This window comes from Microbacterium sp. sgz311019 (assembly GCF_056135325.1).
In genome coordinates, this window is sequence record NZ_JBWAXO010000004.1 from 282730 (window position 1) to 337466 (window position 54737).

Sequence of the window (54737 nt, forward strand, 5' to 3'; positions counted from 1 at the left end):
CGGCGGCTATCTCGACGACAACCTCCGCAGCGTCGTGGATGCCTTCGGCCTGACCGGCGCCGATCTCGACCTGCTTTGCGAGAACTCGATCACCGCATCGTTCCTCCCCGACGAGGAGAAGGCCCTGCTGAGGCGGCAGCGCACAGGGGGCTGATCGCTCCGGTCCAGGACGGGATCGGCGACCCGCGACACAGGCACGGCATACCTATCGCCGGTGTCGACGTTCCGGTCGGCACCGGCGTCAGGTCTGAGCGTGCAGGCGGATCGGGCTCAGCCGGCGCTGCCGGCCCGCATCCTCTTCGCCATCTCCATCATCTCGGGTGCCGGCTGGCCGATCGCGAAGATGTTGCCCTCGCTGTCGCTGAACCATGCACTGCGTTCACCGCCGAGCTCGGCGATGCCGTCGACCGTCTTCAGCCCGGGCATGTCGTAATCGTGGAACACGACACCGTGCGTGCGAAGCTGCGTCGCGTCTCGATCGATGTCGTCCGTCACGAGGTTGAACGCCGTGTTCTTCGCCGTGCCGGCGAAGTCGCTCCGATACACGAGCACCATGGTTCCGCCGACGTCGTAGAACAGGTTGCCGCCCTGGTCATCGGCGTAGACCGGGTCGCGGCCCAGCACGTCGTGCCACCAGGCCTTGGCGCGGTCGAGGTCGGCTGCCGGCAGGACAGCCGTCGCCATCAGGTTCTCGAACATGATGATTCCCGTCCGGGGGCGTTGTCATCCCCGCGCCGGCCCAGCCCAGCGCATCGGCGATTCGGGCGCGCGAACGTGGCCCCCGAGCGGAGTGTATCCCCGCATCCGAGGGCGCGGTAGAGGCGGACCGTCGCCTCGGCACGGCGTTCTCGATGAGCGGTGTGGCACCCCGCGATCGGCGGCCCAGCGGATCCGCGGGCAGTATCGTGAGCGGGTGATCGACAGCACCGCACCCATCGACGCCACCCGCACTCCCGCGTGGGCGGAGCTCATCGCCCACAGCCAGACGTTCGCGCCCGATCTGCGCGCGTGGTTCGCGGATGATCCGGATCGAGCGGACCGGTTCACCGTCGCCCTGGCAGACCTGCACGTCGACCTGTCGAAGAACCTCGTCACCGACGACATCCTGGCGTCCCTCGTGGATCTCGCCGCGCAGACGGGTGTCGCCGAGCGCTTCGCCGCGATGCTCGCCGGCGCGCACATCAACACGACCGAGGATCGTGCGGTGCTGCACACCGCGCTGCGTCGGCCGGCCGGCGCATCCCCCGATCTGGTCGTCGACGGGCAGGACGTCGACGCGGATGTGCATGCGGTGCTCGCTCGCGTCACCGCGTTCGCGAGCCGCGTGCGCTCCGGAGACTGGCGGGGGATCACCGGCAAGCGGGTCACGCACGTCGTGAACATCGGCATCGGCGGATCGGACCTCGGCCCGGTCATGGTCTTCGAGGCACTGCGGCCCTACGCCGATGCGGGCATCGAGGCCCGGTTCGTCTCGAACATCGACCCGACCGATCTCGCCCAGAAGACGGCCCAGCTCGACCCCGAGACGACCCTGTTCATCGTGGCGTCGAAGACCTTCACCACGCTCGAGACGCTCACGAACGCCCGACTGGCGCGGGACTGGCTGTGGGCGAAGCTCGGCGAGCAGGGGGTGGATGTCGCCTCCGACGACGCGAAGACGGATGCCGTCGCCCACCACTTCATCGCCGTCTCGACGGCGCTCGACAAGGTCGCCTCATTCGGCATCGACCCCCAGAACGCATTCGGCTTCTGGGACTGGGTGGGCGGCCGGTACTCGGTGGACTCCGCCATCGGAACCTCGCTCGCCATCGCCCTCGGCCCCGACGTGTTCGAAGAGCTGCTCGCCGGATTCCACGCCGTCGACGAGCACGTGCGGACGACGCCGCTCCAGCGGAACGTGCCCGTTCTCATGGGCCTGCTGAACATCTGGTACACGAACTTCCTCGGCGCCCAGACGCACGCCGTGCTGCCGTACGCACAGCAGCTGAGTCGCTTCCCGGCCTACCTGCAGCAGCTCACCATGGAGTCCAACGGCAAGTCCGTGCGCTGGGACGGGTCACCCGTGACGACCAGCACCGGCGAGGTGTTCTGGGGCGAGCCCGGCACCAACGGCCAGCACGCGTTCTACCAGCTGATCCATCAGGGCACGCGGCTCATCCCCGCCGATTTCATCGCCTTCGCCAACCCCGCCTACCCGCTCGAGGACGGCGGGCGCGACGTGCACGGCCTGTTCCTCGCGAACTTCCTCGCGCAGACCAAGGCGCTCGCGTTCGGCAAGACCGCGGACGAGGTGGAGGCCGAAGGCACCACCGGGCCGCTCGTCGCCGCACGCACGTTCCCCGGCAATCGGCCGACCACGTCGATCTTCGCGGACGCCCTCACCCCGCGCGTACTCGGTGAACTGATCGCGCTCTACGAGCACATCACTTTCACCCAGGGCGTCATCTGGGGCATCAACTCCTTCGACCAATGGGGCGTCGAGCTGGGAAAGCAGCTCGCCCTGCAGATCGCGCCGGCGATCGAAGGCGACGCGGAGGCGACGGCGGCGCAGGATGCCTCCACCCGGGCGCTGCTCGCCTACTACCACGCTCACCGCCGCTGACCGCCCAGAGCCGGGTTCGGCGAGCAGGTGTCGCCGCCGCATCCCACCGCCGCCGTGACCGGACCTCGACCCGGTTCAGGAACGTCGCGCGAGGTGGTGCTCGAGGAGGTAGTCCGCGATGGCGATGCTGCTGGTCGCAGCGGGGGACGGGGCGTTGCGGACGAGTGTGACGGGTCCGACCTGGTCGACGGCGAAATCGTCGATCAGGTCGCCGTTGCGGGCCCACGCCTGGGCTCGCACACCGGCCGCCGACTTGTGCGTGAGATCCGACATCGTCAGCTCGGGGACGAAGCGGCGAGCCTTCCGGAAGTACAGCGGCTTGATCAGCGACCCGCTGATCTCGTCGACGCCCATGCGCCAGTGCTTCTTCGCCAAGGGCCACGCGCCGGGCCAGGTCGCCGACGCCCAGGTGTCCTTCACCGACCAGCTCAGCCAGCTGTACCCCTGCCGCGCCAGGGCCGGCACCGCGTTGGGGCCGACGTGGACGGTGTCGTACACGCCCCGGGTGAAGTGCACACCGAGGAACGGGAACCGCGGGTCGGGGACGGGGTAGATCATCCCCTTCACCAGATCGCCGCGCTCGGGCGCGAGCTCCCAGTACTCGCCGCGGAACGGGAGGATCTTCGGCGAGGGGTCGGCGCCGACCAGCCGCGCGACGACGTCGGACTGCAGACCGGCGCACACGATCACCCGATCGAAGACGTCCTCCGACACCGGCGTCTGCACCCGCACCCGCCCGTTCTCCACCCGGATCCCGGTCACCTCATGCCCGAGACGGATCTCACCACCCGCAGCGCGGACGTCCTGGGCCATCGCCTCCGTGATCGAGGCGTAGTCGACGACCGCGGTGTGCGGCGAGTGCACGCCGGCGATCCCGGCGACATGCGGCTCGACCTCCCGCAGGCCGGTCGCCGCGTCGATCCGCGCGAGATCCGGCACGCCATTCGCACGCGCGCGTCGCTCGATCTCGTCCAGCGCCGACAGCTCGGTCTCGTCCACCGCGACGACGAGCTTTCCCACCTCGTTGTACGGCAGGCCCTTCTCTTCACAGAATTCACGGATGCGCACACGCCCGAGCGCGCACAGCCGCGCCTTCAACGACCCCGGCGCGTAGTACAGGCCCGCGTGCACCACTCCGGAGTTGTGACCCGTCTGATGCGCGGCGAGCCGCCCCTCCTTCTCGAACACCGTGACCGCATCGCCGCGCAGCGCCAGAGCCCGCGCCGTCGCCACCCCGACGATGCCCCCACCGACGACCCCGATCCGATCCTCCATGACTGCAATCTTGACTCTTCGATCGAAGTCGGGCACTGCTCAACCCATGTCTGAGGAACCGAGAATCGTCATCGGGCATCCGCAGACGCTCATGGATGCCACCGCCAGGCTGCTCGCGTGGGGCGATGAACGTGGGCCGACCTGGGACGCCTCGACCACCGCCGCGGGGGACCGATGGGGCTGCCGCCTGGAGATCTCTCGCACGCGGTGATCGCGGGTCACAGCATCCATTGTTCGAATCCGGCGGCGCCGCGAGGCGGGTCGGCGATCACCGGCGGCGGGTGGCGGCGCCGGCGCACAGGTCGCAACGTCCGCGCCAGGATGCCGCCGCGAGCGCCTGTCGTGCCGGCCCGGAGACGCCTGAGCTCCCGCGCCTTCGGACCGGTGGGAATGTCCTTCGGGAGCACGCCGGCCGCGACGATCCAGGTCGGCAGGCACAGCATCCGGAGCACCGAGATCAGCCGCTCGGACTCGTAAACGCTGTCGGGATCGAGCTGCTCCTCGAGGAGCGCGCTGAGGTCGTGCTCGGCATCCGTTCGGTTCCACAGCTCGGTGAACGACAGGGCGATCTCCGCACCCACCGGCTCGTCGAGGATGTCGTCGCCTTCGTCGTCGGCCTTCGGCTCGCGCGACGGGTCGCTGCAATAGCGGCCCTGCTCCTGCCCGGCATGCCAGACGACGATCCCCAGCTGACGGTCGTTCCGAACGCGCACGGCGAGCACCGGAGCCTCGGCGTGCTCCGCGAGCAGCCCGCCGACCTCGATGATGCCTCGGCGCCCGTCGGCGACCACGCCGTCGCCGGGGTCTCCGAGGATCACGACCCAGCCTTCGTGAGGCTGCGAGATCCAGCCGGAGAAGCGGCTGACCCGTCGTTCTCAGCGAGGATCACGGCTCCGTACGACTCGCCGCCGGCGTCGGCGTCTTCCCGGCGCGCGGCCGGTGGCAGGGCCATGTACATGTGTCGATCATCGCCCACGCGGGCGCCGCGGGTCGGACTCCGCGATCGCCGATTCCCGGCAGTCAGGCGCCTGCCCCGTGAGCAGAGAGAGGGATGCGAACGCGGCCTAACGGCCGTCGCGTCGTCCGGATGCGGCTCGCACAGCCACCCACACCGTGAGCCCGAACGCCGCCCAGATGGGTGCCATGGTGATGACGAACGGCCGGATCGTGTCGCTCGCCGAGTGCGAGCCCGCATCGAACGCGATGAACACCAGGACGGTGCCCACGGCGAGCAGGAGGAACGCGGCGGTGAGCACGATCGTCTGCAGCCTCATGGGAGCGATTATGGCCCCGTCGCGCCGGTCGCGCTCGGCATCCGTCAGTCTGTCGGGCCTTCGGCCGCCAGCCGGTTCTCCAGAGCCGTCCCTGCGGGAGAGTCGCGCGTCACCCGGCGAAGGGCGCGGATGAGCGCATCGGCCTCATCGGCGTGCACCGCGTCGTCGATGGTGTCGTAGAGCTGCTGCTCGATGGCGCGCACGTCGGCCGCCTTCGCCTTGCCCTGGGAAGTGATGCTCAGTCGCACCTGTCGTCGGTCGTGCTCACCCGCATCCCGCTGCACGAGTTCCGCGGTGACCAGCCGGTCGACGATCCGGCTCGGGCTGGTGCCGGTGTCGCACACCAGCATGTCGCCGAGCTGCTTGAGGGCGAGCGGGCCGTGATCGTCGAGGATGCGCAGCGCCTCGGACTGCGCAGGTGTGAGCTCGATCGACGCGAGCGCCGCGGTGAGCCGGCGGTTCCCCTCGCGCTGGGCGGCCAGGATGAGGTATCGGAGGAGTTCAGCCGTTCTCACCTGATCACTCCGTGTGCTGCAGCAGTGCCGCTTCGAGAAGACCGGCCGCAGCGGGATCGTGGGCGGCCAGAATCGGCATCCCCGGGTATCGGTCGGCGAGCTGTGTGACCCGCCGAGTCGTCTCATGGAGTGCCTTCCGCTTCCCGACCCCGGGAACACGATCCTGCACGAGCAGGGTCGCGTCGTACGTGAGGTCGCCGACGAACAGCATCGCCGGCAGTCCCTGACTGCGCAGGAGCAGCGAGGTGGAACCGGCGGTGTGTCCGGGGGTCGGCAGGAGAAGCAGTGAGCCGTCGCCCATCACGTCGTGACCGCTCGTGAAGGGCGCGATCGAGTCATCCTCGAGCGGTCGCATCTCGGTGGGAACCCACCGGATGCCGGGAAGCATGATGTGGTCGCGCATCAGACCGCCGAGCACGGCGAACGGCTTGTCGACGGATGCCAGGTCGTCACCGCTGACGAGGACCTGCGCGTTCGGCGACAGCTCACGCAGGCCCCCGATGTGATCCTGGTGGAGGTGCGAGAGGATGGCGACCCGGACGTCCGCGATGTCGTAACCCCGCGCCGCCAGCTGCCGGTCGAGGGTATCGGCTTCTGGAATGTCGAACTTCGCGAGGCGGCGGTAGTTGTGTCCGACGAAGCCGCCGGGGAAGTACGAGGGATCGGTGATCGAGCGGCGGTCTTGACCGGTGTCGAAGAGCACCAGTCCCTTGTCGTGCTCGATGACGTACACGTTGATCGGCCGAGGAGCCGTCCACCGGCGAGAAGTGTTCAACCACCACAGCAGTGGCGTGCCGTTCGTCTCGACGTGCTCGGGTCGGATCTGCACGGTTCCCGTGCTGATGACGGAAACCCGCTTCACGGCGCTCATCGTTCCCCCCAATTAGATGTCACGACATACATGGCGCGACATCTATCCTGACGAGGGAGTGCCTGGCTGTCAAGCGGAAACCGGCATCCCCCGCTCTGGGGGATGCCGGTTTCGCCGCGATCTCGTGAGTGTCGCCGTGCGATCAGCCCTGGGCGAGGGCCTTCGCCTTGAGGGAGTCGAATTCGGCCTGGGTGATCGCACCCGAGTCCAGCAGCGACTTGGCAGAGGCGATCTGTTCGGTCGCCGTTCCACCGGATGACTTGGTGACGGATTGGATGTATTCGGCCTGCGCTGCCTGCATCGCCTTCGCCTGCTCGAGCTGACGCTTCTGCATTCCGCCGCCGCGCGCGATCAGGTAGACGAGGATTCCGAGCCACGGCACGAGGATGACGAAGATCACCCAGAGGGTCTTCGCACCGCCGCCGATGTCGCTGCTGCGGAAGATGTCGCCGAAGATCCAGAACAGGCACATGAACCAGGCGAAGAACAGGAAGAACTCGAAAAGGGCCAGCAAGAACGACCCGTTGTCGTTGAACATCTCTTTTTTCCATTCGGTCAGGGCCTCGCGAGACGTCGCTTCGACGCCCGCCTGATCGCCAACCTACTGGCTCCCGTCCGAACTCGGCCGCCGTTCGGCCGATGCCCGGATCGTGTCTGCGGGAATGCCGACGGAACGTCGTGGTCCGGCTACGGTGGCCCTGTGTCCACCGATGCCGTTTCCGCCGATGATCGACTGCCCGATCGTCCCGCCCCCGACAACCCGTCCGGAAAGCTGGTGCTGCTGCGCCATGGGGAGACGGAGTGGTCGAAGCTGGGCCGTCACACCGGGCTGACCGACATCCCGCTCACCGCGCGCGGGGAGGAGCTGGCCCGCGGTGCGGGCCGGCTCGTGACCGGCTACGACTTCTCGCTCATCCTGACCTCGCCCCTGCAGCGCGCGCGCCGCACGGCCGAGCTGGCAGGTCTGGATGCCGCGATCGATCCGCTGCTCGTGGAATGGGACTACGGCGGCTACGAGGGGCGCACCACGAGAGAGATCCGCGCCGAGCTCGGCTACAACTGGACCGCGTTCACCCACGGTGTCGTGCGCGGGCAGACGCCGGGCGAGACCGTGGAGGAGGTGGCGGCACGCGCCTCGCGCGTGCTCACCCGCGTTCTGCCCGCGATGGCGGACGGTGACGTCGCCCTCGTCGCGCACGGCCATTTCCTGCGCATCCTGACGGCTGTCTACCTCCGGCTGGCACCTCGCTTCGGCGCGCAGATCACTCTGGATGCGGGGTCTGTGTCGGTGCTCAGCTTCTATCGCGAGCAGCCCGCCATCCTCTCGTGGAACTACGGACCCGAGCTTCCTCTGGTGCCCTCCGAATCCTGACGACCGGGTTCGCGATCCCCGGTACGCGGTTGCGCGTCAGGCGATCGTGCGATCCTCGTGGTCGAGGATCGCGAGCTGCAGACGCATGACGTCGAGCAGCTCCGTCACGAAGCGCTCGGCGTCGCGTTCGGACAGGGTCGCGGTGAAGCCGGGCATCGGCAGGATGGCCAGCGGTGTCGTGGCAGAGAGATTGAGGCGGAGCGAGACCGGGGTGCCCCCCGTCGAAACCGGAATCTCGACGGCCGCAGCGCGATCGCGTGCGACGAGTTCCACCTGGAACGCCCAGAGGAGATCGGCGGTCTCGTCGGTCACATCCACGACCAACGATCCGAAGTAGAGCTTCTGCATGTGGCGGCGCCTCCCGTCCTCAGTGGTCCGATGACAGGCGCTGCAGACCACCAGAGGTAATTCGGCAGGACCGAGACTACGCCCAAATCGCTAGACAAGCTAGTAACTCATCTGTTTGCGTCAGCGCAGACGCAGCGCGTGTTCGTCCGCGAGGGCGATCGCCAGTGCTCCGCTGGGGGTCGGGTGGAAGGGTGCGGCATCCGTCACTCCCTGGACATACGGGAACGATGTGCACACGCCGTGCCCGGCGAAGTCGGGCTGCGCGATCGCGAAGTCGGCGGCCTTGGCGCCCTCCGCGAGGATCGTGTTCAATGCGGCGAGGTCTGCCTGGAGCGACTTCTGCTTGGCCGGGGTGACGCCCTGCTTCTTCAGGCACTGCACGCTGCCGGGAACCGGGTCGTAGTACTGGTTGATCACCACGAGCGGGTGGGACGGCAGCAGCTGCAGCTGGTCGAGCAGCTGCAGGTAGTCGCTGCTGAAGCCGGCCAGCTGCTGCTGGAAGAACGCCTGCTGGGCGTTGTCGGAACAGGATGCCGAGATGGCGCAGAGCTGCAGCATGGAGATCCACTCGACGTCGTTGGCTCCGATGCTCACGATCACCACCTGGGCCTTCGCGACCTCCGGCGACCGCAGCTGCGCCGGGAGGGTTCGGTCCCCGATCACCTGCGGACCGAGCACTCCGTTGCCGATCGACGCGCCGCGGCACGCCAGATTCGTCACCGTCCAGCCGTTGACCACCGCCAGGTCCACGGCGAACGCATCGCGACTGCGTCCGCATGCTTTGTCCTCGTCGGTGCCCGGGACCAGCGGCCGGTTGCCGAGGCCCGCGGCGGTGGAGTCGCCGATCACGACCACGTGCTGGACGGCATCCGCCGGACTGACCGGCGCCGAGCGCAGCGACAGTGCCGGCGACCCGCCGACGAGATCCTGCAGGGATCCGATCCCCTCGAGCTTGGCCGGGGCGCTGTAGGCCGTCACCATGACCCCGCCGAGGTCAACAGCGAGTGCGAGCACGAGACTGCCCGCCAGCAGCACGACGGTCTCGCGCCAGCCGTGGCGGAGCCATCCCGCTCCGGCGCCGGCGAGCACCAGTGCGGCCACCGCGAGGACGACCAGCTGCCAGAAGAAGAACCGCTCCCAGCCGCCGATCAGCGCGCTCTCGAGTGTGGCCGACGGATCCTTCCCCGCCGCGAACTGAGTGAGCTGCTCCGACAGCGTGATGTGCGACAGCGTCAGCCGGGGCCGGATCGGTCCGTCGAACTGGACTGTGGTGGGCAGCGACTGGCCGAACAGGTCGAGCTGCCCGGGTCCGGACAGGCTCCAGGAAGGGCCCGTGACACCGACATCGACGGTCTGGCCGGCCGTCGACACCTTCTGCATCGGCGTGAGCCACAGCGACAGCGCGATCGCCCCGCCGGCCGCGATGACGATGATCAGCCCGTCGATGAGCGCGCGGCGGAGCGAGCGGGCCGCCCATGCCGCCCGCAGACGGGTGTGAAGACTGTGGATGAGGTTTCGCATGACGTCGTCGGGGTAGTCGCTGAGTTCACCATCCTGCCATCCGGGCGCTGGCCGAGGGCTGGGCACTGGCCGCGAGCCTTGCGTGCGCCGGGTGTCGATCGGCGGTGCGGACGGGCATGTCCCAGGGTCGTGGCATGATTCGCACATAGCTTCGATGGGCGGGAGTGGGATGCGAGGCGAGGCGACGGTGCTGCACGCCGATCTCGATGCGTTCTACGCGTCCGTCGAACAGCGGGATGCGCCGGAGCTGCGCGGCCGTCCGGTCATCGTGGGCGGGGGTGTGGTGCTCGCAGCGAGCTACGAGGCGAAAGCCCGCGGGGTGCGCACCGCGATGGGTGGCCGGCAGGCGCGCGACCTGTGCCCCGATGCGGTGGTCGTGCCGCCCCGGATGGATGCCTACTCCGCGGCGAGCAAGGACGTGTTCGCGATCTTCCGCGACACGACGCCGCTCGTCGAGGGCCTGTCGATCGACGAGGCGTTCCTCGAGGTGGGCGGCCTGCGGCGCATCGCGGGGACGCCCGAGCAGATCGCGGTGGCGCTGCGCATGCGGGTGCGCGCGGAGGTCGGGCTCGCCATCTCGGTCGGAGTCGCGCGCACCAAGTTCCTCGCCAAGGTCGCGAGTGCCGTCAGCAAGCCCGACGGGCTTCTCGTGGTCGAACCCGATCGTGAGGAGGAGTTCCTGCTTCCGCTGCCCGTCGAGCGGCTGTGGGGCGTGGGCGCCGTCACCTCTGAGAAGCTGCACCGGCTCGGCATCCACACCGTCGGGCAGCTGGCCGATCTCGAAGCGGCGACCGCCGAACGACTGCTCGGCAAGGCGACCGGCGCACACCTGCACGCGCTGGCCCGGTTGCGGGATCCGCGTCCGGTCGACAGTACGAAGCGCCGCGGATCGATCGGCTCGCAGCGCGCGCTCGGCACCCGCCCGCGCTCGCCGGAGGAACTCGACCTCTTCCTGACGCAGATCGTCGACCGGCTCGGACGACGCCTCCGCGACCGTGATCGGGTGTGCCGCACCGTCGTGCTGCGGCTCCGTTACGGCGACTTCGCGAAGGCCACGCGGTCGCGCAGCCTGCGCTCGCCGACCGACCGCACGGGCGTGCTGCTCACGCTGGCGCGCGGCCTGCTCGCCGCGGCGCTGCCCGAGATCCAGGAGCGCGGCATCACGCTGATCGGGGTCTCATTGACGCAGCTGGGGCGCGCCGACAGCGTCCAGCCGGAGCTTCCGATCGACTGGGACGACGGCACGCGCCTCGACACGGTGCTGGATGCGGTGCGCGATCGATTCGGTGCGGCGTCGGTGTCGCGCGCCGCGCAGCTCGGCCGTGATCCCGGCTGGTCGACGCCGCTGCTGCCCGAGCACGAGTGAATCCCCCGCGTGGTGAACCGAGGGCGACGCTGCCCCGTGTTCTCCGATGGGACCGTCGAACAACCGGATCTGCGGCCCGAGGCGAGCCCATGACCGTCAGAACCGAGAGTCGCATCGTCGTCGCCGCACGCATCGACGACGTGTGGGCCTACATGTGCGACGTCGGACGCTGGTCGGAATGGGCGCCGACGGTGCGTGAGTGCCGCGTGAGCGGCGGGGGTCCGCTGGCGGCAGCCGGGTGGATCGAGCAGCGCGCGAAGGACCTGGGCGTGAGGCACCACCGCCGCGAGCGAGTGGCGGCGGTCGACCCTCCCACGTCGATGTCGTTCGCCGGCACGATGTGGATGTCGCCGGCGCGCTGGGGAATGGAGTTCGAACCGGTGGATGCCGGGCACACCCGCGCGATGATGTGGGTCGAGGTGGACCGGGTCGACCTCATGCGCGCGGTTCCGGGGCGTGCACTCGCACGGCAGATCCAGCGGGTGAGCGACATCGAGATGGCGGGGATCAAGGCCGCGGTCGAGTCCGACGCCGGCATGAGAGAGGGAACGTCATGAGCACGTCCGAGCGCACCCGGGAGCACCTGGTCGAGGTCTACCGCCGCAAGGCGAAGCACTACGACCTCACCGCCCGGGTCTCGCCGGTGCCCGGGTATCCGCAGCATGCGCAGCGCCGACGTGCCATTCGTGCTCTCGGATTGCGCACCGGCGATCTGGTCGTCGACATCGCGTGCGGCACGGGCCTGAACTTCCCGCTCATCGAGAAGGAGATCGGCCCCAGCGGGCGGCTCGTCGGCGTCGACCTGACCGATGCCATGCTCGCGCGGGCGCGCGCTCGTGTCGACGCGAGCGGCTGGGGCAACGTCACCCTCGTCCAGGCCGACGCGGCGGACTACGTCTTTCCCGATGGGGTCGACGCCATCCTGTCCACCTATGCACTGACGCAGGTGCCGGAGTGCGGGCGCGTCATCGCGCACGGCGCCTCGGCTCTCTCCGGCGGGCATCGCTGGGTGGTGCTCGACCTCAAGCTGCCGGACGCGACACCCCGCTGGGTCGCAGCGCTCGCGATCGCTGCGGTCGGTCCGTCCGCGTCCCTCGACGTATGGATCGACCGCCGCCCGTGGCAGACCATCCGCGCCGCGATGCAGGAGAGCCTGGGCGACGCAACCTGGACCGAGCTCTGCTTCGGAACGGCCTTCCTTGCGACGGGCTCAGGCCGCTACCCGGCTCGCTGACGCGGCGCTGAGGCGCACCGCTGAGGCGCACAGCCAGATGAAGTCCCGGTGCCCGCGGCAGCTCAGATCAGCCGTGGTACAGCTCGCCGACGGGCACCGGCACCGTCAGCACATTGCCCGGCTGGGCCAGCGGACAGGCCCACGCGGGGTCGTACGCGCACGAGGGGTTGTATGCGAAGTTGAAGTCGAGCACCATCGTGCCGCGCTCGGCGTCGGAGCCGAGATCGGCTCCCTTGATCGTGTCGATGAGATAGCGCCCGCCGCCGTAGGTGCCTTCCTGGCGTCCGGCCAGCGCGTCGCGGAGCGGGATGAAGATGCCGCCGCCGTACGCCGCCAGTCGCCAGACGTCGAGGGAACCGGCATCCGGGATCTCCACCCGGCCGATCCGCTCGAAGGGGACGATCCCGTCGGTGCCGGTCGCGAACTCGAACCCGCCCGGCTCGGCGGGAAGGATCGGCAACTCGAACCGCCACTCCGGCTCGTAGGGTGCGATCGGCAGGCCCTCGAAGCCCGGCCTGTCCTCCGGCAGGAGGGGAGTCGCGGGATGCCGCAGCATGAGCTCGTCCCGGCCCCTGCGCCACGGCTCGTGCGCCTCCTCTGGGATCGGCGTGCGGCGCACCTCGGCGTAGAGGGCGAACACGCGTTGGCGCCAGTTCACGACGTCGAGCGCGGTACGAGCGGTCACGGCCATTCGCCCAGGCTACGCGTCCGTGCCTCAGGGAGGGGCGGCGTGGCAGGCTGAGCGCATGGCCCGTGAGCAGCGCTTCCGCACGGAGGTCCGCGTGGACGCGAACGGACGCACCACGGTGCCGATCCCCTTCGACCCCGACGGCGCGTGGGGTGCCAAGTCGCGGCATCCCGTGCACGGATCGATCGCCGGGCGGCGCATGCGCGGCTATGTCGAGATGAAGGATGGCGGTGCCGTCCTCGTCGTCGGGCCGACGTGGACGCCCACGCCCCTGCGGGACGGCGAGGAGGTCGACGTCGTGCTGGAGCCCGAGGGCCCGCAGCGTGCGGACCTTCCACCCGACATCGCGGCGGCACTCGCGGCTGCTCCGGATGCGGCGGCCTTCTTCGATTCGCTCGCGCAGTTCTATCGCAAGGGCTGGCTGACCTGGATCGACTCGACGAAGCGCGACCCGGATCAGAGACCCGTGCGCATCGCGGAGCTGGTGCGTGCGATGCAGGAGAGCCGCAAGCAGCGGCAGTGATCAGCGCAGTCGCTCGAGCGGGTTCTCCTGAAGCTTGCGGACGACACCGCCGTCGACGAGTCGTCGAGCCGAGGTCGTCGGCTTGCGCGCGGCCTGGTCGGTCACGCAGGCGCTGAACTCCTCCGCGATGCTGCCGCGCGGAAACGCCCCGAGCACCTCGAGCAGGAACGCGCGGGGGAGAGCCTCGGCCTGAGCGCCCGAGATGTCGAGGGCTGTCGCGGTCTCGAGCAGGTGGCCCTCGACGTCGAACTCCGGATCGACGCTCGGCCAGTTGTGGCGCACGATGACATCGAGCACGCGCTGTCGGCGCTCGGCATCCCAGCCGGCTCCCGCGGTCAGGGCGACCGCGACGTGTCCCCCGGCGTGCTCGTACGAGATCGTGTGGTTGTCGTACTCGAGCACCGTCCCGATGTCATGGAGCAATGCGGCCACGTAGAGCAGCTCGTGGTCGACCTCGTGAAGCCCCTCGACCACCGCGAAGCCCTCGGCCCAGAACCATGACCGGATCGCGTGATCCGTGATGGCCTTCGACTGGTACTCCGCCGCGATGGTGCGCGCGGCACGCGCGGCGGCGGTGTCCGGAGGAGTGAAGTCGGCGATGCGCATGCTCCACTGTGGCACGACCGCAGCGCACCGCTCCCCCTCAGGACGGGGTCTGCGTGCGTGCGGCCGACATCCGCCCGACGAGGGCGCTCGCGCCGATCGCGACGTAGAGCGCGGCGGCCGCGACGAATCCCACCGACATGGCGAACGACAGCCAGTCGCTGCCGGTCATCATCGTCCCGACCCCCGCAAGGAACGTGAGGATGATGACGATGAAGGCCCACAGTGCCGCCCGCTGAGCGACGCCCTCGCGTCGAGCGGCAAGCCACGCGCGCACGGCCACGAGGATGAGCCCGATTCCGACGAGCGCGTGGAGGCCGAGGAGGATGCCGGCGATCACCTGAGCAGCGCCAGTGTTCTCCTCCGGACTGCCCAGAAGGTTGGCGCCCATTCCGAGCAGGAACTGGGCGGCGAGCGCGGAGAGCGCTTCACGAGAGCGGCGGACGAGATCTTCGGAGGTGCTGCGGGATGCGGAGGACATCGGCGTTGCCTTTCCATCGACGGATCACATGTCGGACCCAGTCTGTTCCTCCGCGGGAGCCGTGTCATGAGGCCGCCGAAGTAGCCGCGCATACGCTCCGGGGAGTAGCGCTCCTGCTCGGGGCCGCCGGGCAGGATCCAGGGGGCGCGCACGCGAACTTGCATGACCCCGGCAGGACGTACCCCCGACCCGCCGGGGTCACTCACGACATGCCGGGCGTCTTCAGGAGACGAACATCGTGCTCGGTCTGCATCCGTGATTGCGTGACCAGCGTAGGTCGGCGACTGCGTCCACTCGCAGGGGTTGACCTCGCATCCCGTCGCCTGATAGCGGCCTCGCTCCGCTCCGCGATGTGAGTATCGTGGGGAACCGTGTGTGCGACTCCTGGCGAATCCGGAACTCCTGTGGATGCAGCGCTCCAGGCGGCGATCGATCGGGGATACGCGCAGCGCGACCGCTCGAACATGGGTCCGACCATCGCGTACTTCCGGGACCTCCTGGACGAGCACCTCGACAACGCGGTGGTCGTCTACGAGGTCGCCGGCGCGTACGACACCGCCGGGGAGGAGCAGACCGCGCTCGGCTATTACGAGCGTGCCCTTTCCCTGGGCCTCGGCGGCGATGTCCTCCGCCGCTGCCTCTGCCAGTACGCCAGCACACTGCGGTGGCTCGGGCGCTTCGACGAGTCGCTGGCGGCGCTCGAGCGGGCGCAGCGCGAGTTCCCTGAATCGGATGCCGTGCGGGTCTTCCGCGCGCTCACCCTGAACGACGCCGGGAAGACGGATGCGGCGGTCGCCGAACTGCTCGGCGTGATCGTGGACCACGACGACACCGACCTCGGGCGGTGGAGAGACGGCCTTCGAGGACTCGCCGGCTGGCTGTCCGACGGCCGTCCCGAGTGACGCAGCCGGCGGCCTGACCGCAGGGCTAACGTGGGAATCGTGATCGGGTCCGCTGTGCAGGTGGTCGGTGCCTTGACTCCGGCGAACGCCGTCGGGCCGACCGTCGGAGTCTTCGTCGCGGTCGGCGTGGCCTTGTGGATCGTGATCCGCAGCCGCCGCCGACGCCGCTGACAAGTCAGCTTCCGGAGTGCGACTGCGGACCCAGGGAGCGGTGCAGGCGACCCTGGTCGGGCGGTCCGTAGTGCAGCGGCGAGATGAAGAAGAGCGCGCAGGCGAGCACACCGAGCACCGTCAGGATGCCGACGACCTGCGCCGTACGGGTGTCCGCCCGCTCGCCTGACCGGCGGCGGAGCAGCGCGAGCAGGGCGAAGCCGGCGAGTCCGCCGGCCGTGTTCGTGATCACATCCGTGATGTCCGAGCTGCCGACGGCCAGGATGAACTGCAGGGTCTCCAACGCGATGCTCGCCGCCGCCATGACGGCGACCGCCGTCCACCACGAGCACGCCGGCGCCAGCAGGGCCAGATAGAGGCCGAACGGGAGGAAGAGCAGCACGTTGGCGAGCACCTCGCTCGGTGCGCTGGCGCCGAAGCCCGGCGCGGCGACGAACGGGATGAGTTTGACCACGCGTGCGGTGGCCCCCACATACGGCAGCTCGAGCCGCCACAGGATGATCCAGGTGAGCAGTCCCAGATAGACGACGAACAGGACGATCGTCGCCGCGCGAGTCGACGAGCGCTTCTCGGTGCTCGTCGTCGTCATCGCAGGATCCATTCGTCATCGGGAGAGCAGCGGAAGACACCGGATGGCGCGGGCGCACAGGGCGGGTGGGGCATGAGCATCAGCCAACAGGGCCAGGCGTTGCGGGGGTGTATCGCTGTTCCGATATCCCGACGATATGCGCGACGTCTGTCGATCCGCCGACAGCGACATCGTCATCCTGGTGAACCGCCGCCCGCGATTGCGGCCGACCGAAGGAGCGAACATGAGCACTGTCACCCGCATCACCGGAGTCCGCACCGTCAGCATCCCCATCGAGGATCAGGATGCCGCGCTCGCCTTCTACACCGAGACCATGGGGTTCACCCTGCTCCGTGACGCGCCGCTCCCGAACGGAGGTCGATGGATCGAGCTCTCTCCCGCAGAGGACGACGTGATCCTGACCCTCGAGCCGGCGCGGCCGGACGTGACGCGCGGGGCCATCGGCATCCGATTCGCCACCGACGACATCGACGAGACGCGTGCGGTCCTCGTGAGCCGGGGAGTGGACGTGGACGACATGCTCGAGTGGCCCGGAATCCCACGGATGTTCGCGTTCCGCGACCCCGACGGCAACGCCTTCTCGATCACCGCGACGGCGTGACGCGTGAACGTCAGGGGTTGCCGATCACCCAGAGCAGCACCACCGCACCCGCCTGCAGCACGAGGCTGATCGAGAGCGACCACACGCGGCGCTCATGGGTCTCCGACAGCCTGCCGTCGGCCAGGAGCGGCGTGAGGGGCAGGACCATCCGGGGAACGCTCTGCGTCGGCAGGCACACGATGAACAGGTACAGCGTGTAGCTGAAAGCGAAGCCGATGACCTCGAGCCCCAGGGCGCGAGTGCGGCGCGACAGGATCCAGCGGAAGGTCGCCACGACCACGCCGAGCACGATGGCGACGCCGAGCGGCCCGAGCCAGACCCACCCGAGGAGTAAGCCGGGCGCGAAGGGAACGGGATCTTCCGTGTGCAGGAAAGGCACCCACCACGCGGTCTCGGTGTGCACATAGGCTGCGGGGTCTCCGGTGACCGCCGCGGCGATGAAGGGCCAGGCGAGTCCCGCGGCCGCGGTCGCCAGTCCCGAGAAGACGAGGCCGGCGGCCTCCCGCACCGAGAGGGGATCCTGGGCTCGCCGCATCCATCGCCCGACCAGGATGATCGCGAGGGTCAGGGCCAGCGCGAGTGCGCCGGGCCTCGTGAACGACGCCAGGACCCCGAGCGGAGCAATGAGGAAGTAGCGACGCCGGACGGCGAGCAGCAGGGCCGAGAAGGTCAGGAGCAGGGAGATCGACTCGGCGTAGCCGAGCATGAGCACGTACGACACCGGTCCGAACGAGAACAGCACGACCGCCCACCACGCGGCGCGCGGCGCAGCGATGGTGCGAAGGAGCGCGGCGAGGACGAGGCACGCCCCGCATGAGGCCACCAGACTGATGAACATGCCGCCGAGCTGCCACGGCACGTGGAAGACGTCCGAGAGGAAGCGCTCGGCGAAGGGGAACACCGGCAGGAAGGCCCAGTTGTTGAGCTCCACGTTGCCGTTCAGGTCCAGCGGGAGCGACGTGGGGTATCCGGATGCGGCGATGGTTCCGAACCAGTGCGCATCCCAGCCGGAGAGGAAGTCCACGAAGGTGCGGGCGGGCACGCCGTCGGTGCCGAACGCCCAGCCCGTCAGGCGGGAGACCGCGAACGCGCCGTACAGGAAGAGGATGTTGACCGCGCGACCGCCGGCCCACACGAGGAGGACGGGGAGAACCCATCCGCGATCGAGAGCTCTCTCCGGCGAGTGCTTCCGCAGCTCGTCGAGTGCGGTACGCAGACGGGTGCGCCAGGTGCCGCCGGTGGCAGGGATGCCCGCGAGATCACCGGTTCCGGGCCCGACACCCAGCTCACCGGCGTAGCCCACGGCCCGCTCAGGCTGCTCTCCGGTGCCGGAAACCTGCGTCATCTCGCCTCCACCGCCGAGTGATTCAGAAAACGTTTCGCCCTTCACACAGTGTCCCGCAAACGGGGGGCGGCGGGGGCCCGGCACGGACACCTCTGTCCGCGGCATCCGTCCGGGTCTATCCTGTGGCTGTTCCATCGTTGGGGAAGTCACCCGCGCTGTGCGGAGGTGTCTGATGGTCGTGATCGACGTGCCGGGGATGCTGCGCCCTGCGGGGCCGAGCATTCTGTCGTCGGCGAGCTCTGCGCCCCCGGGCCCGGCTCCGGTGGCGCAGGCGAGTTCCGCACCCGCGTTCTCGGGGAATGCGCTGCCACCCGGGCTCGAGTCCTGGGTGCTGGTCGCCATCATCGGGACCGCCATGGTCCTGGCGATGGTGGCCCTTCTGCTCTACGGGCTGCTCAACAGATCGGCGGGAAAGTCGGAGGGCAACAGCGTCGTCCGCGCGTGGATCGCCGTGAGCCTCGTCGCGGGAGTGCTGCTCATCACCGCGGCGACGCTCGGCGGCAGCGACACAGGCCTGCAGAACGTGCTGATCGGCAGCATGGTCGCCGCAGCCGGCAGCGCCGTGGCCTTCTACTTCGCGACGAAGTCCGCGGAGAGCGCGAATGCGGCTGTGCTGAAGGCGGCGGGCTTCGCGACCACGGCCGAGAGCAAGGCCCTCCTCCTCAGCAAGGTGGCCGATCCGACGCAGATCTCCGGCGCCACCGCGGGGAACACGATCACGTACCACTTCCGGGTGACGAACGCGGGGAAGGATCCGCTGACGGCCGTCCACATCTCGGACTCCCTCGCGCCGCCCGCCGCGACCGACTACGTGTGGCCCGCCGCGCCCGGCGAGCTGGCTCCCGGCGCCGTGATGACGGCGACCTCACGCGTCACGATCACCGACGACGACATCAAGAGCGGATCCGTCACCAGCAGTGCCACCGCGACCGGCACTCCGAGCTCCGGCAAGAGTCTCGACTCCGAACGGGAGTGGACGACCACGAAGTTGGCGTGAGCGCCCGCGGCGCCGCCTTCTGCCGCGGTGACGGGACGGACCGGAATCTGTGCGCTCGCCGCCGCACTCGCGGCCTGGTCGGGACCGTGCCGGCGAGAGGATGATGTGGGCGTGAGGCTGAACGAGGCGGACGCCCGGGCGCGACTGGATGCGGCGCGCACCGCGACCCTCGCGACGGTGGGCGATGACGGTCGGCCGCACCTCGTCCCGATCACCTTCGCCGTCGAGGGCGACCTCATCTTCACGGCCGTGGACCACAAGCCGAAGTCGACGCGCAGGCTGCGTCGGCTGCGCAACATCGAGCAGAACCCGCGCGTGAGCCTGCTCGCCGATGCGTACAGCGAGGACTGGACGCAGCTGTGGTGGGTGCGGGTGGACGGGACCGCGCAGGTGATCGAGGATGCGGAGGGGATGCAGCATCCGGTCGACACCCTCGTGCGCCGCTACGAGCAGTACCGCGCGCATCGTCCGGTGGGGCCGGTCATCGTCGTCCGCGTCGAGACCTGGAGCGGGTGGTCGGGCGCGTAGACGAGCCGTCGCACGCGGCTGCGGGACCGTGACGGTTCCTCACTGCGTCGTGACGCCTACTCCTCGGGGTCGCCGAGCAGGGGGCGGGGGGCGAAGGATGCCGACGGCTCTATGACGGCCTCGAGCTCCACGACGACGAGTGTGTTGTCTCCGGCGCGGACGAGGGGCCGCGGCACGTAGAGCGTGCGCTGCGGACCGGCCGCTCCGTAGCGGCCGAGCGCGAAGCCGTTGAGGAAGGCGAAGCCCGTGCCCCAGCCGGCCGTGTCGAGGAAGAGGTCGGAGGCCTCGTCGAGCGTGAACGGTGCGCGAAGGGTGACGGGCCCCGCGAGCGGGCCTACGGCCGGGGCCGTCTCGGCCACGGCCGCGAGAGACGCCAGCCGATCGAGGTCGATCGGCTCGGCCGACCACCCGCGCAGAGGCACGCCGTCGACGGACACGCCACCGATGAGACCCTTCGGCTCGCCGAGGCGCTCGGCGTAGTTGACCCTTCCCTGCTCCTCGACGAGCAGCTCGACGGCCTCGCCGACGGGCACGCCGAGGGCGCGATCGTGGCGGGTGCGTGACAGCATCCCGACCCGCACGCCGTCCACCGAGACCCACGCGCGGTCACGCACCTCGCCGACCACCAGCACGCCGGCCGCGGGGAGGGATGCGGTGTACCGCACGAGCCCCGAGCTGCGACCGAGCTGGTCGAAGCTCGGCGGCTCGTCGCAGCCGCCCACCGCGAGGGCCACGGCATCCGTCAACGACACCGCCGTGGCCGTGAGCGGCACGGTGAATGCGGGGCGATCGGCGGGTGCGGCCGGGGCCTCGTCCGGCACGGGCGCATACCGGGCGATCACCTCGCGGAGCGCGGCGTACTTCGGGGTCGGGTCGCCGGCCTCGTCGAGCGGCGCGTCGTAGTCGTAGGACGTGGTGATCGGGAGGTAGCGGCCCTTGTCGTTCGCGCCGTTGGTCAGTCCGAAGTTCGTGCCGCCGTGGAACATGTAGATGTTCACGGATGCGCCGGCCGCGAGCAGCGTGTCCAGCTCGGATGCCGCGTCCGTGGCGCTCGTCGTGTGGTGCACGCCGCCCCACCAGTCGAACCAGCCGTCCCAGAACTCCGAGCACATCAGGGGGCCCGTCCGCTGATGCTCGCGCAGAGTCGCGAGGCGCTGCGCAGCCTGAGAGCCGAACGATCCTGTCCGGTGCAGCGTCGGCAGGCTCCCCTTGCGCAGCATGTCGGGCTGGGGCTGGTCGACCGTGGTCAGGGGCACGACGACACCCGCCGCGCGGGTGAGCCGCACGAGCTCCTCGAGGTAGGCCGCATCGTCGCCGTAGGCGCCGTACTCGTTCTCGATCTGGACGAGGATGACGGGTCCCCCGCGGTCGATCTGCCGCGGGACGACGATCTCGTACACGCGCCGCAGGAACTCGCTCACCGCCTCGAGGTACTGCGGCTCGGAGCGGCGGAGGCCGACGCCATCCATCCCCGTCAGCCACACCGGGAGACCGCCGTTGTGCCACTCCGCGCAGATGTAGGGGCCGGGCCGCACGATCGCGTGCATGCCCTCCGCGGCGACGAGGTCGAGGAACCGGGCGACATCGTTGGCACCGGTCGCATCCCACTGCCCGCGCACCGGCTCGTGCGCGTTCCAGGCGATGTACGTCTCGACGGCGTTGAGGCCCATGAGCCGGGCCTTGCGAATGCGGTCGGCCCAGTCGTCGGGGTGCACCCGGAAGTAGTGGATCGCGCCCGAGAGGATGCGGTGCGGCTCGCCGTCGAGCAGGAAGTCGGTGTTCCCGATGGTGAAGGAGGGCATGGGTTCTCCTGTCGTTCAGGCGAGCGGGGCGGGTTCGGGGCGATGCACACCCCGCGGGCGGTAGTCGAGTGCGTCCGAGACGCCGAGGAGGTCGGCGAGGTACCCCCAGAAGTCCCGGGGGGAGAAGTCGAGGGTCTCGATCATCGGACTGCCCGCCGACCGCGCGTGCGCGGCGTCACGCTCCGCGGACGGGCGCCGTCGACGCCCGCACCTTCAGCGCCGGACTGATCGTCACCCGGTGGACCGGGCGCGCGGGGTCCTCGATGCGCCGCAGCAGCAGGTCGACCGCCGCGGCCCCGAGGGCCTCGCGCGGCGGGCGCACGGCCGTGATCGGAGGGGCGAACATCGACGCGACCTCGTCGTCGTACGCGATGATCGACAAGTCGCCGGGCACCGTCATCCCCCGCGCGACCGCGAGGTCGGCGAAGGCCATCGCCTCCGGGTCGGGGTGCACGAGCAGCGCCGTGGCTCCTCGCTCCACGGCGGTGTCGAGCGCCGCGTCCACGGCGGCCGAGAACTCGGGTCGGCTGCGATCCGGGAGGAATGACTCGAAGTGCTCCATCGGGCTCAGGCCGAGCTCCGCGCAGGCCGCCTCCCAGCCCCGGGTGATCTTGCGCGACGTGGGAGAATCGCGCGAGATCACGAGCCCCACGGTGCGGTGGCCGAGGCTCGCCAGGTGCCGGGCGGCCAGGATCGCCCCGAGTGCGTGATCGGTGGTCACCGATTCGACCGGTTCGTTTCCCGGCAGGACGACGCCCTCGCGTTCGACGAGCACGCTCGGCACCGCGCATTCCGAGAGCCACTGGATGACGTCCTGCGTGAACGGCGTGTCCGCGTTGGGCGCGACGATCAGACCGTCCGCGCCTTCGAGCTCCACGAACCGCTCGAGGATCGGGCGCTCATCCTGCAGCGTGTACGACGCGGCGCGCACCAGCAGCTGGACACCCCGCCGCCTCGCCTCCTGCTCCATGCCGCGGACGATGCCCGGCCAGTAGTAGTTGAGCGCGGGCACGAGCACGGCGAGCTTGCGTCCGGCGATCGGCACCGCCGCCACCACCGGCTCCTCCTCGGTCACCGCGGGAGGGATGGCGCCGCCGTGGATGCGGACGAGGAGACCTTCCTCCTCCATCTGGGCCAGGTCGCGGCGGAGCGTGACCTGGGAGACGCCCAGCTCGTCGATGAGCTGCGAACTGCGCACCGTGCCGTGACGCGCGAGCGCGGAGAGGATGTGTGCGCGGCGCGCGGGGCCGAGCAGCGATTGCGTGCCGTGGTCAGTCATGGATGTCCTCGGGAGTCGATACGTCTAGTTCTACCGCGACTGTGACGGTCCGTCGCTCGGTGACGATGAGGTCGAGGCGGGTGAGTCGCGCTCCCCAGACCGAGGCGAGCATCGGGTCGTCGAGGCGCTGAACGGTCGCCCGGGCGGCGACTCCTTCCGGCCAGCGCACGATGATCGGTCGCGCGCCCTCCAGCGGCGTGACGCGCGCCGCGGTCTCGCCGATGCGGACATCGCCGGCGAGCAGCATCCGCACCGTCGTCTCCGGCTCCGGGGCGGCACCCGTCCACGCGTCGAGGTCCCACGCATCATCGACCGTCACGCGCGCGACCGGTCCGCGTTCGAGGCGGACGCGGCGGTGCCACGCGTGGAGCCCCGGAACGGCGTACGCGCCGGCCAGATCGAGCGCGAGCCCACCGTCCACACGGCGGACGTCGCGAGCGGCGAACCGCGCGCCGGCGGACTGCGGGACACCCCGCACCTCGGGCACGGAGTGCCACGAGCTCTGCATGGTCCAGATGTCGTAGCGGTCGGGGCCGAACGTCTGGGCGGTGTACGTCGGTCGGCCGGCGTCGACCACGACCGGCACACCATCGACGGCCACGATGAACGAGCCGATGTCGTTGTGGTTGTGGTGCTCGTCGTTGTGGCCGCCCTTGGCAGAGACGGCCAGTCCGCGGGCGGTGCCGGGGCGCTCACGCGCGACGGCGAGCTGGATCGAGGGCAGCCACGCATCGCGCGGAAGCGGGGGATCGGCGGTCAGGGCGGCATCCGCCCACTCCGGATCGGGGAGCGCGCAGAGGAGTCGGCCGAGGTTCTGGCTCTGGCTGGCTGCCAGAGTGTCCGGCGTGCGATGCGAGGCGGCGAAGGCGGCTGCCTGGTCGTCGCCGTACCGTCGCGCCGCGCGGTGGAGTGCGGACCACGGGTGGTCGGCTCCCGGTTTGGCGAGCCCGTCGGCGATGCTGACGAACCACTCGCGGCCGAGCTGCATGGTGTGCGGAAAGGCGACGGTCGCACGCAGCGCGGGGATGTCGGCGGCGAAGGCGTCCGCCTGTCCGCCCGTCGCGTACGCGAGGAGTTCGACGGCCTCCAGAGCGCGACACGCGCCTGCCCACCAGTAGAGGTAGCCCTCGTCGACCGCGCCGTCCGCGGGGAGTCCTGCGATGTAGCGGTCCAGACCCTCGATCACGCAGGCCACGACCTGCCGTCGCGTGTCGGCGTCGCCGGGACCGTCCAGCAGGCGCAGCGCCCCCACCAGGACGTTCAGGTGGATCCACGGGTTCCAGTTGCTCGGATGCCGGTCGAGACCCAGCCACGACCAGTCACGGCGCCGCAGGAACGGCTCGAACACCCGTCGGTCGGCTTCGTAGCGGATGCGTGCGCGCAGGCCGGGGTACCTCTCGTCGAGCACGTCGCCGAGAACGTGGTCGGTCCAGGCGAGCTGGGCGACGACCTCGCCGGCACCGAGATCGAGATACGGATCCTCCGCCACCGGGACGATGGATCCGTGCCGGCTGAACGAGTCGTCGTGGGCCGGCCAGCACCACGAGCTCTGCTCGCACAGAAGGGTGACTCCGTCGGCCACGTCGTCGATCCGGCGCTCATCGAGCGTGACCGCGGCGGCGACGACGGCACGGCTGAGTCGCCGCTGCCGGGCGAAAGCCGCGTCCTCCCACGTCGCACGATCGCCGTCGCCGTAGAAGCGGACGGCGTCACTCGCCAGCGGCTGGGGCCACGGAGTCCCCTGCTCCGCACGGGACTCGGCGACGATGCGCTCGATCATGGGGCGGCCGGCGGTGATCATCTCCCACGCGACTCGATCCGTCGCGGAGGGGACCGGCAGTGCCCGATCAGCGGGGGCCAGCAGCGCCGGCGGGTCGATCGAGGAGAACGCCTCAGCGAGCGGGCCTCGGAATACGGGCGATGATGCGGGCGCGTCCACCGCGACCTCCTTCTGAACTGACGTCGACGTCGACAAGTCGATCACGTGATCGATAGTGATCGTATCAGTTCCATTTTGAGGTTGTGATGGTTGTTTTCGTTTGCTAATCTCCCAAAGTGATCACTCTGCGGTGGTCCTGGTCCGACTGTTCGAAGGAGAATACGTGAGTCCCACGACCGTCGCCCCTCCCACGGACTGGACTCGGGATCAATGGGTCGCACACGCCGACCGGATTCTCGCTGGCGCACGCCGGTGGGCGTCGCCCGGCAACGGACGCATCACCCCGCCCGGCGCCGAGGGCGGACTCGGCCGCGATGTCGACGGGCTCGAAGGCTTCACGCGCACGCTGCTGCTCGCCGGCTTCCGCATCGCCGGTGAGCGCGGTCAGGGCCTCGACGATCTCATCGACTTCTACGTGCGAGGCATCGCGACCGGTGTCGACCCGACCGCTCCCGATCGATGGGTGCGGCCCGAGGAGCACCCGCAGGCCAAGGTCGAGGCCGCGTCCCTGGCGCTGATCCTCGACATGACCCGCCCCTGGATCTGGGATCGCCTGGACGCGCGGACGCAGGAACGCGTCATCCACTACCTGTCCGCCGTTGTCGGCGACACGACGTATCCCCGCAACAACTGGCTGTGGTTCCGCGTCGTCGTCCAGACCTTTCTCCGTTCGGTCGGCGGCCCGTGGTCGCCCCAGGACATCGCCGACGACCTTGCGCGGCACGACTCGTATGCCCGCGCGGACGGGTGGATCTCCGATGGCGACGAGCGGTCGTTCGACCATTACACCGGCTGGGCGCTGCACCTCTACCCCATCCTGTGGTCGCGCATGCAGGGCGCGGCAGAGTTCGCGGGCGACCGGACAGGGCGGGATGTCGCGGCCCTCGACCGCTTCCTCGTCGACGCCGTGGCTCTGGTCGGCGCGGACGGATCGCCCCTGATCCAGGGCCGGAGCCTCATCTACCGCTTCGCGGCCGCCGCGCCGTTCTGGGCGGGTGTGCTGGCCGAGGTCCCCTCGACCTCGGCGGGCCGCCTTCGTCACGCCGCGAACCTCGTCGTCGGTCACTTCGACGCCGTAGGCGCCCCCGACGACCGCGACCTCCTGACGATGGGGTGGCACCGTGAGTGGCGCCGCCTCGCGCAGTCGTACTCCGGACCGGCCTCGCCGTACTGGGCCGCGAAGGGGATGCTCGGCATCGCCCTGCCCGCGGACCATCCGGTGTGGACGGCCCCCTCCGAGCCTCTTCCGATCGAATCCGGCGACGACGACCTGCGCCTCGTCCGGGCCGCCGGCTGGCTCGTCTCCGGCACGCACGCCGACGGAATCGTCCGCGTCGTCAACCACGGCACGGACCACGCCCTGCCCGGTGCGGCCGTGGGCGACTCGCCGATCTACACGCGTCTCGGCTACAGCACGGCGACAGCGCCGCTGCACGACGGCCGCGCCTGGCGGGAGCCGCTCGAGCAATCGGTCGCCTTGGTGGATGACCTGGGCCGCGCGTCGCACCGGGCCGGTATGGAGACGGTCGACTTCCGCGTGGACGGCGACGTCGCCATCGGCGCATCCATCGCCGACGCCCACTGGATCGACCCCGACCCGATCCTGTCGCGTCATGGACCGGGCCTCTTGGGGCAGTCCTCTCCGGCGGGACGTATCCACACCACCTCTCTCGTCCGAGGTCCGTGGGAGATCCGCCTCGTCCACGTCGACCGGCTCCACCCGACCGCCCGCGCATTGCGCGTCGGCGGGTGGGCGCTCGCTGCCGACGGGGCGCCCGAAGCGACGATCGACGGAACGACCGCCCGCGTCGTCATCGCCCGGGGCGCCGCCGAGCTGGAGAGCAGCATCCGCCTGCTGACCGGCACCGGAACCGCCGCCGTCGTGACGCGCGACGACGCGAGTCCGCTCGGGCGAACCGCATCCGTCCCGGTCATCGAGCTCGTCGCACAGGAGGACGAGTGGACGGTCGCCCTCGTCAGCCTCGACGGCGCACGACGCGGAGCTCTCGACGCCGCCGACGTCTCCGCTGTCGACGAGCACGGACTCACCGCGGTGACCTGGCCGGACGGCGCCGTCACCATCCACGACCTCACCTACTCCCGATCCGCGACCCAGGCGGATCGGTAGCCCAGAGCCGGACTCCCGAGTCTGGAACATTGCAAAGGAGCAGCATCACATGAACCGCAAGATCGCGGCCGCGGCGGGGATCACCGTCGTCGCCACGCTGTCGCTCGCAGCCTGCAGCGGCGGAGCCGCAGCCGCCCCGTCGGCGACGGCCGACAACAAGCCGGTGACCCTCACCGTGTCGGGGTGGACCTTGGCCACGGCGCCGGAGTTCCAGACGCTGGCCGACGGCTTCCACAAGCTGCACCCGAACGTCACCGTCGAGGTCAAGGGCTATGACGCCGCCCAGTACGCCACGCTGCTGACCGCCGACCTCGCGGCCGGGACCGCGCCCGACGTCCTCGCGATCAAGCAGGTCACCGACCTGGTCACGTTCGCCTCCGGCGGCCAGCTGGTCGACGTCTCCGACGTCGCGCTGGCGAAGGGATTGAAGGGCACCGACTCCTACAAGTTCGACGGCAAGCAGTACGCCGTGCCGTACCGCATCGACGGCAACGTCCTGTTCTACAACAAGGATCTCTTCACGGCGGCGGGCGTCCCCGATCCTGACGGCACGTGGACGTGGGACGACTACACGGCCGCCGCGGAGAAGCTGAAGACCGGCCTGAAGGCAGCCGGCAGCGCGGCGCTTCCCGCGTACCTGCATTCCTGGAACTCGCAGGTGCAGGGCTTCGCGACAGCCCAGACGCCGAAGGCATCGATGAACTCGGGCAATTACGGCTACATGAAGTCCTACTACGAGCAGGCGCTCAAGATGCAGGACGAGGGCCTGCAGCTGCCCTACGCGACGGCGACGGCGAACAAGTCGACGTACCAGGCCCAGTTCGGCAAGCAGCAGGCGGCCATGCTGCTCATGGGCACGTGGTACGTGTCCGCCCTGCTCACCCAGCAGAAGAGCGGCGACGCGGACAAGTTCCAGTGGGGCATGGCACCGGTTCCGCAGCGCACGTCCGCGACCGCCGGCACGGACAAGACACCGGTCACCTTCGGCGACCCGACCGGTTACGCGATCAACGTCAAGACCGAGGGTGCGAAGCTCGCCGCCGCGAAGGAGTTCCTCGCCTACATCGAGACGGAGAAGGCTGCGCTCGAGCTGACGAAGATCGGCATCACTCCGGCTCTCATGACGGATGCCGTCGTCAAGAGCTACTTCAGCCAGTCCGGTGTTCCGACCGACGCGCTGTCGAAGTTCGCCTGGGGCAGCCAGAAGATCGCCCCGCAGAACCCGCCTGCAGCGAAGACGCCGATCGCACAGACAGCGCTGACGCCGATGCACAGCGCGATCATGACCGGCTCCTCGTCGATCGACAAGGGCATCGCCGACGCCGAGGCCCAGTTCAAGAACCAGGCCGGCTGACCCCTGGGGGTGGGGCGCGCTCCTGCGCGCCCCACCCTGCCACTCGCATCCCCTCCCCTTGTAAGGAAGAGCAATGACGGCGATCGCCACCGACGTCGATTCCCCGCCGATTCCCGCGCGGCGGCGTCGATCGAAGCTGCGTCTGCGCAACACGCTGATCGGCTGGAGCTTCATCCTGCCGAACTTCATCGGCTTCGCCGTGCTGACCCTGATTCCGGTCGTGACGCTGTTCTACCTCGGCTTCACGAACTGGAACATCTTCGGCACGGCCACCTGGACGGGTCTCGCGAACTTCCGGCGGCTGATCGGCGACACGACGTTCCATGTCGCGCTGATCAACACCTTCTTCTACGCGATCCTCCACATTCCGCTGACCTTCGTCGTCTCGCTGGGGCTGGCGCTGCTGCTCAACACCTCGTTGCGAGGCCTCGCCTTCTTCCGTACGGCGGCCTTCTTCCCCTACATCACGTCGATCGTGGCGATCGCGGTCGTGTGGAACCTGCTGTTCAGCCCGCAATACGGCCCGATCAACCAGTTCCTGCACACCATCGGCATCCAGAACCCGCCCACGTGGCTGCAGTCGACGACCTGGGCCATGCCCGCCACCGTCATCGTCAGCACCTGGCGCGACATGGGCTATTACATGATCCTGTTCCTCGCGGGTCTGCAGACCGTGCCCCGTGAACTGCACGAGGCGGCGCGGGTCGACGGCGCGGGCGTGTGGCAGCGGTTCTGGAACGTGACCATGCCCTGTCTGCGGCCGACGACCTTCTTCGTGACCGTGATGCTGACGATCAACTCGTTCAAGATCTTCGATCTGATCCTCGTGATGACCAACGGCGGTCCGGGAAACGCCACCCTCGTGCTGTCGCAGTTCATCTACCAGACGGCGTTCGTGCAGAACCAATTCGGCTACGCCTCGGCGGCGTCGATGGTCCTGTTCTTCATCTGCATCGCCGTGACGATCATCCAGTTCCTCATCAACAAGCGACGGAGTGCCTGATGAGTGCGATCACCGAACCTGCCAGCCTGCAGCGGGGACTGCACCAGCTCGCCGAAGAACCGCGACCGCCCGCCGTGCGCACGCACCGGTCGGGACTCCGTCGGATCGGACGCTTCTTCGGCTACGTCGTGCTCATCGCGGCGGCCTTCGGTCTGCTCGTCCCGTTCTTCTGGATGCTCTCGAGCTCGCTCAAGCCGGCCAACGAGGTGTTCACGGTGCCGGTGAAGTGGCTGCCGGAGACGCTGGACTGGCGAAACTACGTCGAGATCTGGACGCACTCGAACATCATCGTCTGGATCCGCAACACGCTCGTGCTCGCCGTAGCCGTCACGATCCTGCAGGTGTTCACGGGCTCGTTCGCGGCCTACGGGTTCGCCCGCACGAAGTTCCGCGGCCGCGACGTCCTCTTCCTCGCCTACATCGCGACCATCGCGGTGCCGTGGCAGTCGTACATGATCCCGCAGTTCATCATGCTGTCGAAGATGCACCTGGCGAACACGCTGTGGTCGATCATCCTGCTGCAGGCCTTCAGCGCGTTCGGCGTGTTCCTCATGAAGCAGTACTACGAGACGATCCCCGAGGAGCTCTCCGAGGCGGCCCGCATCGACGGCCTGAGCGAATACGGCATCTGGTGGCGGATCATGGTCCCGCTGTCCGTGCCGGCCATCGCGAGCCTCATCCTGCTGACGTTCGTCGCGGTGTGGAACGACTATCTCGGACCGCTCATCTACCTGCGCAACCCCGATCTGTGGACCCTCCAGCTCGGCCTGCAGACCTTCGTCAGCAATCAGTTCGACGCGAACTACGGCCTCATGTTCGCGGGCCTCGTGATCTCGGTGGTGCCGATCGCGGTCGTGTTCCTCCTCGGTCAGAAGTACTTCATCGAGGGAATCGCGACGAGCGGGATGAAGGGATGACGGCGATGCGACGGATCTCCCACGGCTTCGCGGCGACGGCCTTCGAGGTGGTGTACCTCGGGCTCGTCACGAACGCGATGCTCGTCGTCGCCTGCCTGCCTCTGCTCATGCTCACGATCGGCACCGATCCCGCACAGTCGTGGCCGTACATTGCGGCCACCGCAGCGCTGTGCGCGCCGGCTTTGACCGCGGCCTTCGCGGTCTTCCGCGCGCACGGCAGCGGCGGCGACGGTCCCGTGCGCGCGTTCCTCCGGGGGTACGCGGCCACCTGGCGCAAGGCGCTCGTCGTCGGCGCCGGCGTCGCGGCCATCCTCGTCGTGCTGTTCGTGGACGTGCGCGCCCTCTCCGGGTCGACACTCGGCGTGGTAGTCGTGCCCGCGCTGCTCGTGCTGGCAGTGCTGGCCCTTGCGCTCGGCATCCTCGCCCTCGTCGCGATCGCAGAGGTTCCGGCCGCACGGATGCGCGATGTGCTCCGTGCCGCCATGCGGCTCGGAATCGCGCGCTGGTACCTCACCCTCGTGTCGCTGCTGATCGGCGGACTGCAGATCGCTCTCTTCGCCAACATGCCCGCAGTGGCAGCAGGCGTCACGGCCGCTGCTGCCCTCTACCTCATCTGGGCGAACTCGCGCTTCACCCTGAGCCCCGTGCTTCCCGTCGCCCATCCGGCGCACGACTGACCTCTCCGAAGAATCGACAAGGACTGCCAAGGAATGACCTCCCTCACCTCTGCGCCCGACCACACCGGCGCATCCCGCATCGCTGTGCGCGAAGCCCTCGCCGCGGCCATCGAGACGACGCGTCGCAACATCGACCGCTTCGGCGACCTCTACCCCGACGACACCACCCGCGACGGGGTCTATCCGCTCCGTCCGGCGGCGGGGAGCATCGCCGAGGGAGGCAACCACGGGTGGACGACGAGCTTCGTCCCCGGGATGCAGTGGATCGCGTGGGAGGCGACTGGGGATGAGGCCTTCCGCGATTCCGCACTGCAGCACACGGTGGACTTCGCCCGCCGGCTGCACGACGGCGAAGACCTCGACATGCATGACCTCGGGTTTCTCTACAGCCTCGCCTGCGTGTCGGCGTGGCGGCTGACCGGTGACGAGAAGGCGCGTGCCGCGGCGCTCGGGGCCGCCGACCATCTCATGACCCGCTTCCTCGAGCCCGCGGGCATCATCCAGGCGTGGGGCGACCTGACCGATCCCGGCGAGCGCGGGCGGACGATCATCGACAGCCTCATGAACATGCCGCTGCTGACGTGGGCGTGCGAGCAGACCGGTGAGGAGCGGTACGCCGACGCGGTCCGCCGGCACACCCTCCAGCTCAGCGAGCGCATCATCCGCGCGGACGACTCGACCTTCCACACGTTCTCCTGGGACGCCGACACCGGTGAGGCGCTCCGGGGTTCGACGGCGCAGGGGGCGTTCGACGACTCCTGCTGGTCGCGCGGGCAGGCATGGGGCATCTACGGCTTCGCTCTGAACTACCGGGCGACAGGCGACGAGCGGTTCCTGGAGGCCTCTCGCCGCTGCGCCCGCTACTTCCTCGCGCACCTGCCCGCCGACGGCGTCGCCTACTGGGACCTCGTCTACACGGATGGCAGCGATGAACCCCGCGACAGCTCGGCGGCGGCCATCGCGGTCTCGGGGCTGCGGGAGCTGGCGATCGTCGAGACCGATTCCCAGGCCGCCGAGCGCGCGACCGCGGCGGCGGATCGGATCCTCGCCTCGCTGATCGAGAACTACACGCCGGCCGAAGCGGAATCGGACGCTCTCCTGCTGCACGGCGTCTACAACCTGCCCGGCGACCATGGCATCGATGAGGGGAACCTCTGGGGCGATTACTTCTACATGGAGGCGCTCATGCGCACGGTCGACCCCGAGTGGCGGCTGTACTGGTGAGCCGCCGCATGATCCTCGATTCGTTCCGCCTCGACGGCAAGGTCGCACTGGTCAGCGGCTCCAGCCGCGGGCTCGGCCAGGGCGCGGCGATCGCGCTCGCCGAGGCGGGCGCCGACGTCGCGCTGCTCGACCGGGGCGATGCGTCCGAGACCGCGGAGCGCATCCGGGCGCTGGGCCGTCGCGTCCACCCGATCCGCCTCGACTTCGCGACCGCGACCCCCGCGGAGTTGGCGGATGCCGTCGCCGAGGTGATCGCCGAGCTCGGCGGTCTGGACATCCTGGTCAACAACGCCGGCACGATCCGTCGCGCGCCGGCCGTCGACTACGCCGCCGATGACTGGGACGACGTGCTGACCGTCAACCTCGACGCCGTGTTCCACCTGTCTCAGGCGGCCGGTCGGCACATGATCGCGCAGGGAGGCGGCCGCATCATCAACGTCGCCTCGATGCTGTCGTTCCAGGGCGGCGTCTTCGTGCCCGCCTACACCGCGTCCAAGCACGCGGTGGCCGGGCTGACGAAGGCGCTGGCGAACGAGTGGGCGGCGTCCGGCGTCACCGTGAACGCCGTCGCCCCCGGCTACATGGCGACCGACAACACCGCGGCCCTGCGCGCGGACACCGAACGTGAGGCATCTATCGTCGCCCGCATTCCCGCCGGACGCTGGGGCACCCCTGACGACCTGCAGGGCGTCTTCGTCTTCCTCGCCTCGGACGCCGCGGCCTACGTCACCGGCGCGATCGTGCCGGTCGACGGCGGCTGGCTCGTCCGCTGAGCCCCGCGAACGCCCCTCCCTCCTCTGCTGACACCCGAACAGGAGCATCATGGCCACGCCCATCGAGCAGCGCTACGCGACCAATCCCACCCAGATTCCGGGCATGACGACGCAGGACCTCCGCGACACCTACCTGATCCCGGAGGTCTTCGTCCCCGGCGAGATCCGTCTCACCTACACGCACCATGACCGGATCGTCCTGGGCGGTGCGGCGCCCGCGGGAGGTGTGCTCGAGCTCGGTGGATACCCCGAGATCCGCAGCGAGTACTTCCTCGAGCACCGCGAACTCGGTGTCGTGAACGTCGGCGGAACCGGCACGGTCACCGCCGACGGCGAGGTGTACGAGCTCGTGAACGGGGCGTGCCTGTACCTCGGCCGCGGCATCCGCGAGGTGTCGTTCGCGGGCGAAACCGCGCAGTTCTACCTCTTCTCCGCCCCGGCGCACACGACCTACCCGGCCGCGCTCGTCTCGCCGGGTGAGGGCACCGTGCGGGAGCTCGGCGACCAGGTGACGAGCAACCGTCGCACGCTGAACCAGTACATCCACGAGAACGGCATCCGCAGCTGCCAGATCGTGATGGGCGTCACCCAGCTGCACGCGGGCTCGATGTGGAACACGATGCCGGCCCACACTCATGACCGGCGCACCGAGTGCTACCTGTACTTCGACGTGCCCGAGGATGCCCGGGTCATCCACCTGCTCGGCGAGCGGGAGGAGACCCGTCACCTGGTCGTGGCCGACCGGCAGGCGATCATCTCGCCGAGCTGGTCGTTGCACTCGGGCGTCGGCACGGCGGCATACTCGTTCGTATGGGCGATGGCGGGCGAGAACCAGACGTTCGACGACATGGACGCGGCTCCCGTCACCGACCTGAAGTGAGCGGGATCAGATGAGCGGGATGCTGCTCGCCGCCGGCGAGACGATGGCCATGGTCGCCCCGCTCGCGGCGGAGCGGCTGCAGGCGGCCGAGGCCTTCCGCGTCGACTCGGGTGGTGCCGAGTCGAACGTGGCCGGTCACGTTGCGGCGCTCGGTCACCCGTCGGCCTGGTTCAGTCGCCTGGGCGCGGACCCCTTGGGCGACCGCATCCTGCAGCACCTCACCGCGCGCGGGATCGACGTCTCGGCCGTGATCCGGGATGCGGCGCACCCGACGGGCCTCTACGTCAAGGACCCCGGGCACGGCGTGCACTACTACCGAGCCGGGTCGGCCGCATCCTTCCTGTCCGCTGCAGACGCCGACGCGGTCGACCTGGGCGGCGTCCGGGTGCTGCACGTGTCGGGCATCACGGCGGTCATCTCGGCGTCCGCCGCCGAGTTCCTCGATCGCATCATGGCCCGGGCGCGCGAGGCCGGCGTCCTCGTCAGCTTCGACGTCAACCACCGTCCGGCCCTGTGGGATGCGGCGACCGCCGGAGCCGCGCTGAAGCCCGTCGCCGCGCGCGCCGACATCGTCTTCGTCGGCCGTGACGAGGCCGAACGCCTGTGGGGGACGGCCACGCCCGCCGAGGTGCGCGCGCTGCTGCCCGATGTCGGCGAGCTCGTCGTGAAGGACGGCGCGTACGGCGCGACGACCTTCGTCGGCGAGGACGAGGTGTTCGTCTCGGCTCTGAAGGTCGAGGTCGTCGAGGAGGTCGGCGCGGGCGACGCTTTCGCGGGCGGCTACCTCGCTGCGCTCCTCGACGATTGGCCCATCGACGAACGCCTGCGCGCGGGACACTCGCGCGCCGCCCTCACCCTCGCCACCACCGCCGATTGGCCCGACGAAGAGGAACACGGATGACCGACTGGTTCGAGGATGCGTTCGCCGACGCGCCGCTCATGGCGATCCTGCGCGGCATGGGGGTGGAGCGGTCCGCGGCGCTGTCGACGACAGCGTGGGACCTCGGAATCGACGCCGTCGAGGTGCCGCTCCAGACGAAGGAGGACGACGCCGCGCTCCGCGAGGTCGTGCGCCTCGGCGAGGAGCGCGGCAAGCTCGTCGGCGCAGGCACGATCATCACGGTCGAGCAGGTGGATGCCGCGATCTCCGCAGGCGCCCGGTACCTCGTCTCGCCCGGCCTCGACCCCGCCGTCGTCCGGGCCGCGCAGGAGCGCGGCATCCCGATCCTCCCCGGCGTGGCGACGCCCAGCGAGGTGCAGGCGGCGCTCGCGCTCGGACTCACCTGGCTGAAGGCGTTCCCGGCGACCTGGCTCGGCACGGGCTGGTTCGCGCACATCCGGGGGCCCTTCCCGCAGGTGCGGTTCGTCGCGACCGGCGGCCTGAACGCCGCGAATGTCGGCGAATACCTCGCCGCAGGCGTCCGGGTCGCAGCCGTCGGCTCGGCCCTCGAAGACCCGGCGCAGCTCGAGCGCCTGGCCGAGGTGCTCGCCGCTCGCGGGTGAAAGACCGAACCGGCCCGGGTGCACGTGGCGAGCACCCGGGCCGGTTCCGGCGTCGGTGGGATCACGCGTTGCCGAGGGCCTCGTTCACGACCTCGCGCGCCTCGACCTGCACGCGGGCGAGGTGCTCGGGGCCGCGCAGCGACTCGGCGTACAGCTTGTACACGTCCTCTGTGCCCGAGGGCCGGGCGGCGAACCAGGCGTCGTCGGTCTGGACCTTGAGGCCGCCGATCGCGGCGCCGTTGCCCGGCGCGTGCGACAGCTTCGCGGTGATGGGTTCTCCGGCGAGCTCGGTCGCGGTGACGGCATCCGGCGAGAGCTTCGACAGCGCCGCTTTCTGCGCCGGGGTGGCAGGCGCATCCACCCGCTGATACGCGGAGGACCCGAACTCGGCCTCGAGCTCCGCGTACCGCTGCGAGGGCGTCTTGCCCGTCACGGCGAGGATCTCGGAGGCGAGCAGGCACAGCAGGATGCCGTCCTTGTCGGTGGTCCAGACGCCGCCGTCCATGCGGAGGAACGATGCGCCGGCGGACTCCTCGCCGCCGAAGGCGACGGAGCCGTCGAGCAGGCCCGGGACGAACCACTTGAATCCGACCGGCACCTCGAGGAGCGTGCGGCCGAGGGATGCCGCGACCTTGTCGATGATCATCGACGACACGAGCGTCTTGCCGATCGCGGCATCGTCCGCCCAGCCCGGCCGGTGCGCGTACAGGTAGTCGATCGCGACCGCGAGGAAGTGGTTCGGGTTCATGAGGCCCGCATCGGGCGTGACGATGCCGTGGCGGTCGGCATCCGCGTCGTTGCCGGTGAGGATGTCGTACTCCGACCGGCGCGCGACGAGACCCGCCATCGCCGACGGCGACGACGGATCCATGCGGATCTTCTCGTCCCAGTCGAGGGTCATGAACTTCCACGTCGGGTCGACGGTCGGGTTCACGACCGTCAGGTCGAGCTCGTACATCTCGCCGATGAGCGCCCAGTAGTCGACGGATGCGCCGCCCATCGGGTCGGCGCCGATGCGGATGCCCGACGTCTTGATGGCCTCCATGTCGATGACGTTCACGAGGTCGCGCACATAGGCCTCACGGAAGTCGTACTCGCCGAGCTTGTCGGGGTCGATGTCCGACCACTTGGTGCGCTTGACCCCCTCGAGGCCCGCGGCAATGAGGGCATTGGCGCGGTCGGCGATCCATCCGGTGGCATCGGTGTCGGCCGGCCCGCCGTGCGGAGGGTTGTACTTGAACCCGCCGTCGCGCGGCGGATTGTGGCTCGGCGTGACGACGATGCCGTCGGCGCGGCCGGGGTCGCCGGCATCCCGCCCGCGGTTGTAGGTGAGGATCGCGTGGCTCACGCCCGGCGTCGGCACCCACGAGTCGCGGGAGTCCTGCCGCACGTCGACGCCGTTCGCGACGAGCACCTCGACGGCGCTGCGCTCGGCGGGCAGCGACAGCCCGTGGGTGTCGCGGCCGAGGAACAGCGGACCGCCGATGCCCTGCTCGGTGCGGTAGTCGACGATCGCCTGGGTCGTCGCGAGGATGTGCACCTCGTTGAAGCTCGTCGACAGCGACGAGCCGCGGTGCCCGCTCGTGCCGAACGCGACACGCTGCTCCGGCACGGCCGGATCGGGCTTCCTGTCGTAGTAGGCGTTGATCAGCTCGTCGACGTCGATCAGATCGGATGCTTCGGCGGGAAGTCCTGCGCGGCTCATGGCCCCAGTCTGCCCCGATCCGGCGCTGAGGTCACGTCGGTCGTTCGGTCAGGTCCCCGGGTCGACCTGCCCTGCGGGCGCGGGTGTGAGCCTCCATCGGCGCAGCCGCGGAGACGCACCCGCGATCGCGCCCGCTCCGACGACGCACGCCAGGCCGCCGAGGACGCAGCTGACGGCGCCACTCGTCGCCCCCGCGATGACGCCGGCCCGGAGGTCGCCGAGGCTGGGTCCGCCCGCGCCGACGAGATAGTCGAGCGAACTCACGCGGCCGCGCAGCTCGTCGGGTGTCGCGGTCTGCACGATCGTCCCGCGGCTCACGACGGTGAAGGTGTCCGCCGCCCCCGCGGCCACGAGCGACAAGAGGGCGAGCGGAAGGGTCGGGCTCGCGCCGAATGCGGCTGTGGCGGCGCCCCACACCGCGCAGGAGGTGAGCATGATGAGCCCCTGCCGCGGATACGCGGTGAGGCGGCCGGAGAGGAGGCCGGCGATGACGCCGCCCAGACCGATCGCGGGCAGCATGAGGCCGAGCGTGAGGGGCGAGCCGCCGAAGCGCTCGGCGTTGATAACGGGGAAGAGCGCCGCCGGGAGCGCGAGGACCATCGCGCAGATGTCGACGAGGAACGCACCGAGGATGACGGGCGTCCGCACGACGAACTGCAGCCCGCCGAGGATGCGCGTCCGCTCCGGCTCGCCACCGTCGGACGTCTTCGTCGCCCGCGGCACGTGCCGGGGCAGTCGGGAGATGCCCCACAGGGCGGCGAGGAACGTCAGCGCATCGACCACGAGGCACGCCCCGACGCCGATCGTGGCGACGAGGACACCGCCGATCGCCGGTCCCGTGAGGAGGGCCAGCTTGCCGGCCAGCCGGGTCAGGGCAAGGCCCGCCGAGAGATCGGTGCCCGCCAGCAGCATCGGCGGCACGGTCTGGGCGACGGGCGCGCTGAGCGAGGACAGCGCCGCGTTCAGCGCGATCATCACGAACAGGATCGGGATGCTGCGCACCCCGCCGATGACGAGCGCCGCCGTTCCGATGCTGACCGCCAGCTGACCCGACCGCGCCCACAGCAGGATCGCCCGACGGTCGACGGTGTCGGCGAGGTGCCCGCCGACCAGGCCGAACACGACCAGCGGGATCGCCACGACCAGCCCGACGAGCCCCACGATCACCGCCGAGCGCGAGATGTCCCAGACGAAGTAGAGGAGGGCGAACGACGACATGCTGCCGCCGAACTGCGAGATGGCGGTGCCGGCCCAGAACGCCCGGAACGGGCGGCTCGTCCGCAGGGGCCTGACGTCGACGAGGTGCGAGCGCATCATGTGCGGCGCCCGTCGAGGTGGCGGCGGACGCGGTCCGCGAATGACTCGCGGTCCAGGGCGGCGTCGACCTCCGCGACGAAGGCGCCGAGCGGCATGCTCAGCTCGGTGTCGAGCTCGGCCACCGCGGCCTCGGTGGCGTACCACTCGTCCCACAGCAACGGGGCGAGGCGCCGGCCCGCATCGGTGAGCGTGACGACACGGGAGCGCGCATCCTCGCCCGGCGCCGAGGTGACGAGGCCGGCCTTCTTCATCGCCGTCACGGACTGGCTCATCGCCGAGTGCGTCACACCGCAGCGCTCGGCGAGCGAGCGGATCGTCGCATCCCCGTCGGCCAGGAACATGACCGCCATGCTGAAGCGCGTGCTGACGCCCTCGATGCCGAGCTCGTCGTAGAGGTCGCCGAGGCTCGCATCCATGCGCTTGCGCATCGTCGCGAGCGGGCGCCACACGCTGGGCAGTTCTTCGATGGATGCCGGCCGCCGCTGTCCGTCAGATGTCACAGGGCTAATATAACAGCACTGATAGAAATACGGCAGCGCGGAAGGAAGCCACTACTAGGCTTGCGGGGTGAACGCAGACCCCCAGGAATCCCGCCGCGTCTACAGCTACCTCGGACCCGCGGGCACCTTCACGGAGGCGGCGCTCGCGCAGGTCCCCGAGGCGCGCGGCCAGGAGTGGCGGCCCGTCCGCAACGTCGGCGAGGCGCTCGCGGATGTCATCGAAGGCCGCGCCGATGCGGCGATGATCGCCATCGAGAACTCGGTCGACGGCGGCGTCACGACGACGCAGGACGCCCTTGCGACCATCCCCGGCCTCCGGATCGTCGGCGAGTACCTGGTGCCCGTGAACTTCGTGCTGGTCGCCCGTCCCGGGACGCGGCTCGAGGACGTCACGGTGGTCGCTGCGCATCCCGTCGCCTACGGACAGTCACTGCAGTGGCTGACCGCCAACATCCCGGGCCACGAGCATCTGCCGGCCGCCAGCAATGTCGCCAGCGCCCTCGGCATCGTCGAGGGGACGAGCGGCGCGGACGCCGCCGTCGCCGCACCGGGAGTCGTCGCGCACCACGAGTACGAGGTGCTCGCCGAAGACATCGGCGACAACTCCAACGCCGTGACGCGCTTCGTGCTCGTCAGCCGCGTCGCGCCGCCGCCCGCGCCGACCGGCGCCGACAAGACCTCGCTCATCGTCGAGCTGCCCGAGGATCACCCCGGCGCGTTGCTCGACCTCCTCGAGCAGTTCGCGACGCGCGGCATCAACCTGTCGCTGCTCGCCTCCCGGCCCATCGGCGACGAGCTCGGACGGTACCGGTTCGTGATCGACGCCGACGGGCACATCGAGGACGAGCGCATGGCGGATGCCCTGCTCGGCTTGCGCCGCTTCAGCCCGAAGGTCGTCTTCCTCGGGTCGTACCCGCGCGCCGACCGGGTGATCATCCACTACCCGCAGCGCTACTCCGACGAGGTGTTCGTCGAGGCCCGCGACTGGCTCCGCGGCCTGCTCGCCGGCGAGCCCGAGGTCTGATCCCCGCCGCCCCCAGCACATGCCGGGGGCTTCCCGCCCTTTCCCTGCGCAAGAGCGGTAATCCGGCGGAAATCGGGCGACCAATGCGGGATCGCCCGATTTCCGCCGGATCACCGCCAACTCGCCGGATCGCAGGAACCCGGCCTTCGACGCGGGGGCTCAGGCGGTGCGGAGGACCAGCTCGTCGAGCGTCAGGCGCTGGCGGGGAGCGATCTCGCGCTCGCGCAGGGCGTCGGGAAGGGCGTCCACGTCGCCGGGCACGCCGAGGGCGATCACCGACACGACCCGCCGCGTGTCGCCGAGGTCGAACGCGGCCGCGAGCGCCTCGCCGTCGAAGCCGCCCATCTGGTGGGTGTGCAGGCCCTCGTGCTGCGCCTGCACGCTGAGATGCGCGACCGCCTGCCCGAGGTCGTAGGTCGCCCACGGGCGCTCGCGGCCCTCGGCATCCGTCGTCTCGGCGATGTTGACGATGAGCACCGCGGCCGAGTCGGCCCAGGCCTGGTTGAAGCCCATCAGGGCGTCGTGGATGGCGGCGAACTCGGGGGTGCCGCGGCGGGCCACGACGAAGCGCCACGGCTGCGAGTTGTTGGCCGAGGGCGCCCAGCGGGCGGCCTCGAGCAGCACGTCGACGACCTCGGATGAGACGACGGCGTCGCGGTCGTAGGCGCGCGGGCTCCAGCGCTCTACGAGGGCGCCGATGAGGGGCGCGTCGGTCTGGGCGTGGCGGGAGGCGATTTCTGAGGCGAGAGGCATGGCCGTCTTTCTCGGGGGCAGGATGCCGGGACCCACCGGCACATTCGGTTGACGCGTCATTCAACCGCGCGCACCCTATGGGTCTCCCGAGTGCGCGTAAGACTTCGTCATCCCTCGGACGGCGAACCGCCGTCAGCCGCCGGTGATCTCCGCGATGGCCGCGACGAACGCGTCGATGTCGTCCTCGGTGGTGTCGAACGAGCACATCCAGCGGACCTCGTTGCGCGAGGCATCCCAGTCGTAGAAGCGGAAGCGCTCGCGCAGCTTGTCGGCCGCGCCGTCGGGCAGCGTCGCGAACAGGCCGTTGGACTGCGTCTTCTGCGTGAATGCCACGCCGCGGATCGTGCCGTCGGCGATGCCAGCCTCGACCCCCGTGCGCAGTCGCTGAGCCATGGCGTTGGAGTGCCGCGCGTTGCGCAGCCACAGGTCGTTCTCGAGCAGGGCGACCAGCTGTGCCGACACGAACCGCATCTTCGACGCGAGCTGCATGTTGAGCTTGCGGAGGTAGATCAGACCCGTGGATGCCTCGGGGTTCAGGACGACGATCGCCTCGCCGAGCAGCGCGCCGTTCTTGGTGCCGCCGAAGCTCATCACGTCGATGCCCGCGTCGCGTGTGAAGGCGCGCAGCGGCAGATCGAGTGCCGCGGCGGCGTTGGAGATTCGCGCGCCGTCCATGTACACGTGCATGCCGAGCGCGTGCGCGTGATCGGTGATGGCTCGCAGTTCCGCGACCGAGTACAGCGTGCCGAGCTCGGTGGACTGCGTGATCGCGACGGCCAGCGGCTGAGCGCGGTGCTCGTCGCCCCAGCCCCACGCCTCGCGGTCGATGAGCTCGGGTGTGAGCTTTCCGTCGTCGGTGGGAACGTTCAGGATCTTGATGCCGCCGACCCGCTCGGGGGCTCCGCCCTCGTCGACGTTGATGTGGGCGGTGGATGCGGCGACCACGGCGCCCCAGCGGGGGAGCATCGACTGCAGCCCGGTGACGTTGGCGCCCGTGCCGTTGAACACGGGGAACGACTCCACGCCCTCGCCCAGGTGCTCGACGAACAGCTCGTGCAGGCGCTCGGTATAGGCGTCCTCGCCGTACGAGATCTGGTGGCCCTCGTTGGCGGCGGCGATGGCGGCGAGCACCTCGGGGTGCACACCCGAGTAGTTGTCGGAGGCGAAGCCGCGGACGGCGGTGTCGTGGATCGTGGTCACGATCTACCAGCCTAAGGCGTCGGTCGCGCGGTCAGCGGTGGAGCGCGAGGTACTGATGCACCTGGGCGATCGCCATGCCGCCCTCGCCCACGGCCGCGGCGACGCGCTTCACCGAGCCCGACCGGACGTCCCCGACGGCGAAGATCCCGGGTGCACTCGTCTCGAGTCCGAAGGGGCGGCGATCGGACGTCCACTGCGGGGTGGCCGCCGCATCCCCGCCCGTCGGGATGTAGTGGTGCTCGTCCCGCGCGATCTGTTCGGGAAGCCAGTCGGTCACCGCATCCGCGCCGATCATCACGAAGAGCACGGTGTGGTGCCGGGTCGTCGTCTCTCCGGTCACCCGGTCGACGACGTCCACGGCCTCCAGGCTCCGCTCGCCGCGGACGCCCACGACTTCGCTGCGCGTCTGGACGCTGATGCCCTCGTGCGCCGCGATCTGGTCGATGAGGTACCGCGACATGCTCGCGTCGAGTGACGCGCCGCGCACGAGCAGCGTGACCGACCGCGCGAAGCGGGAGAAGAAGATGGCCGCCTGCCCGGCCGAGTTCCCCGCGCCGACGATCGCGATGTCCGCGCCGCGGGCGACGGTCGAGTCGCTGCGGGCGGCGCCGTAGAAGACGCCGTTGCCGAGGAAGCGGTCGATGTCGGCCACCGGCAGCCGGCGCCACGCGACGCCGGTCGCGATGATCACGACGGGTGCGCTCAGCGTCTCGCCGCCATCGAGGACGATCTGCTCGCGCGACGGCCGCAGGGCCTCCGCGGTGCGAGTGACGACGATCTCGGCCCCGAGGCGGCGGGCCTGGCGCAGCGCCCGGCTCGCGAGGTCGTCGCCCGAGATGCCGAACGGGAAGCCCGTGTAGTTCTCGATCCGGCTGGACGTGCCGGCTTGGCCGCCGGGGGCGAGGCACTCGATGACGAGCGTGCGCAGGCCCTCGGCGGCCGCATTGACGGCGGCCGTCAGCCCGCACGGTCCCGCCCCGAGGATCGCAACATCGTAATGCCCCGACGACGGCTCGATCTCGAGCCCGACGAGCTTCGCGACCTCGCGCAGCGGCGGCCCCTCGAACCGCCGCCCGTTCGCGAGCTCGATGATCGGGTACGCCGAGGCATCCGCGTCGTCTGCGACGGTGACGCGCTCGAACGGGACCTGATTGCGGGTGAGGAAGACGACCGCCTCGCGCGTGGCGGCGTCCGAGCGCGGTGCGATGACCCGCGCCGCCGCCTCCGGCTGTTCCCCGGCGACCGTCTGCAACCAGTCCAGGTGGCGGCGGGCGAGGGATGCCACGAACGCCGGCACCGAAGGCGCCATGGCGGCGAGCGTGTAGTACACGGTCGGATCGAGCCGGATGATGCGGGTCGGCTGCGTCGCCCGACCGCTCGCCGGGAACGGCGTGCTCAACGTCATCGGCACATCGCCGAAGAACATCCCGGGGTTCCGCTCGCCGATGACCCGCTCGTCGCCGTTCACGATCTTGGTCAGTTCGGCATGCCCCTCGACGACCACGAAGACAGCGCGGTCGTCCCCCTCGTGCGCGAAGTACTCTCCGGGCGAGAGATGGATGTCCTCCACCGAGGCCACGAGGTAGTCGATGGCCTCCTGCGGCAGCGCTGCGAAGGCCGTGATGCCGCGCAGCTCCTCCGTGGTGATCATGCGCCGACCAGGGTCATGCGCTGAAGATAGCGAGCCCGCCAGTGCCGGTCAACGCACCTCCGCCCGACGTCACCCCGTTGACTTGCCCTATCGCACCGCGACACGGCGGGCATGTCGTGCATTCAGGGCACGTCAACGGGGTCGGCGCCGAGTCCCCAGCACCCGGCGCGCTTCGTCGTCTCAGGCGTCCGTGCCGCGGATGCCCGCGGTCGACTCGATCACCGGCTTCATCTTCTTGTCGAGCGCCTCGAAGAACATCGACAGCGGGAACTCGTCATCCATCACGGCATCCGTGTAGCCCTTCGGAGTCCCGGCGAGGATCTCGTCCGGGAGCCCGCGCGCCCACGCGGACGCCGGGTTCGGAGTCAGCGTTCCGCGCACGAGGTCGTAGGCGGCGAGCCAGTGGGCGGTCTTCGGCCGGTCGATCGACTGCCAGTACAGGTGGTCGATCGCATCTCCCAGGGCCACGACCGCGGCGGGCACGGCGTCCCAGTCGAACGCGAGAGCGGTGTCGGTCCAGTGCAGCACGCCGCGCTGGTGCAGCCAGGCGAACAGGAGCTGGCCGCCGACGCCGTCGTAGTTGCGCACACGGCTGCCGGTGATCGCGAACCGGAAGATGCGGTCGAAGATCACCGCGTACTGCACGAGCTTGGCGTGCTGGAGCATCTCGCGCTCCGCCGCGTCGAGCGCGGCCGCCCCCGAGAGTCGCTTCTCGATCGCGACGCACTCCCGGAAAGCCGTGAGGTCGCAGCGCAGCTCCTCGAGCGAGTACAGGAAGTACGGCATCCGCTGCTTGATCATGAACGGATCGAACGGAAGGTCACCGCGCATGTGGGTGCGGTCGTGGATGATGTCCCACATCACGAACGTCTTCTCGGTGAGCGCCTGGTCATCGAGCATCGCGGCGGCATCTGCGGGCAGCTCGAGCTTGGTGATCGCGGATGCGGCGCGCACGACGCGGCGGTAGCGGGCGGCCTCGCGGTCCTGGAAGATCGCGCCCCACGTGAAGGTCGGGATCTCGCGCATCGCGACGGTCTCCGGGAACAGGACGGCCGAGTTCGTGTCGTAGCCCGGGGTGAAGTCGACCAGACGCAGCGACACGAAGAGCTTGTTCGTGTACTCGGTCTCGAGCTGCGCGATGAACTCGGGCCAGATGACCTCGACGAGCAGCGCCTCGACATGGCGGTTCGACGAGCCGTTCTGCGTGTACATCGGGAAGACGACGAGGTGGCGGATGCCGTCCACCCGGTGCCGCTGCGGCTGGAAGGCCACGAGCGAGTCGAGGAAGTCGGGCACGCCGAAGCCGCCGTCCATCCAGCGCTCGAAGTCGACGGGCAGCGCCTCGAGGTAGTCCGCGTCGTGCGGGAAGAGCGGGGCGAGCGCGCGGATGCTGCGCACGATCGCCACGACGAGCTCGGCGGCACGGGGCTTGTCGCCCTCCGCGGGAACGCTGCCGTCCTGTGCCTGGAGGCCCTGCAGCTCGGTGGCGGCATCCTTCAGCGCGAGCCAGGCGGCGGAGTCCTCGACGACCTCGGGCTCGCCGATGATCACCTGGTCGTTCGTGTGGGTGAGGGACACGGGGGGAACCTCCGATCGTGGAGTCTGGCCGCGCTCGCGGTGTTGGCACATGGAACATTTACGGCAAATGGGGCCGGATGCCGATAATCTTACGGCATGACGCTCTCCACGCCCACTCCGAACAGCGCGGGCGCGCTGCCCGGGGCCTCCGGCCGCGTGGCCCCGGACGTTCCCGGGGGCGGGCATCTCGACGCCCCCGACGCACTGATCGTCGCCGCGATCTCGAGCAACGCCCGCGCGACGCTGGCGGAGCTGTCGGCCGAGGTCGGGCTGTCGGTGTCGGCCGTGCAGGCGCGGCTGCGCCGCCTCGAGTCGCGGGGCGTCATCTCGGGCTACCGGCCGATCCTCGACGCCGAGGCGATCGGCAAGCCGCTCTCCGCGTTCGTCGAGATCACGCCGCTCGACCCCGCCCAGCCCGACAACGCGCCCGAGCTGCTGGAGCACCTGGACGAGATCGAGGCGTGCCACTCGATCGCCGGTGACGCGAGCTACATGCTCTTCGTCCGGGTCGCGTCGCCCCGCGAGCTGGAGCGCCTGATCCGCGACGTCCGGCTCGCGGCCAACGTGCGCACGCGCACCACGATCGTGCTGCAGACCTTCTACGAGAACCGGCCGATCGCACCCGCGTGAGCGAGCGCGGCAGCCCGGGTAGAGTCGCGGTCGTGACCACCCCCGCAGAGGCTCCCGACCGTTCGAACGCCCTCGACCTCGACGCCTGCCGTGCGGCGTACGCCGAGCTCCAAGCGCTCGGCCTGCGGCTGGATCTGACCCGCGGCAAGCCCTCGGCCGAGCAGCTCGACCTGTCCGGCGAGCTGCTCGAGCTGCCCGGCCCCGAGCGGTTCCTCGCCGCGGACGGCACCGACGTGCGCAACTACGGCGGCCTCGACGGCCTCCCGGAGCTCCGCGCCATCTTCGCCGAGCTGCTGAACGTGCCGGTCGAGCAGCTCCTGGCGCAGGGCAACGCGACCCTCACGCTCATGTACGACACCCTCGTGTACGCGATGCTCTTCGGGGTCCCGGGCTCGCCGCGGCCCTGGTCGCGGGAGGAGGCCGTGAGCTTCATCTGCCCGGTGCCGGGCTACGACCGGCACTTCGCGGTGACCGAGGCCCTCGGCATCCGGATGATCCCCGTCCCGATGACGCCGGACGGCCCGGATGCGGAGGCCGTCGCGGCGCTCGTCGCCGACGACCCCCGGATCAAGGGCATGTGGGTCGTGCCGACCTACGCCAACCCCGACGGCGCGACGGTCACCACTGAGATGGCCCGCCGGCTGGTCTCGATGCCGGCCGCAGCAGCAGACTTCCGGATCATCTGGGACAACGCCTACGCCCTGCACCACCTCACGGACGAGGAGACGCCGTCCGCCGACGCGCTCGGCCTCGCGGCCGAGGCGGGAAACCCCGACCGCGTGCTGATGTACGCGTCGACCTCCAAGATCACCTTCGCCGGGGCCGGTGTGTCGTTCGTCGCCGCATCCCCGGCCAACATCGCCTGGTTCCGCTCGCACCTGGCCGTCCAGTCGATCGGGCCGGACAAGGTCAACCAGCTCCGGCACGCGCTGTTCTTCCGCGACGCCGACGGCGTGCGGGCGCTCATGCAGAGGCACCGCGGCATCCTCGCGCCGAAGTTCGCCGCCGTGCAGCACGCCCTCGAGTCGCGCCTCGGCGGCCTCGGCATCGCGTCCTGGACGACCCCGAAGGGCGGGTACTTCGTCTCGCTCGACGTCGTGCCCGGCACGGCGACACGTGTCATCGAACTCGCGAAGGCGGCAGGCGTCGCTCTCACCCCCGCCGGATCCACGTTCCCCTACCACCGGGACCCGGACGACCGGAACATCCGGCTCGCGCCGAGCATGCCGCCGCTCGATGAGGTGCAGAAGGCGATGGATGCGGTGGCCACCTGCGTCCTTCTCGCCGCCGCCGAAGCGGCGACGGAGGCGGCCGGCTAGGCAGCTCAGCGCTTCGCGGTCACCGGTGCCGCGAGCGCCGGGATGACGGTCTCTCCGTAGACGCGCATCGTCTCCTCCTTGCTGTCGTGCTGGAGGTAGCCGGCGAACTGCGTGACGCCGAGGTCTCGGAGCTGCTCGAGCTTCGCGATGTGGTGCTCCGCCGATCCCAGGATGCAGAACCGGTCGACGATCTCATCGGGGACGAAGTCGACGTGGACGTTCTCCGCCCGGCCGTGCGTGTTGTAGTCGTAGCCGGTGCGTCCTTCGATGTACGCGGTCAACTCGTCGGGGACGGCGCCGTGGTGCCCGTACTTCGCGACGATGTCGGCGACGTGGTTGCCGACCATGCCGCCGAACCAGCGGCACTGGTCGCGCATGTGCTCCCAGTCGGTGCCGATGTACATGGGCGCGGCCACGCAGAACGCGAGCGCGTCGGGGTCGCGGCCGACGGCGGACGCGGCATCCCTCACCGTCTTGATCATCCACGCGGCGATGTCCACGTCCGCGAGCTGCAGGATGAAGCCGTCGCCGACCTCTCCCGCGACCTTCAGAGCGAGCGGGCCGTAGGCGGCGACCCACACGTCGAGGCTCGAGCCGCGGCTCCACGGGAACTGCAGCGTCGCGCCGTTGTACTCCACGGAGCGCGAGTTCGCGAGCTCGCGGATGACGTGGATCGCCTCACGCAGCTCCGCCATCGTGGTCGGCTTGCCGCCCGTCACGCGGACGGCGGAGTCTCCGCGGCCGATGCCGCAGATCGTCCGGTTGCCGTAGAGCTCGTTGAGCGTCGCGAAGACGGATGCCGTGACCGTCCAGTCGCGGGTCGCCGGATTCGTCACGAACGGCCCGACGACCACGCGCTTCGTCTCGGCCAGGATCGCCGAGTGGATGACGTAGGGCTCCTCCCACAGGAGGTGCGAGTCGAAGGTCCAGACGTGGCTGAAGCCGTGCGCCTCGGCGAGCTTCGCGAGCTGCACGGTGCGCGCGGCGGGCGGGTTGGTCTGCAGGACGACGCCGAAATCCATGGGCTACACCAGGTACTGGCTGAGGCCGCGCTTGAGGAACCGGCCGTCGCCCTTGGCGCCGAGGTAGGCCCCGTCGTCGACGATGACCTTGCCGCGCGAGAGCACGGTGTCGACGTGCCCGTCGATCTCGAAGCCCTCCCACGCCGAGTGGTCCATGTTCATGTGGTGTGATTTGCCGAGCCCGATCGACGTGTGGCCGTTCGGGTCGTACACGACGATGTCGCCGTCGGCGCCCGGCTGGATCACGCCCTTCCGGCCGTACATGCCGAACATCCGGGCGGGGGTCGTGGAGGTCAGCTCCACCCAGCGCTCGAGGGTGATGCGCCCTGTCACGACCCCCTGGTACATGAGGTCCATCCGGTGTTCGATCGACCCGATGCCGTTCGGGATCGCGCGGAAGTCGCCGCGCCCGAGCTCTTTCTGGTCCTTCATGCAGAACGGGCAGTGGTCGGTCGAGACCATCTGCAGATCGTTCGTCCGCAGCGCCTGCCACATGTGGTCCTGGTGGCCCTCCGCCCGCGAGCGCAGCGGGGTCGAGCACACCCACTTCGCACCCTCGAACGCGCCCCATTCCTCGCTCGATGCGCCCAGTTGCTCCTCGAGCGAGAGATAGAGGTACTGGGGACAGGTCTCGCCGTAGACGTTCTGTCCCCGGTCGCGCGCGGCGGCGAGCTGTTCGACCGCCTGCTTCGCGCTCACGTGGACGACGTAGAGCGGCGCGCCGGTGAGGTGGGCGATCATGATCGCCCGGTGCGTCGCCTCCTCCTCCATCTGCCAGGCGCGTGCGACGCCGTGGAAATACGGGTCGGTCTTGCCCTGCTCGACGAGCTGCGCCGCGAGCACGTCGATGACCGGCCCGTTCTCGGCGTGCATCATGGTCAGCATGCCGGTGTCGCGGGAGACCTGCATGGCCTTCAGCACCTGGGCGTCGTCGGAGTAGAAGACGCCCGGATACGCCATGAAGAGCTTGAAGCTCGTGATGCCTTCGTCGACGAGGCCCGGCATCGCCGCGAGCGCATCCGCGTCGACGCCGCCGATGATCTGGTGGAACCCGTAGTCGATCGCGCAGTTGTCGGCGGCCTTCTCGTGCCAGGCGGCGAGACCGTCCTGCACGCGCTCGCCGGCGCGCTGGACCGCGAAGTCGACGATCGTCGTGGTGCCGCCCCAGGCGGCCGCGCGCGTGCCGGTCTCGAAGGTGTCCGAGGCCTCCGTGCCGCCGAACGGCAGCTGCATGTGGGTGTGGGCGTCGATACCGCCCGGGATCACGTACTTGCCCGTCGCGTCGATGACGGTGTCGACGGATGCCGCGAGGTCGGTGCCGAGCAGCTGCGAGCCGGGCGCCAGCACCGCGGCGATCGTCTCGCCGTCGACGAGGACGTCCGCCGGGGCGCTGCCGGTGGCCGATACGAGGGTCCCGCCGGAGATGAGGGTGGTGGCCATTGTTCGCTCCTCGATCTGCTCAGGGTGCCGTGATGTCGCCGTAGGTGTCGGGCCGGCGGTCGCGATAGAACTGCCAGTCGTCGCGCATCGCCTGCACGAGGTCGAGGTCGAGGTCGCGCACCAGCAGCTCCTCGTGCTCGCTCGAGCCGCGCTCGCCGACGAAGTTGCCCCGCGGATCGATCACCTGGCTCGTGCCGTAGAAGTCGACGGCGAGCTCGCCGTACTCGTTGTCCTCGCGGCCGACCCGGTTGGGCTGCAGCACGAAGTACCCGTTCGCGACGGCCGCGGCGGGCCCCTCGACCTCCCACAGCCGGTTCGAGAGCCCGGGCTTCGTCGCGTTGGGGTTGAAGACCATGTGCGCGCCGTTGAGGCCGAGCTCGCGCCATCCCTCGGGGAAGTGGCGGTCGTAGCAGATGTACATGCCGACCTTGCCGACCGCGGTGTCCCACACCGGGTAGCCGAGGTTGCCGGGGCGGAAGTAGAACTTCTCCCAGAACCGGTCGAGGTTCGGCAGGTGGTTCTTGCGGTACTTGCCGAGGATCGTGCCGTCGGCATCCACCAGTACCGACGTGTTGTAGTAGACGCCCGTCTGCGCCTCCTCGTAGATCGGGAGCACCATGACCGTCCCGAGCTCCTCGGCGAGCGCGGCGAAGCGCTGCACGATCGGACCGTCGGCCGGTTCCGCGAACCGGTAGTACTTCTTGTCCTGTGTGATCCCGAAGTAGGGGCCGTAGAAGAGCTCCTGGAAGCACACGACCTGGGCGCCCTGCGCGGCGGCATCCCTCGCGAATCCCTCGTGCTTGTCGAGCATCGACTCCTTGTCGCCCGTCCACGTGGTCTGGCTGATCGCCGCCCGCACCGTCGTCATCGCGTCCCCGTTCCCCTCGTTTCACCCGTGTTCCGCAACGTAGAGCCTGCGGGCGCGTCGGGCAAGAGGGATACATCCCGAGACGGATGCGGCCCGCATCCGCACTCGCGTACCGTCGAGGGGTGATCCGTCAGCTCTCGACCCGCCAGCTCATGACGGACATCATCGTGGCGGCGGTGTTCTTCCTGCTGACCGGCTTCGCCGGTGTCGCGGGCTCGATCGCGAGCCTCCACGGGCTGGCAACCGTGCTCGTCGGGATGATCATGGCGGGCGCCCTCGCGGTCCGCAGGCTCTCGCCGGGGCTCGCACTCGCGATCGCGTGGGCCGGAGCGTTCGTGCAGATGGGCGCGGGCCTGGACCCGATGGCGAGCAACGCGGCGATCCTCGGCGTGCTGTACGTCACGGCGGCCTACGGGACGCGGCTCGTCTTCTGGCTCGGCTTCTCCTCGGCGATCGTCGGCGCCTTCGTGATCACGGTGTACCTCTACCTGCTCCGCACGGCGTTCGGCATCGGGATCAGCTGGCAGGACGTCACGCTCGCGGGGGTCATGTGGATCGCGGCATCCTTCGGCCTGCTCTTGTGTTGGACGATCGGCGCGCTCGTGCGCACCGCCCGGCGCGCCCGCGAGAACCGTGCGGCACAGGTGCGCGCCGAGAGCGAGACGGCGTCGGAGCAGGAGCGCGTGCGCATCGCCCGCGACATGCACGACGTCGTCGCCCATTCGCTGGCCGTCGTGATCGCGCAGGCCGACGGGGCGCGCTATGCGGCGGCGACCGATCCGGCGCTGGCGACCGGGGCCCTCGAAACCATCTCGGCGACGGCGCGCGCGGCGCTCGCCGATGTGCGGCTGCTGCTCACGCAGCTGCGCCACTCCCAGGCCGACGCGCCGCAGCCGACGCTCGCCGACCTCGATGCGCTGTACGCGCAGGTGCGCGCCGCCGGCGTCGACCTGCGGGTCACCGTGGCCCCGATGCCCCTGGCGGAGCCGCCGGCGGCGATCCAGCTCGCGGTGTACCGCATCCTGCAGGAGGCCCTCACGAACGCGCTGCGGCACGGCGCATCGCCCGTGGAGCTTTCGCTCGCCTGGCATCCCGACCGCGTCGACCTCGTCGTCGCCAACCCGCTGCGCGGCGCGTCGGAGTCGGGACCCGGCCACGGGGTGATCGGCATGCGCGAGCGCGCGCAGCTCGTGGGCGGTGCGCTGGAGGCGGGGGAGGATGCGGGGTCCTTCGTCATGCGCGCGACCCTCCCGGTCGGGGTCGTGACCGCATGATCCGGGTCGCGCTCGTGGACGATCAGGCGCTGTTCCGCGCCGGCATCCGGATGCTCGTCGACTCACAGCCCGACCTCGAGGTCGTCGGCGAGGCGTCGGACGGCTCGGAAGGAGTCTCGGTCGTGCGGGCGACGCGGCCGGACGTCGTGCTCATGGACATCCGGATGCCGGTCATGGACGGACTCGCGGCGACCGCCGAGCTGCTGCGGGACGCGACGCCACCGCGCGTCGTGATGCTGACGACGTTCGACCTCGACGAGGCGGCGGCGCGGGCGATCCGCGGGGGCGCGAGCGGCTTCCTGCTGAAGGACGCGGACCCGGAGTTCCTGCTCGCGGCGATCCGCACCGTGCATGCGGGTTCCGCGGTGATCGCGGCCTCCGCCACCCGCGACCTGTTCGCCCACTTCGCCGATGCCGCTCCCCGCGCTGTGCCGCCGGAGTACGCGGCGCTCACCGACCGCGAGCGCGAGATCTTCGCGCTCGCCGCGCGCGGCCTGAGCAACGCCGAGATCGCCGCACGGGAGTTCCTCTCCGAGGCCACCGTGAAGACGCACATCAGCCGCATCCTCACGAAGCTCGGCCTGCGCGACCGCGTGCAGCTCGTCGTCTTCGCGTTCGAGCACGGCCTCGCCTGAGCGCCGCGGGCGGAACTCCACAGATCCTGCGGTCGAACGCTGCGGCGACGGCGCGCCGCGGCCGCCCGCGCTCGGATCCGTGGAGTTGCGCAGACCGGCCGGAGCAGAATCGGGGGATGGAACTGCAGCTCAGCATGGTGGTGCTCGAGGTGAGCGACCTCGAGGCGTCGATCCGCTTCTACCGCAGGCTCGGCCTCGACATCCCGGATCCGGATGCGACGCGGCCGATGGTGATCCACCGCATGGGCAGCGGCGTGAGCCTTCTGCTCGTGACGGGCTTCGCGTCGCGATACGACCCGTCCTGGACGCCGTCCGCGGGTGGCTCCTCGCAGATGCTCGAGTTCTACGTCGGCGAGGATGCGGCGGTCGACAAGACGTTCGACGACCTGGTCTCCGCCGGCTACCACGGCCGGATGGCGCCGACGCAGACGATGGGGCCCTACGCCGCGATGGTGGACGACCCCGACGGCAACGTCATCCTGCTGACCTCCGACGAGGCTGGCTCCCCCGAGGCGTCCTGACGCGCGCTCAGCGGGCGCGCGTGCCGCCGCGTCGCGCGGCGAGGTATTCGGCCGGCATGCCGGGCCCGATCGTGACACCGACCTCCGCGGCCGGAACGGCGCCGTGCGTCTCGCATACGGTCGCGGCGTGCACGGCGTCTCCGCATGCCGAGTGCGCGTACAGGATCGGCGGGTCGATGGGCGATGCCCACTCATCACCCCACTCGGTGAGCGCGATGAGGGCCACGGCGAGCGCGCGGCCTTTGTCGGTCAGCAGGTAGTCGGCCGAGCCCTCGCGCTGCATGATGCCGGCGTCGACGAACGACTCCAGGCGTGAGGTCAGCACGTTCGTCGCGATGCCGAGGTTGTGCTGGAAGTCCCCGAACCGGGTGACGCGGGCGAAGAGCGCGTCGCGGATGATCAGCAGGCTCCAGCGCTCGCCCACGACCTCGAGCGATCGCGCGATCGAGCACACCTGCGTGTCGTACATCCGGCCCAGCATGGCTCGACTTTATCACTTGCGTGATGCAAGTTGGCAGGAGTACGGTGACTTGCATCACGCAAGTTCATCGCATCCCTCCACGGATGCCGACGCAAGGGAGCACCGACATGTCCGCGGACTACACGACCACCATCACGGTCGACGCCACGCCGCAGCAGGCGTACGACGCGATCAACGACGTCTCCGGCTGGTGGGGGAGGATCACGGGCGGCACGACCTCCGTCGGCGACGAGTTCGTCTACGTCGTGCCCGGCCTGCACTACTCGGGCTTCCGGGTCACCGAGCTCGAACCCGGCCGCCGCATCGCCTGGCTCGTCACCGGCAGCCACCTCGACTTCGTCGCCGACAAGCAGGAGTGGAACGGCACGACCGTCCGGTTCGAGATCGCCTCGACGGATGCCGGCACGACCGTGACCTTCACGCACGAAGGCCTGCTCCCCGAGGGCGAGTGCTACGGCTCGTGCTCGAACGCCTGGAGCATGTTCGTCCACGGCAGCCTCAAGTCCTTCATCGAGACCGGCGAGGGAACGCCGTATCTCTTCCAGGGCGACGAGGCGCTGACCGACGACGACCACGAGGAGCTGCACCGCCAGGTGCGCGAGTCGGTCACCGCCCGCTGAGGTCATCCTTGCGATGTATACGGATGCATCGCACGGCGGACGACCGCGATCCAGCCTCTCCGTAGCGTCGGAGGCATGGAGATCACGACCACCGACCTGGGCCTTGCGGCCCGGGTCCAGCAGCTGACGAAGACCTACGGCCGCGGCGACGGGGAAGTGCGCGCGCTCGACGGCGTCTCGGTGGGAGTGCGGCGCGGCGAGTTCACCGCCATCATGGGGCCCTCCGGGTCGGGCAAGTCCACGCTCATGCACATCATGGCGGGGCTGGATGCGCCGACCCGCGGTCGCGCGTGGATCGGCGACACCGAGATCTCCGGCCTGTCGGACCTCGACCTGACGCTTCTGCGCCGGCGCCGTGTCGGCTTCGTCTTCCAGTCCTTCAACCTCGTTCCGACGCTCGACGTGCTGGGCAACATCCGACTGCCCATCGACCTCGACGGCCGACGGCCGAGCGCACTCGAGAAGGCCCGCATCGACGGGCTCATCGAGACGCTCGGCCTCGGCTCGCGGCTCGGGCACCGGCCGCACGAGCTCTCCGGCGGCCAGCAGCAGCGCGTGGCGATCGCCCGGGCGCTCGCGACGGCTCCCGATCTCGTCTTCGCCGACGAGCCCACCGGCAACCTCGACTCCCGAAGCGGCCGCGAGGTGCTGGGGCTGCTGGCGGCCGCGAGCCGCGACCACAGGCAGTCCATCGCGATGGTCACGCACGACCCGATCGCGGCGAGCCACGCAGACCGCGTGCTCTTCCTCGGCGACGGGCGCATCGTGGCGGACAAGCCGCGGCAGAGCGCCGAGGAGATCTCGGCGTACATGCTCGCGGCCGAATTGGGCGCGGCTGCCGCGCCCGTCACTACGGTCGTGTCGGCATGAGCGCGCAGACCGCAGCGGGGGGTGCATCCCGCCTGTCCTGGCTT

At 69.9% G+C, this 54737-nt stretch carries 61 protein-coding genes (2 of these 61 only partly in view); 32 read left to right on the forward strand and 29 right to left on the reverse strand.

Annotated elements, in window-relative coordinates; translation table 11 throughout:
- Positions 1-154, forward strand: the 3' end of a protein-coding gene (locus AC0NZN_RS08440; protein WP_474591843.1) for an adenosine deaminase. 851 nt of this gene lie to the left of the window's left edge; only the last 154 of its 1005 coding nucleotides appear in the window; its start codon lies off the left edge, out of view; it ends in the stop codon at positions 152-154.
- A 116-nt stretch (positions 155-270) separates the two neighbouring features.
- Here AC0NZN_RS08440 and AC0NZN_RS08445 read toward each other — a convergent pair whose 3' ends face one another.
- The gene (locus AC0NZN_RS08445) at positions 271-699 is read right to left on the reverse strand and encodes a VOC family protein (protein WP_474591844.1); all 429 of its coding nucleotides are present in this window, start codon (positions 697-699) and stop codon (positions 271-273) included.
- 214 nt (positions 700-913) lie between these two features.
- Here AC0NZN_RS08445 and pgi point away from each other — a divergent pair, with 214 nt between their 5' ends.
- The gene (gene pgi, locus AC0NZN_RS08450) at positions 914-2602 is read left to right on the forward strand and encodes a glucose-6-phosphate isomerase (RefSeq protein ID WP_474591845.1); all 1689 of its coding nucleotides are present in this window, start codon (positions 914-916) and stop codon (positions 2600-2602) included.
- A gap of 75 nt (positions 2603-2677) precedes the next feature.
- Here the strand turns inward: pgi and lhgO are convergent, their stop codons facing one another.
- The gene (lhgO, locus tag AC0NZN_RS08455) at positions 2678-3877 is read right to left on the reverse strand and encodes an L-2-hydroxyglutarate oxidase (protein ID WP_474591846.1); all 1200 of its coding nucleotides are present in this window, start codon (positions 3875-3877) and stop codon (positions 2678-2680) included.
- A 46-nt stretch (positions 3878-3923) separates the two neighbouring features.
- Here lhgO and AC0NZN_RS08460 point away from each other — a divergent pair, with 46 nt between their 5' ends.
- A complete protein-coding gene (locus tag AC0NZN_RS08460; protein ID WP_474591847.1) occupies positions 3924-4088 on the forward strand; it encodes a hypothetical protein in 165 nt (54 codons plus the stop codon).
- Between the two features lie 7 nt (positions 4089-4095).
- Here AC0NZN_RS08460 and AC0NZN_RS08465 read toward each other — a convergent pair whose 3' ends face one another.
- The 5 genes from AC0NZN_RS08465 to AC0NZN_RS08485 form a co-directional block, all read right to left on the reverse strand.
- The gene (locus tag AC0NZN_RS08465; protein WP_474591848.1) at positions 4096-4695 is read right to left on the reverse strand and encodes a hypothetical protein; all 600 of its coding nucleotides are present in this window, start codon (positions 4693-4695) and stop codon (positions 4096-4098) included.
- 246 nt (positions 4696-4941) lie between these two features.
- Positions 4942-5151 carry a hypothetical protein gene (locus AC0NZN_RS08470; RefSeq protein ID WP_474591849.1) on the reverse strand — a complete coding sequence of 70 codons (210 nt, stop codon included), beginning with the start codon at positions 5149-5151 and terminating at the stop codon, positions 4942-4944.
- A gap of 44 nt (positions 5152-5195) precedes the next feature.
- The gene (locus tag AC0NZN_RS08475) at positions 5196-5666 is read right to left on the reverse strand and encodes a MarR family winged helix-turn-helix transcriptional regulator (protein WP_474591850.1); all 471 of its coding nucleotides are present in this window, start codon (positions 5664-5666) and stop codon (positions 5196-5198) included.
- Positions 5667-5670: 4 nt separating this feature from the next.
- Complete coding sequence (locus AC0NZN_RS08480; RefSeq protein WP_474591851.1) at positions 5671-6528, reverse strand: N-acyl homoserine lactonase family protein; 858 nt, start codon at positions 6526-6528, stop codon at positions 5671-5673.
- A 151-nt stretch (positions 6529-6679) separates the two neighbouring features.
- Positions 6680-7075 carry an SHOCT domain-containing protein gene (locus AC0NZN_RS08485; protein ID WP_474591852.1) on the reverse strand — a complete coding sequence of 132 codons (396 nt, stop codon included), beginning with the start codon at positions 7073-7075 and terminating at the stop codon, positions 6680-6682.
- A 162-nt stretch (positions 7076-7237) separates the two neighbouring features.
- Here AC0NZN_RS08485 and AC0NZN_RS08490 point away from each other — a divergent pair, with 162 nt between their 5' ends.
- Positions 7238-7909 (forward strand): histidine phosphatase family protein, encoded by a 672-nt coding sequence (locus AC0NZN_RS08490; protein ID WP_474591853.1) that lies wholly within the window; start codon positions 7238-7240, stop codon positions 7907-7909.
- Between the two features lie 36 nt (positions 7910-7945).
- Here the strand turns inward: AC0NZN_RS08490 and AC0NZN_RS08495 are convergent, their stop codons facing one another.
- Positions 7946-8257 (reverse strand): hypothetical protein, encoded by a 312-nt coding sequence (locus tag AC0NZN_RS08495; RefSeq protein ID WP_474591854.1) that lies wholly within the window; start codon positions 8255-8257, stop codon positions 7946-7948.
- A 120-nt stretch (positions 8258-8377) separates the two neighbouring features.
- Positions 8378-9778: a GDSL-type esterase/lipase family protein gene (locus AC0NZN_RS08500; protein ID WP_474591855.1), complete on the reverse strand. Its 1401-nt coding sequence runs from the start codon at positions 9776-9778 to the stop codon at positions 8378-8380.
- A gap of 169 nt (positions 9779-9947) precedes the next feature.
- Here AC0NZN_RS08500 and dinB point away from each other — a divergent pair, with 169 nt between their 5' ends.
- From dinB to AC0NZN_RS08515, 3 genes are all read left to right on the forward strand, one after another.
- Positions 9948-11144, forward strand: coding sequence for a DNA polymerase IV (dinB, locus tag AC0NZN_RS08505; RefSeq protein ID WP_474591856.1), 1197 nt, complete (start codon positions 9948-9950; stop codon positions 11142-11144).
- A gap of 89 nt (positions 11145-11233) precedes the next feature.
- Positions 11234-11701, forward strand: coding sequence for an SRPBCC family protein (locus tag AC0NZN_RS08510; protein ID WP_474591857.1), 468 nt, complete (start codon positions 11234-11236; stop codon positions 11699-11701).
- Entirely contained in the window at positions 11698-12378 is a 681-nt protein-coding gene (locus AC0NZN_RS08515) for a class I SAM-dependent methyltransferase (protein WP_474591858.1), read from the forward strand. Before AC0NZN_RS08510 ends, AC0NZN_RS08515 begins: the two co-directional genes overlap by 4 nt.
- 67 nt (positions 12379-12445) lie before the next feature.
- Here the strand turns inward: AC0NZN_RS08515 and AC0NZN_RS08520 are convergent, their stop codons facing one another.
- The gene (locus AC0NZN_RS08520) at positions 12446-13069 is read right to left on the reverse strand and encodes a DUF1684 domain-containing protein (protein WP_474591859.1); all 624 of its coding nucleotides are present in this window, start codon (positions 13067-13069) and stop codon (positions 12446-12448) included.
- Positions 13070-13124: 55 nt separating this feature from the next.
- Between AC0NZN_RS08520 and AC0NZN_RS08525 the strand changes: the two genes are divergently transcribed.
- Positions 13125-13589 carry a YdeI/OmpD-associated family protein gene (locus AC0NZN_RS08525; RefSeq protein WP_474591860.1) on the forward strand — a complete coding sequence of 155 codons (465 nt, stop codon included), beginning with the start codon at positions 13125-13127 and terminating at the stop codon, positions 13587-13589.
- Here AC0NZN_RS08525 and AC0NZN_RS08530 read toward each other — a convergent pair whose 3' ends face one another.
- Positions 13590-14210 carry an HD domain-containing protein gene (locus AC0NZN_RS08530; protein ID WP_474591861.1) on the reverse strand — a complete coding sequence of 207 codons (621 nt, stop codon included), beginning with the start codon at positions 14208-14210 and terminating at the stop codon, positions 13590-13592.
- A 22-nt stretch (positions 14211-14232) separates the two neighbouring features.
- Complete coding sequence (locus tag AC0NZN_RS08535; protein ID WP_474591862.1) at positions 14233-14673, reverse strand: hypothetical protein; 441 nt, start codon at positions 14671-14673, stop codon at positions 14233-14235.
- Between the two features lie 404 nt (positions 14674-15077).
- Here AC0NZN_RS08535 and AC0NZN_RS08540 point away from each other — a divergent pair, with 404 nt between their 5' ends.
- Together AC0NZN_RS08540 and AC0NZN_RS08545 are read left to right on the forward strand one after the other, a co-directional pair.
- Positions 15078-15575 (forward strand): tetratricopeptide repeat protein, encoded by a 498-nt coding sequence (locus tag AC0NZN_RS08540; protein ID WP_474591863.1) that lies wholly within the window; start codon positions 15078-15080, stop codon positions 15573-15575.
- A 39-nt stretch (positions 15576-15614) separates the two neighbouring features.
- Positions 15615-15746, forward strand: coding sequence for a hypothetical protein (locus AC0NZN_RS08545; RefSeq protein ID WP_474591864.1), 132 nt, complete (start codon positions 15615-15617; stop codon positions 15744-15746).
- Positions 15747-15750: 4 nt separating this feature from the next.
- Here AC0NZN_RS08545 and AC0NZN_RS08550 read toward each other — a convergent pair whose 3' ends face one another.
- Positions 15751-16335 (reverse strand): VanZ family protein, encoded by a 585-nt coding sequence (locus AC0NZN_RS08550; RefSeq protein WP_474591865.1) that lies wholly within the window; start codon positions 16333-16335, stop codon positions 15751-15753.
- Between the two features lie 223 nt (positions 16336-16558).
- On the opposite strand from AC0NZN_RS08550, the gene AC0NZN_RS08555 reads away from it, so the two are divergent.
- Positions 16559-16936, forward strand: coding sequence for a VOC family protein (locus AC0NZN_RS08555; protein WP_474591866.1), 378 nt, complete (start codon positions 16559-16561; stop codon positions 16934-16936).
- Between the two features lie 10 nt (positions 16937-16946).
- On the opposite strand, the gene AC0NZN_RS08560 is transcribed toward AC0NZN_RS08555, so the two are convergent.
- Positions 16947-18281, reverse strand: coding sequence for a hypothetical protein (locus AC0NZN_RS08560; protein WP_474591867.1), 1335 nt, complete (start codon positions 18279-18281; stop codon positions 16947-16949).
- A gap of 172 nt (positions 18282-18453) precedes the next feature.
- Here AC0NZN_RS08560 and AC0NZN_RS08565 point away from each other — a divergent pair, with 172 nt between their 5' ends.
- Together AC0NZN_RS08565 and AC0NZN_RS08570 are read left to right on the forward strand one after the other, a co-directional pair.
- Positions 18454-19278: a DUF7507 domain-containing protein gene (locus AC0NZN_RS08565; protein WP_474591868.1), complete on the forward strand. Its 825-nt coding sequence runs from the start codon at positions 18454-18456 to the stop codon at positions 19276-19278.
- A gap of 111 nt (positions 19279-19389) precedes the next feature.
- Positions 19390-19806 carry a TIGR03668 family PPOX class F420-dependent oxidoreductase gene (locus tag AC0NZN_RS08570; protein WP_474591869.1) on the forward strand — a complete coding sequence of 139 codons (417 nt, stop codon included), beginning with the start codon at positions 19390-19392 and terminating at the stop codon, positions 19804-19806.
- 56 nt (positions 19807-19862) lie between these two features.
- On the opposite strand, the gene AC0NZN_RS08575 is transcribed toward AC0NZN_RS08570, so the two are convergent.
- From AC0NZN_RS08575 to AC0NZN_RS08590, 4 genes are read right to left on the reverse strand one after another with little or no spacing between them, the layout of a single operon-like run.
- Positions 19863-21608, reverse strand: coding sequence for a glycoside hydrolase family 35 protein (locus AC0NZN_RS08575; protein ID WP_474591870.1), 1746 nt, complete (start codon positions 21606-21608; stop codon positions 19863-19865).
- 15 nt (positions 21609-21623) lie between these two features.
- Positions 21624-21752 carry a hypothetical protein gene (locus tag AC0NZN_RS08580; protein WP_474591871.1) on the reverse strand — a complete coding sequence of 43 codons (129 nt, stop codon included), beginning with the start codon at positions 21750-21752 and terminating at the stop codon, positions 21624-21626.
- Between the two features lie 31 nt (positions 21753-21783).
- Positions 21784-22887: a LacI family DNA-binding transcriptional regulator gene (locus AC0NZN_RS08585; protein ID WP_474591872.1), complete on the reverse strand. Its 1104-nt coding sequence runs from the start codon at positions 22885-22887 to the stop codon at positions 21784-21786.
- Positions 22880-24871 carry a heparinase II/III domain-containing protein gene (locus AC0NZN_RS08590; RefSeq protein ID WP_474591873.1) on the reverse strand — a complete coding sequence of 664 codons (1992 nt, stop codon included), beginning with the start codon at positions 24869-24871 and terminating at the stop codon, positions 22880-22882. Before AC0NZN_RS08590 ends, AC0NZN_RS08585 begins: the two co-directional genes overlap by 8 nt.
- A gap of 118 nt (positions 24872-24989) precedes the next feature.
- Between AC0NZN_RS08590 and AC0NZN_RS08595 the strand changes: the two genes are divergently transcribed.
- From AC0NZN_RS08595 to AC0NZN_RS08640, 10 genes are all read left to right on the forward strand, one after another.
- On the forward strand, positions 24990-26954 hold the full coding sequence (locus AC0NZN_RS08595) for a DUF2264 domain-containing protein (RefSeq protein WP_474591874.1): 1965 nt from the start codon (positions 24990-24992) through the stop codon (positions 26952-26954).
- Positions 26955-27003: 49 nt separating this feature from the next.
- Entirely contained in the window at positions 27004-28308 is a 1305-nt protein-coding gene (locus AC0NZN_RS08600; RefSeq protein ID WP_474591875.1) for an ABC transporter substrate-binding protein, read from the forward strand.
- Between the two features lie 73 nt (positions 28309-28381).
- A complete protein-coding gene (locus AC0NZN_RS08605; RefSeq protein WP_474591876.1) occupies positions 28382-29311 on the forward strand; it encodes a carbohydrate ABC transporter permease in 930 nt (309 codons plus the stop codon).
- A complete protein-coding gene (locus AC0NZN_RS08610; protein WP_474591877.1) occupies positions 29311-30228 on the forward strand; it encodes a carbohydrate ABC transporter permease in 918 nt (305 codons plus the stop codon). Before AC0NZN_RS08605 ends, AC0NZN_RS08610 begins: the two co-directional genes overlap by 1 nt.
- Positions 30225-30905 (forward strand): DUF624 domain-containing protein, encoded by a 681-nt coding sequence (locus AC0NZN_RS08615; protein ID WP_474591878.1) that lies wholly within the window; start codon positions 30225-30227, stop codon positions 30903-30905. Before AC0NZN_RS08610 ends, AC0NZN_RS08615 begins: the two co-directional genes overlap by 4 nt.
- Positions 30906-30938: 33 nt before the next feature.
- A complete protein-coding gene (locus AC0NZN_RS08620) occupies positions 30939-32129 on the forward strand; it encodes a glycoside hydrolase family 88 protein (protein WP_474591879.1) in 1191 nt (396 codons plus the stop codon).
- A gap of 8 nt (positions 32130-32137) precedes the next feature.
- Positions 32138-32902 (forward strand): 2-dehydro-3-deoxy-D-gluconate 5-dehydrogenase KduD, encoded by a 765-nt coding sequence (kduD, locus tag AC0NZN_RS08625; RefSeq protein ID WP_474591945.1) that lies wholly within the window; start codon positions 32138-32140, stop codon positions 32900-32902.
- A 49-nt stretch (positions 32903-32951) separates the two neighbouring features.
- A complete protein-coding gene (gene kduI / locus AC0NZN_RS08630; RefSeq protein ID WP_474591880.1) occupies positions 32952-33782 on the forward strand; it encodes a 5-dehydro-4-deoxy-D-glucuronate isomerase in 831 nt (276 codons plus the stop codon).
- Positions 33783-33792: 10 nt separating this feature from the next.
- Positions 33793-34683: a sugar kinase gene (locus AC0NZN_RS08635; RefSeq protein ID WP_474591881.1), complete on the forward strand. Its 891-nt coding sequence runs from the start codon at positions 33793-33795 to the stop codon at positions 34681-34683.
- Positions 34680-35285 (forward strand): bifunctional 4-hydroxy-2-oxoglutarate aldolase/2-dehydro-3-deoxy-phosphogluconate aldolase, encoded by a 606-nt coding sequence (locus AC0NZN_RS08640; RefSeq protein ID WP_474591882.1) that lies wholly within the window; start codon positions 34680-34682, stop codon positions 35283-35285. The genes AC0NZN_RS08635 and AC0NZN_RS08640 overlap by 4 nt, the downstream gene beginning before the upstream one ends.
- A 61-nt stretch (positions 35286-35346) precedes the next feature.
- On the opposite strand, the gene pgm is transcribed toward AC0NZN_RS08640, so the two are convergent.
- The 3 genes from pgm to AC0NZN_RS08655 are packed head-to-tail and all read right to left on the reverse strand — an operon-like array spanning position 35347 to position 38807.
- Positions 35347-36990, reverse strand: a complete 1644-nt coding sequence (gene pgm / locus AC0NZN_RS08645; RefSeq protein ID WP_474591883.1) for a phosphoglucomutase (alpha-D-glucose-1,6-bisphosphate-dependent) — start codon at positions 36988-36990, stop codon at positions 35347-35349.
- Between the two features lie 48 nt (positions 36991-37038).
- Entirely contained in the window at positions 37039-38307 is a 1269-nt protein-coding gene (locus tag AC0NZN_RS08650; protein WP_474591884.1) for an MFS transporter, read from the reverse strand.
- Positions 38304-38807 (reverse strand): MarR family winged helix-turn-helix transcriptional regulator, encoded by a 504-nt coding sequence (locus AC0NZN_RS08655; RefSeq protein ID WP_474591885.1) that lies wholly within the window; start codon positions 38805-38807, stop codon positions 38304-38306. The genes AC0NZN_RS08650 and AC0NZN_RS08655 overlap by 4 nt, the downstream gene beginning before the upstream one ends.
- 67 nt (positions 38808-38874) lie before the next feature.
- On the opposite strand from AC0NZN_RS08655, the gene pheA reads away from it, so the two are divergent.
- Complete coding sequence (gene pheA / locus AC0NZN_RS08660; protein ID WP_474591886.1) at positions 38875-39831, forward strand: prephenate dehydratase; 957 nt, start codon at positions 38875-38877, stop codon at positions 39829-39831.
- A gap of 159 nt (positions 39832-39990) precedes the next feature.
- Here the strand turns inward: pheA and AC0NZN_RS08665 are convergent, their stop codons facing one another.
- The 4 genes from AC0NZN_RS08665 to AC0NZN_RS08680 all read right to left on the reverse strand — a co-directional run bounded on the left by AC0NZN_RS08665 (position 39991) and on the right by AC0NZN_RS08680 (position 45013).
- On the reverse strand, positions 39991-40584 hold the full coding sequence (locus AC0NZN_RS08665) for a nitroreductase family protein (protein WP_474591887.1): 594 nt from the start codon (positions 40582-40584) through the stop codon (positions 39991-39993).
- Between the two features lie 132 nt (positions 40585-40716).
- Positions 40717-41784, reverse strand: a complete 1068-nt coding sequence (locus AC0NZN_RS08670; protein WP_474591888.1) for a threonine aldolase family protein — start codon at positions 41782-41784, stop codon at positions 40717-40719.
- Between the two features lie 31 nt (positions 41785-41815).
- Positions 41816-43435, reverse strand: coding sequence for an FAD-dependent oxidoreductase (locus tag AC0NZN_RS08675; RefSeq protein WP_474591889.1), 1620 nt, complete (start codon positions 43433-43435; stop codon positions 41816-41818).
- Positions 43436-43615: 180 nt separating this feature from the next.
- A complete protein-coding gene (locus AC0NZN_RS08680) occupies positions 43616-45013 on the reverse strand; it encodes a DUF6421 family protein (RefSeq protein WP_474591890.1) in 1398 nt (465 codons plus the stop codon).
- 96 nt (positions 45014-45109) lie between these two features.
- Between AC0NZN_RS08680 and AC0NZN_RS08685 the strand changes: the two genes are divergently transcribed.
- Both AC0NZN_RS08685 and AC0NZN_RS08690 read left to right on the forward strand, forming a co-directional pair.
- A complete protein-coding gene (locus AC0NZN_RS08685) occupies positions 45110-45643 on the forward strand; it encodes an Lrp/AsnC family transcriptional regulator (RefSeq protein WP_474591891.1) in 534 nt (177 codons plus the stop codon).
- 32 nt (positions 45644-45675) lie between these two features.
- Positions 45676-46962 carry an aspartate aminotransferase type Ic gene (locus AC0NZN_RS08690; protein WP_474591892.1) on the forward strand — a complete coding sequence of 429 codons (1287 nt, stop codon included), beginning with the start codon at positions 45676-45678 and terminating at the stop codon, positions 46960-46962.
- A gap of 5 nt (positions 46963-46967) precedes the next feature.
- On the opposite strand, the gene AC0NZN_RS08695 is transcribed toward AC0NZN_RS08690, so the two are convergent.
- From AC0NZN_RS08695 to AC0NZN_RS08705, 3 genes are read right to left on the reverse strand one after another with little or no spacing between them, the layout of a single operon-like run.
- On the reverse strand, positions 46968-47984 hold the full coding sequence (locus tag AC0NZN_RS08695) for a TIGR03842 family LLM class F420-dependent oxidoreductase (protein WP_474591893.1): 1017 nt from the start codon (positions 47982-47984) through the stop codon (positions 46968-46970).
- Between the two features lie 3 nt (positions 47985-47987).
- The gene (hydA, locus tag AC0NZN_RS08700) at positions 47988-49424 is read right to left on the reverse strand and encodes a dihydropyrimidinase (RefSeq protein ID WP_474591894.1); all 1437 of its coding nucleotides are present in this window, start codon (positions 49422-49424) and stop codon (positions 47988-47990) included.
- Between the two features lie 19 nt (positions 49425-49443).
- The gene (locus AC0NZN_RS08705) at positions 49444-50292 is read right to left on the reverse strand and encodes a nitrilase-related carbon-nitrogen hydrolase (RefSeq protein ID WP_474591895.1); all 849 of its coding nucleotides are present in this window, start codon (positions 50290-50292) and stop codon (positions 49444-49446) included.
- 122 nt (positions 50293-50414) lie between these two features.
- Between AC0NZN_RS08705 and AC0NZN_RS08710 the strand changes: the two genes are divergently transcribed.
- From AC0NZN_RS08710 to AC0NZN_RS08720, 3 genes are all read left to right on the forward strand, one after another.
- Positions 50415-51566 (forward strand): sensor histidine kinase, encoded by a 1152-nt coding sequence (locus AC0NZN_RS08710; protein WP_474591896.1) that lies wholly within the window; start codon positions 50415-50417, stop codon positions 51564-51566.
- Entirely contained in the window at positions 51563-52201 is a 639-nt protein-coding gene (locus tag AC0NZN_RS08715; protein WP_474591897.1) for a response regulator, read from the forward strand. The genes AC0NZN_RS08710 and AC0NZN_RS08715 overlap by 4 nt, the downstream gene beginning before the upstream one ends.
- A 116-nt stretch (positions 52202-52317) precedes the next feature.
- Complete coding sequence (locus AC0NZN_RS08720; protein ID WP_474591898.1) at positions 52318-52722, forward strand: VOC family protein; 405 nt, start codon at positions 52318-52320, stop codon at positions 52720-52722.
- Between the two features lie 7 nt (positions 52723-52729).
- Here AC0NZN_RS08720 and AC0NZN_RS08725 read toward each other — a convergent pair whose 3' ends face one another.
- On the reverse strand, positions 52730-53203 hold the full coding sequence (locus AC0NZN_RS08725) for a winged helix-turn-helix transcriptional regulator (RefSeq protein WP_474591899.1): 474 nt from the start codon (positions 53201-53203) through the stop codon (positions 52730-52732).
- 107 nt (positions 53204-53310) lie between these two features.
- Between AC0NZN_RS08725 and AC0NZN_RS08730 the strand changes: the two genes are divergently transcribed.
- The 3 genes from AC0NZN_RS08730 to AC0NZN_RS08740 form a co-directional block, all read left to right on the forward strand.
- On the forward strand, positions 53311-53823 hold the full coding sequence (locus AC0NZN_RS08730; RefSeq protein WP_474591900.1) for an SRPBCC family protein: 513 nt from the start codon (positions 53311-53313) through the stop codon (positions 53821-53823).
- Between the two features lie 75 nt (positions 53824-53898).
- Positions 53899-54693 carry an ABC transporter ATP-binding protein gene (locus AC0NZN_RS08735; RefSeq protein WP_474591901.1) on the forward strand — a complete coding sequence of 265 codons (795 nt, stop codon included), beginning with the start codon at positions 53899-53901 and terminating at the stop codon, positions 54691-54693.
- Positions 54690-54737, forward strand: partial view of an ABC transporter permease gene (locus AC0NZN_RS08740; RefSeq protein WP_474591902.1) — the start only. The gene runs 1395 nt beyond the window's last position; only the first 48 of its 1443 coding nucleotides appear in the window; its start codon is at positions 54690-54692; its stop codon lies beyond the right edge, outside the window. Before AC0NZN_RS08735 ends, AC0NZN_RS08740 begins: the two co-directional genes overlap by 4 nt.

Coding starts and splice junctions, on each gene's coding strand:
- AC0NZN_RS08695 (WP_474591893.1), bottom strand. CDS start 47,984: ATGGATTTCGGCGTCGTCCTGCAGACCAACCCGCCCGCCGCGCGCACC.
- AC0NZN_RS08615 (WP_474591878.1), top strand. CDS start 30,225: ATGACGGCGATGCGACGGATCTCCCACGGCTTCGCGGCGACGGCCTTC.
- AC0NZN_RS08610 (WP_474591877.1), top strand. CDS start 29,311: ATGAGTGCGATCACCGAACCTGCCAGCCTGCAGCGGGGACTGCACCAG.
- AC0NZN_RS08495 (WP_474591854.1), bottom strand. CDS start 8,257: ATGCAGAAGCTCTACTTCGGATCGTTGGTCGTGGATGTGACCGACGAG.
- AC0NZN_RS08605 (WP_474591876.1), top strand. CDS start 28,382: ATGACGGCGATCGCCACCGACGTCGATTCCCCGCCGATTCCCGCGCGG.
- AC0NZN_RS08665 (WP_474591887.1), bottom strand. CDS start 40,584: ATGCCTCTCGCCTCAGAAATCGCCTCCCGCCACGCCCAGACCGACGCG.
- AC0NZN_RS08650 (WP_474591884.1), bottom strand. CDS start 38,307: ATGATGCGCTCGCACCTCGTCGACGTCAGGCCCCTGCGGACGAGCCGC.
- AC0NZN_RS08515 (WP_474591858.1), top strand. CDS start 11,698: ATGAGCACGTCCGAGCGCACCCGGGAGCACCTGGTCGAGGTCTACCGC.
- AC0NZN_RS08675 (WP_474591889.1), bottom strand. CDS start 43,435: ATGATCACCACGGAGGAGCTGCGCGGCATCACGGCCTTCGCAGCGCTG.
- AC0NZN_RS08485 (WP_474591852.1), bottom strand. CDS start 7,075: ATGTTCAACGACAACGGGTCGTTCTTGCTGGCCCTTTTCGAGTTCTTC.
- AC0NZN_RS08445 (WP_474591844.1), bottom strand. CDS start 699: ATGTTCGAGAACCTGATGGCGACGGCTGTCCTGCCGGCAGCCGACCTC.
- dinB (WP_474591856.1), top strand. CDS start 9,948: ATGCGAGGCGAGGCGACGGTGCTGCACGCCGATCTCGATGCGTTCTAC.
- AC0NZN_RS08730 (WP_474591900.1), top strand. CDS start 53,311: ATGTCCGCGGACTACACGACCACCATCACGGTCGACGCCACGCCGCAG.
- AC0NZN_RS08720 (WP_474591898.1), top strand. CDS start 52,318: ATGGAACTGCAGCTCAGCATGGTGGTGCTCGAGGTGAGCGACCTCGAG.
- AC0NZN_RS08585 (WP_474591872.1), bottom strand. CDS start 22,887: ATGACTGACCACGGCACGCAATCGCTGCTCGGCCCCGCGCGCCGCGCA.
- kduD (WP_474591945.1), top strand. CDS start 32,138: ATGATCCTCGATTCGTTCCGCCTCGACGGCAAGGTCGCACTGGTCAGC.
- AC0NZN_RS08580 (WP_474591871.1), bottom strand. CDS start 21,752: ATGATCGAGACCCTCGACTTCTCCCCCCGGGACTTCTGGGGGTACCTC.
- AC0NZN_RS08725 (WP_474591899.1), bottom strand. CDS start 53,203: ATGCTGGGCCGGATGTACGACACGCAGGTGTGCTCGATCGCGCGATCG.
- AC0NZN_RS08735 (WP_474591901.1), top strand. CDS start 53,899: ATGGAGATCACGACCACCGACCTGGGCCTTGCGGCCCGGGTCCAGCAG.
- AC0NZN_RS08565 (WP_474591868.1), top strand. CDS start 18,454: ATGGTCGTGATCGACGTGCCGGGGATGCTGCGCCCTGCGGGGCCGAGC.
- hydA (WP_474591894.1), bottom strand. CDS start 49,424: ATGGCCACCACCCTCATCTCCGGCGGGACCCTCGTATCGGCCACCGGC.
- AC0NZN_RS08715 (WP_474591897.1), top strand. CDS start 51,563: ATGATCCGGGTCGCGCTCGTGGACGATCAGGCGCTGTTCCGCGCCGGC.
- AC0NZN_RS08510 (WP_474591857.1), top strand. CDS start 11,234: ATGACCGTCAGAACCGAGAGTCGCATCGTCGTCGCCGCACGCATCGAC.
- kduI (WP_474591880.1), top strand. CDS start 32,952: ATGGCCACGCCCATCGAGCAGCGCTACGCGACCAATCCCACCCAGATT.
- AC0NZN_RS08500 (WP_474591855.1), bottom strand. CDS start 9,778: ATGCGAAACCTCATCCACAGTCTTCACACCCGTCTGCGGGCGGCATGG.
- AC0NZN_RS08600 (WP_474591875.1), top strand. CDS start 27,004: ATGAACCGCAAGATCGCGGCCGCGGCGGGGATCACCGTCGTCGCCACG.
- AC0NZN_RS08640 (WP_474591882.1), top strand. CDS start 34,680: ATGACCGACTGGTTCGAGGATGCGTTCGCCGACGCGCCGCTCATGGCG.
- pgm (WP_474591883.1), bottom strand. CDS start 36,990: ATGAGCCGCGCAGGACTTCCCGCCGAAGCATCCGATCTGATCGACGTC.
- AC0NZN_RS08560 (WP_474591867.1), bottom strand. CDS start 18,281: ATGACGCAGGTTTCCGGCACCGGAGAGCAGCCTGAGCGGGCCGTGGGC.
- AC0NZN_RS08620 (WP_474591879.1), top strand. CDS start 30,939: ATGACCTCCCTCACCTCTGCGCCCGACCACACCGGCGCATCCCGCATC.
- AC0NZN_RS08520 (WP_474591859.1), bottom strand. CDS start 13,069: ATGGCCGTGACCGCTCGTACCGCGCTCGACGTCGTGAACTGGCGCCAA.
- lhgO (WP_474591846.1), bottom strand. CDS start 3,877: ATGGAGGATCGGATCGGGGTCGTCGGTGGGGGCATCGTCGGGGTGGCG.
- AC0NZN_RS08575 (WP_474591870.1), bottom strand. CDS start 21,608: ATGCCCTCCTTCACCATCGGGAACACCGACTTCCTGCTCGACGGCGAG.
- AC0NZN_RS08525 (WP_474591860.1), top strand. CDS start 13,125: ATGGCCCGTGAGCAGCGCTTCCGCACGGAGGTCCGCGTGGACGCGAAC.
- AC0NZN_RS08470 (WP_474591849.1), bottom strand. CDS start 5,151: ATGAGGCTGCAGACGATCGTGCTCACCGCCGCGTTCCTCCTGCTCGCC.
- AC0NZN_RS08635 (WP_474591881.1), top strand. CDS start 33,793: ATGAGCGGGATGCTGCTCGCCGCCGGCGAGACGATGGCCATGGTCGCC.
- AC0NZN_RS08685 (WP_474591891.1), top strand. CDS start 45,110: ATGACGCTCTCCACGCCCACTCCGAACAGCGCGGGCGCGCTGCCCGGG.
- AC0NZN_RS08535 (WP_474591862.1), bottom strand. CDS start 14,673: ATGTCCTCCGCATCCCGCAGCACCTCCGAAGATCTCGTCCGCCGCTCT.
- AC0NZN_RS08705 (WP_474591895.1), bottom strand. CDS start 50,292: ATGACGACGGTGCGGGCGGCGATCAGCCAGACCACGTGGACGGGCGAC.
- AC0NZN_RS08550 (WP_474591865.1), bottom strand. CDS start 16,335: ATGACGACGACGAGCACCGAGAAGCGCTCGTCGACTCGCGCGGCGACG.
- AC0NZN_RS08460 (WP_474591847.1), top strand. CDS start 3,924: ATGTCTGAGGAACCGAGAATCGTCATCGGGCATCCGCAGACGCTCATG.
- AC0NZN_RS08555 (WP_474591866.1), top strand. CDS start 16,559: ATGAGCACTGTCACCCGCATCACCGGAGTCCGCACCGTCAGCATCCCC.